Below are 55,723 nucleotides of genomic sequence, written 5' to 3'. Positions count from 1 at the left end.
GGTTTTTTAATGTGGATCCTTTAACAGAAAAGTATAATACTTGGTCGCCCTATGCATTCAGTGGTAATAGAGTTGTTGATGCCCGGGAATTAGAGGGATTGGAGCCATTGATAACAAACAATACTAATGATAAAATGACTGTAGATTTTCATGTTAATGTAATACCTAAAAATGGGATGACATTGCAGAGTGTTCAGGATCATTTAAGTTCAGTTTCTGCAATATTATCTCAGAATTCTGGATTGCAAATTAATATGATCAATAACCCTAAAGCTACTTTTGGTCTTGATATGACGAAATCATATCAGTCCAAAAAAGTGACAATTGAGAAGGACGGTAGTATTACAACAGAAAAAGTTCTTGGTGAGGCGAGAGAAGGCGATCCTGTGAATCAAACAATAAGTTCTAATGGAAATGCTAAAGTAACCGCTCATGAGATAGCACATACTTTAGGGATATCTCATATTTGGGAGAGTTCTAACGTTTCAAATACTCCTGAAAATATAAATAATTTACAGAATTCGGATGGTAATTCAGAAAAATCTATGAAGAAGAATTCAGGAACTGATCTTTTACCACAACAGATTAACCAAATGAAAAAAACTATCGAATTAGTACAACCAAAAATTAAAAAAGATGAGATTACCCAATAATTTTTTTTTAAAACTATTTTTTAGCTTCATAGTCGTACAATTTTTATATTGCTGTAAAAGTACGGCAGCAAAATTTTATTATGATGATAGAACGGAAAAAACAGAATATGAAGAAATGGCTGAAGAAAGCTATTTTGCTGATATTCCTAAAGAATATCAAAAAACAGATAAGGATATATTGATAATATTCAGCGGTTCAGCTTTTAAAGGAAAGACAATAATTATTAACAATCGTGACTCCCTGTCGTTTAAATCAGAAGCAGGCGAATCTGGATGTTATGGTGTAAGATTTAAAAATGTGAATAAATCTTTAAAAAAAATAAAATTATCAGTTGAAGGTAAAAAAGATATTGTTATTCCCTTTATTGAAAAATATGATTATATAGATATTGGAGATGCAACCAAAAGCAAATGGGGAATAGGGTATAGTAAAATTCTACCAAGCTTTTTCTGTATGTAAATTTGTTATCATACTTAAAAAATGATAAAATTATACAATAAACAATCACCCCGCTCCCGCACGATTGTATCGTGTGGTGAAGTAATAATAACAACACCACCGCTATTAAGCGGTGGTGTTTTGTATATAAAGCTATATATTTATTTTGAAAACAATAAGTATATTTACCAGTATAAAGATCATTTAGGGAATGTAAGGATAAGTTTTGGCAGAGATATGAATACGGGTGGCCTTGAAATAACAGATGCTAATGATTACTACCCATTTGGAATGAGCCATTTAAAAACAGGAAATGCTTATTTTGGTGCTGGTAAATACCAGAATTATAAGTATAACGGAAAGGAGCTTCAGGAGACCGGGATGTATGATTATGGTGCGAGAATGTATATGCCGGATATTGGTAGATGGGGTGTGGTGGATCCGCTGGCGGAAAAATATCAAGACTTATCCCCATTTCGTTATAGTTTTAATAATCCTGTTAACTTCGTTGATCCTGTTGATTTAACCGAAGAAGATCCACCTAATAAAAAAGGAATAAAAGAAACATCAATCGAGGAAGTAGTAATTACTGTAAAGAGGACACAGAATTAGTTCCAAAGAAATATAGCAAATCCTATTGCTAGTTTTATTAGAAACGACACACATAAAAACAGACCTCAAGTTCTTCCTGCACTTAATACTTTTTGGTCACATTTTTATGATAGAGAATGGACTGATTCTTATGGATTAACATATATTGTAGCTAGAGATGGTAAAATATCAAACGTAAAACCGATAGGAAGTGCTGGACCATTAGAATATATTAGTGGTGCTGGAGAATTGAAATATCTACTTGCTAGCAAAGAAGCTTTAGAAACTTTTAAATCGACAGAGGTGGCTGCTCAAAGTACAGAAAAAGTACAAAAGCTTGCTAAGTTAATGAAAGAAGAAGATATAAGTATTTATGGAGAAAAAATTGTTGTCTATTTAAAAGATGGTGAAAGATATATATTAGATGGCCATCATAGAATACAAGCAGCAATACAAGAAAATAAAACTTTAGAAGTTATCGAAGTTACTGGACAAAAAGCCATGCAAATGTTTAAAGATAAAGTAAAACAAATTGATAGTGGATTATTTAAATAGTATGAGTACAAACAAGCTACTGAAAGAATATTTAACTTTCATTGTAGATTTTCATAATGTAATTAGAAAAGAGTACAATATCTCAAATAATGAGAATATTTGGAGTTATATTATAGAAAAAGAATTAGAAAAAGGAACCGTTGGAGTTTATAATTATATCCGACATGGATCAGGTTTTACCGTAGAAAAAAATGAAGTTATTTGTGAATATGATATAGCTCCTTTAAATGAATATGACATAAAGTTTTCTTTTTGGAAATTTAAAAATTTCATTGAAACTAATTATAAACAAATAATTATAGAGGATAGTTTATTAAAGAAAGATTTATCCGATATGATTACTGCAAATATCTTGAGCTGGCTAATTACAGATGGAATTAATTGGAATATTTATCAAATAAATTTCACAGCTTTGGAAAGTTTTTGACTTTGAACTGACTATTATTAAAATACAATACATATTAAAGGACAAAAATAAATAAGCCAGAGTAAAGACATTTTGCTCTGGTTTTTGTTTTTATAGACGGCTATTTCATAAAGTATATAATTTGAAAAGTTAGGTTTGGATTTATCACCTGAGCCCTTCTTAAAAATAAGAAGATTGATCAAAACAACTCTGCTGACTCAGACACCTCCAAAGCACCAAAGGACTTCCCGTGATGATTTTGGTGAAAAGCATTGAAGACGACAACTGGACCAAAAACTACACCTATTACGATACCAAAGGAAGAGCGGTAGGAGGACACTCCATCAACCATTTGGGTGGCTACACCAGAACCAAATCCCAACTGGATTTTGCAGGAGTTCCATTGAAAACTATTACCAGGCACAAAAGACTCGATACCGACACCGAAAAGGTCATTACAGAAAACTTTGAATATGATCTGCAAAACAGATTGAAAAAACATTATCATCAGGTAGACAGCCAGCTTCAGGAACTTCTGACCGAAAACAGCTACAATGAATTATCCCAGCTAAAAAACAAAAAGGTAGGAAACAATCTTCAAAGCATAGATTATGCTTATAATATCAGGGGTTGGATGACTGATATAAATAAAGATCAGATGGGAGTACCTGATTTAGGGGGAAAACTATTTTCTTATAAAATCAAATACAATCAGAAACAGGGAATTGATAATCCAGATCCCATAAAGTTCTCAGGTAAAAATGTAACGCCTAAATATAATGGAAACATTGCTGAAGTTGATTGGAGGGCTGTTACAACCTTAGGAGATAATCCTTCGTTAGAACCTAAAAGATATGGCTATGCTTATGATCAATTAAACCGATTGAGTGCAGGATATTATCAAAATCCGGGTAATCCATATAGTAAAGAAAATATAGAATCTCTAACCTATGATGTAAACGGAAACATCACCAATTTGTACAGGACATCTGTAGTACAGGGAACTATAGCAACAGAGATTGATGATCTTGAATATTTCTATACAGGAAATCAGGCGACCAGCATTAAAGATCATAGCGGTAACTCAACAGGCTATGAGGGAATTGCTGGAAATGCTATTGATTATGATGCCAATGGGAATATGAAAAGCATGATAGATAAGCAAATAACTGGGATAGGTTATAATCATTTAAATCTCGCAAATGCTGTTGCCATAGGTGCAGGGCAAGTAACCACTGATATTGCTACAAAATACAGAGCAGATGGAGTAAAGGTGAGAAAAGAGAATACAAATACTTCAGTAGGATTTAGCAGTACTATATGGAAAAAAGAAGTAACGGACTATCTTGATGGCTTCCAATACCTCAATGTGACAAGTTCAGGAAATAATACCGGCGGAAGCAGTGAATCATTTTTGGCATCATCAATGGAAACCAAACACGCATTTGAGAGGGAAGCTTTCAGTAAGATTGGACCTCCTATTATAATTGATCCGGGACCTATTGATCCAATTATTAAAAATCCTCACAACCCGGAATTACAGTTTTTTCCAACATCGGAAGGTTATTATGATTATCAGAAAAAGCAGTATATTTACCAGTACCAAGATCATTTAGGCAATGTAAGGATTAGTTTCGCAAGAGATAAGAATACGGGTGGTCTTGAAATAACAGATGCTAATGATTACTACCCATTTGGGATGAGCCATTTAAAAACAGGAAATGCGTATTTTGGCGCTGGTAAATACCAGAATTATAAGTACAATGGTAAGGAGCTGCAGGAAACGGGAATGTATGATTATGGAGCGAGGTTTTATATGCAGGATATTGGTAGATGGGGTGTTGTAGATCCACTGACGGAGAAGTACAGAAGAATGTCCCCATATACTTATGTAGGAAACAATCCTGCTATGTTTGTAGACTATGATGGAAGGGATTATGGAATGTATATTGATTTTAAAACGGGCACAGTTACGATAAGAGCAACTTATTATGCTACAGGTAATGATATGAAGTCAGCAAATCAAGCTGTAAAAATGTGGAATGGTATGAGTGGAAAATATAACTATACTTATAAGGATGCAAACGGAAATAAAGTTTCTATGAAAGTTAAATTTGAATTACAAACTTCCGAAGTCACTGTTGGTAAAGGTGAAAAGAGATTAGATGTTCTCAATAAAGCGATGGAATCAGCAACTAAGGGTGAAGGAAATATTTATAGATTTGCAGCAAGCAAGGATATGAATTCTAATGAAAATGGAGTTACATCAGGCGGTAATAGTATAAGGGTTAAAGATTCTCGGGCGGACACAGAAACTGGAGCACATGAAGTTGGGCATAGTTTAGGTGCAGATCATACTTCAAGTGGGATTCTTACAATTTCTTCAGATGATCCAAACCGATCAAACGATATTAATTCTTCTAATATTTCAGATGTTATGAATGCTATTGTGGGAACTCCATCCGAGCCAGATAAGGCTAAAGAAGCAACTGGTGGATTAGGACAAGCAACAATACATATTGAAAATAATAATTTACAAACGGATAAAGATTATAAAAGATTTAGAAATGGGGGTATACAATCAGCTGAATAAATATGTGTTTATTGTTTTATTATCTGTTTTGAGTAATAAAGTATTCTCTCAATTGAATAATAATTCTTATATAACTCAAGATACGATTACTATAAATAAACCAATTATTATAATGGTAAAAGGATATGATGGCAAATTTATATTAAGTGAAGACTTTTTAGGAGAAATCAATCATCTTCAAAAAGCTATAGATAATCAGAAAGTTTTTTTATACAACGATGATGGTATAGGTTTTATTAGTTCAAAGGATAGACAAAAAAATAATATAAGTATTGGAGAATGTTCTTATATAAAAAAAGAAGAAAAGAAAAATTTAACGATTTTAAGATTACCCATAGAAGTTAATAAATTTTATTTAGGATTTGTTAAATTGAAATTTTATAATAAAAGAGTCATATCTTCAAATAATAAAAAAACCTACTTAAAAGATAGTAATGACTTTGAACCCATCTTATATCCAATATGTAAGGATTCTGAATAATCAAATCCTTGGAGTTGCTATTTTATTTGAAACATAATTTTTATACTTCTTATACTCTAATCGATACAATATTACAAAAACTAGAGTGTTAAAATCAACACTCTAGTTTACCTCTAATAATGTATATAATTTTACCGACCATTTGGGAAATGTAAGACTAAGTTATACAGATACTAATAAAGACGGAGTAATACAACCAATACAATACCATGCTCAGCAATGTGATGGGCCTTTTAATCCTCCCTTTGAGATACCGAACTGTATTGATTTTACCAGACCTGGAGAAATTTTGGAAGTCAATAATTATTATCCTTTTGGATTACTGCATAATTACACGATGACAACGCAGAATGCTTATCAGTACAAGTACAATGGCAAAGAATTACAAGAGACGGGTATGTATGATTATGGTGCAAGGTTTTATATGCCAGATATTGGGAGATGGGGAGTTATTGACCCATTAGCAGAACAAATGCGTCGTCATAGTCCATACAATTATGCGTTCAATAACCCAATCAGATTCATAGACCCAGATGGGATGGCTCCCGAAGGTGATTATTACACGAAATTTGGTAGATACTTAGGGAATGATGGAAAAGATGATGGAAAAGTTTATGTTTCCGATGGTATTGCAAAAGATAAGAAAGGAAATGCCTCTTTTGCCAATGCTAAAGAGCTTGATATAAACCAAAGTGAATTAGAGGCAAAAGCTTCTACTGTTTTTGGCGAAAGTTCAGCTTATAAATCTGATATGGGAACAGAACTAAAAAAAGAAATATATTCCATTGCCAGTGTGCACGAACAAAACGGAGAAGCATATGGAGGTAGTAGTGCGCAGGCAGAATCGTTTAGAGATACCGAGAAAACAGATAGAAATGGCACTAAAATGCAGGTTGCTGTAGGAGCAGTAATTAATGCTGTAACAGGAGGTGCTGATTATAGTAATGGAGCAAAGCAATGGGATGGAAAAGAGCAAGCATTATTTCCAGCATCAGACAATAGAAAAAGTACAGGACGATTTGAATTGCATATGAATACGATGGGTTGGAATATATCAGATGGAGATTATGCCAAATGGAAAGGTGCTGTAGGTTCTGGCTTCCAAGCACCACAGGTAAAGGCAGCAACCACGGGTATGAATAAAGGTAAAATCAGACTTCAATCTTCAGCAGTATATAATCAAACAATTTTCTGGAAAGTAACAAAATGAGAATAGCAATTATTTTAGTAGCGACTTTATTAGCAACCTGTTCAAAAAGGAGTGATAATAAACCTATCCAATCTGTAGAAATTAAAAAAAATAAGATCACAGATATTTTAGAAGATGATAAAAGGCTTTTTACTTATGTATACGATGAAAAAGACTTGCCTATTGAAGTAATATCATACAATGAACAAACAAATACAATAGAGTCTAAATCGAACTATAATTATCAAAATGGAAAATTTAATTATGTTTCTCAGGGTAATGTAAAAGATGTTGATTACACGCAATCTGTACTAAATTATTTGTATCAGGCTAAAGATTTATCAACCAAAGGAATTAAGATTGAACACCCTGAAATAGTCAGTAGTGAAGTTAATGACCTTGCTACTATTTTAACAGTGGGTAAGAATTATGATGATTTTAAAAAAGACTCTGTTGTAAACGGAAATGAAAAGACAATAATTTATAAGAACTTTAATAAAAAAATCCGTTTTAACCCTTCTTATATTACGCTATTTATTCCTGAAGGCGAAATAGTTAAGGACTATAATTTGGTCATTAAAGATAGTTTACCAATAAAGGAAACCTTTTTATTAGAGAATAATCAGAGTCTACGAAGAGAATATTTTTATGATAAAAACAGAATCAAAAAAATAACTTACATAAGTTCTGACCCTACGAATAAATTACAAAGAGAATTTATTTACAAGAATTAGACAACAAAAGCTACTCCTCAAGCTACCGCACAATCCTTTCGTGTGGCATTTTTTAATAATTGCTTTAGTAAATTACCTCATTTTATATCTTTACGTAAGATAAATTATAGATATAGCAAAGAGGTTGATTATTTTAATTAAAGCTCTAAAAATAAGCAACGCTACTCATTGAGTAGTATTGTTTTTACATCATTGATTGTGTAATTTGGGTTGGTTCAGGAATGCATTTATGAGAGTGAAGACATGCTGTCTATCATTTTATATGTCTGTTATTGCAGAGACAATAGTGTATGGAAAATAATTTTAATATAGAAGTTGATAAGTCTAGTAAAAAAACAATTATAATATTTATAGTTTTTTTTGGATGTCTTTTGTTATTTACGATTTTTTACTTAATTATAAACTCAAGTTCTGAGAGAAAGCAAAAATTATTAAGTATAGACAGACAGACTAGGGTTATTGAAATCTATGCCAATAGGAATCAGCACAACCTTGGTTATGTTAGGTTTTCCAATGGAGTCAATGAATTTTTAGAATATCCATATAAAGTTGGTGATTCGATATCAAAGAAGAAAGGTGATTCTATAGAATACATTTTTAGAAAAGATAGTATAATAAAGAATAATTACTTTGAAGAAGCTCGAAAAAATGGTCTTTTAAAATAAAAACAGCTGCTTCAAGCACCTGTTTTTATTTGATTAAACTCTCCAAGCTGCCACACGAATCCTTTCGTGTGGCATTTTTTAATAATTGCTTTAGTAAATTACCTCATTTTATATCTTTACGTAAGATAAATTATAGATATAGCAAAGAGGTTGCTTATTTTAATTAAAGCTCTAAAAATAAGCAACGCTACTCATTGAATAGTATAGTTTTCACATCGTTGATTGTGTAATTTGCCTTGGTTCAGGAATGCATTTATGAGAGCGAAGACGTGCTGTTTATCGTTTTATATGTCTAATATTGCAGAGACAGTAGTGTATGGAAAATAATTTTAATATAGAAGTTGATAAATCTAGTAAAAAAACGATTATAATATTTATAGTTTTTTTTGGATGTATTTTATTGTCTACGATCGTTTATTTAATTGTAACCTCAAACTCTTCTATAAAAAAACAATTACTATCTATTGAAAGATATACTAGAGTAATTGAAATTTACAATAATAGAGAAGAACATAATTTTCTCTATGTAAAATATTCTAATGGCACTCAAAAAATTTTAGAATTTCCATATCAAGTAGGAGATTCTGTTTCAAAGAAGAAAGGTGATTCTATTGAATACATTTTTAGAAAAGACAGTATAATAGAAAATAATTTTTTTGAAGAATCCCGAAAAAATGGTTATTTAAAATAAAAAAACAGCTGCTTAAAGCAGCTGTTTTTTTGGTTAAACCCTCCGCTATCGAACGGTTTTATAGGACAATCTACTTCATAAAATACCCAAAATACGAACAGCTGCCCATCAGGTTTTTGGCCGTTTCAGTATCTGAATACTGTGATTTTAGCATGGCGAAATACGTTCTGAATTTTTGATTTTTAATATCATCCAGCTGCTTTTGGTAGGCATCCGCTTTTTCAGACCATTTGGGATCAGAATAATTTTCTGTAGGTTTATTTTTCGCCTCGTATTGATAGTACTTTCCTTGTTCAGCACTTGCCATCTGGAAGAGTATTCTTGCTTTTTCTTCTTTCATGGTGGAAGCATCCAATGCTTTTTTATAATAAGAAATGGCAAGATCAAAATTATCCGGTTCTATGTAGGTTCTGTCCATAAAGTTTTTGTAATAATACTTATATGGATTCTTTTGGTTGGTATTCCAGAAGTCATATTTTCCACCGTTGCTATTATCTACATCCATCACAAATACCTGTCTGTAATATCCTAAAATAGAAGTATTATAGAGTAAGTTTCCGATCAGCTGATTGGCTTTAGCAGACTTTTCATCCTTTCCGGTGCCTATTTTTTTAAGCTGAATCAACGCATCTGCCAGCTCAAGCTTATTCATGCTCGGTTTAATAAAAGGAAACAGAGAATAGCCCTCATTCTCCATACTGGTTGCAGCATCACTCTGATAGCTTTCCCAGACATTATGGCCAAAGACGTAGCTTGGAATATTTCTGAATCCATTGTATTCGTTATCTCCATATTTATGAGGAACTTTAGGCTGCTCGCTGGAAACCCAGTCATAATTGATTCTTGGAATTCCAACAAAGTTTTGTGCTTTTTGATAATAAGATTTAGCTTTTTCAAAATCAGCGGCTCTCATGGCACGGTCTCCGTAGATGACACTGAAAAAGGCATCGATGTTTCCGACATCATCCATGTTTTTAGAAATGATCTGCTGTTCAAACTGTGATTTGTTCGGCTTTCGGTAAAAATCTTCCACACTCTTTACCAGACTTGAATTCGGATTGTATTGAAGATCAGAAAGCTTATTACTCATCAGGAATGATTTTCCGTCTTCTCCCTGCAGAAAATAACGGTTGGCCAGAACATCTTTCAGGAAAGAAGCGGTAGAAGGAACCGGGCCGTAATAATCATCATAGCCCTCAGTTTCCGCTGTATCTTTTTTAACTTCTTTTTTCTCAACAAAATATTCAGCATAATCCTTCATTAAATGGTCTTCATAAGCTGCATCAATTTTCGGTTGGGAAACAATATCATTCAGCACTTTCATTCTTTTGATCTCTTCCAGATATTCAGGATTGGTGGTTTTAATATCCTCCAGAATTTCAGTGCTCGCTTTATAATCTTTTTTCAGAAACTTCAGATAGGCATCAGCAATCTGCCAGTATTCATCTTTAGATTTTGCTTTTGTTTTCTCTGTGAATTTTTCAAGATCATCAAGATAGTCTTTGGTTTTTTCACCATACCAGTAATTATTGTTATTGTAGAAAGGAATTCTGTTGGGATTTTTCAACAGTTCATCATCACTTTGATCAGATGTACCTCCTTCAGCCGTTGGATCAGATTTGATACCGAAAAGCCTTTTGAAAAACCGTACAATTTTCTGCCAGAAAGAAACCTTCTCCTCTTTTATTTTTTCCGGTGCAGCTTTATCCTGATCTGTTGTTTTGCCTAAACTGGGATCTTTATTTACAGAAGCAGCATCCGTATCGTTATTGGTGTAATAATAGATGGGAAGATAGCTTCTCTCCAGTTCATTGATACTTCTTACAGCCATCACTTTCAGGATCTCAGAATCAGGATTAATGTCGTACATTTTTTCCATGATGGGAATCGGATTGTTGAAATCTTCATAACCCAGAAGAAAATACGCCATGTTTTTTTCATTGCTGGTTCCCGCTCTTTTTAAAATGTTGTTGAAAGAAGCGGTATCCGAAAGCTTCATAGAAACGAAAGCGGACTCCTTTCGGCTGTCGCTGTTCATGAAGACCTGGAAGAAGTTCCAGTTGGCATCACTATTCATTTTCAGACCTCTCTGGGCGCCGGCAAGCTGGTCCAATGCCATAAAATAAGGAACACCCTTTAGCCGTATAGGTTCTACATAGGTTTTGAATGCCTGAAGAGCCTTTTCATAATTTCTTGTATAATGATTGAAACGCACAAGCTGATAGCCGTAGCGTTGTTTTATTTCAGGATTCTTGGTTGCATTGTATAATGAAACTAAGGCTGCTGTTGTTTTATCATAATCGATATTTGTCGCATTTTTATCCTTTCCGGTGCCGCCGTAATAAAATGAATTTTCATTTTCAACGAAGTTGATTCTCATATAAGGCTCGAGATATTTAGCTTCGATTAAATAATCCAATCCTTCCCGGTATTTTTGATAGAAACCTGTTCCCAGTTTTTGCAGCAGCTGGTTATTGGGAGTTCCTTTTTTTAGCTCATTAAGGTCATTCAGACTCATGGTGTTCACCAGATAATTCGTCTCGGAATAACTAAGCTGACCATTGAAGAATTTTTTCCAGGCTTCAATATTCTCATCAGGGATTTGAGACTGCTTGAAATCTGTATAAAATCTCGTAGAATAACTATGCAGAAAAGGAAGATAGGATTTATCTTTTATAATACTCTGTGTAAACAGGTTAAAGTATTCATAATCCGGATCGGACCATGCACACGCATCAGACTTCGTATAGAAGAGAGATAGGACGGCAATTGAAAGAATATACTTTTTCATATGAGCGTATGGTGTTTTTTATGATTGATAAATTTGTTTGCAGAAAATTTGTATTGTCTTGATGATTTATATAAAATCATCACAAATGTGGACTGCAAATCAGAGGAATATTTAAGTTAAAACTTTTTAAAATTTCGGTTACTTACAAATTTACTATCTAATTGATAATATATAATGTTAAAATGCGGTATTTTTTTGTGTAGAAAATCAACAACTTCCTGAAGCTGGTCATCTGTGATTTCTTCAACTTTTATCTTGAAACCTTTATTTAAATAGCTTCCAAAATAAAATCCATCCTTCATTACTGTAACCTCATGATCTGATATTTTTTTGAAATTCGGATTTTCCAGATCCTTTTTAGATAAGGCGTTAATTAACTTGTGCTTTTCCAGGTGGTTTGTAATGATTCCCCAGGAATAGATCGGTAAAGCGACTTCGACTTTTTTTATCGGGTAGTCTTCCAGTTTCGAAAGATAACTTCTCAAAATATTAACATCCAGGATTGAGTTTTTATCCGAATTTTCTAACGGTGATGAAGTAGAGTAGCACATCAGATAGACTTTTCCTACGGGAGGAATTCCCATCTGGTTTTTATCCTTAACCTGATGGAGGCGGAGTGTGCAGGTAACTTCTTTGCCGGAGATTTTCTTTAATTCTTTTAAAAAAGTAAAATAATCATCCCGCGTACCGGCTGTCCAGTCACAATCAATCTGTATTTCACGGTTGACTTTGAGGTGGTATTCTGTAATTTTCTTTTGAATGAGTGTATTAACACTTTCCGCAAGAAAGGTAATCTCTTCTTTGGAAATATTCAGGAAACTCTTGTTCGTGATGAAAACATTAGGAACAATCTGTTTGTTGGTCTCAAAGCTTTTATTTCTTGTAATAACAGCAACCGGCTGAAATTTTCCACCAGTTTTATCAACATCAAAAAATCGTGTATATAAATAGGGAACCGGCGCCAGATCAAGGGTTTTCTTTTCTTCCTGATCAAGGCTAAGGTTTGTTTTCCAATAATAAAAAGTAAAGGGGTGGGTATCTTTCCTGGCGCAAGAGACAGAAAAAAGGAGAATGAGGAGGAGTGACAGGGTTCTCATTCTTTATACAGTTTGCTGTCGCATGTACAGGTTTCTTTGGTCGCACTTTCCTGAGAAGAGCAGCAATCTTCAGATTTTTGGATGTTTCCTTTTTCATCAGTAAGATAGATGTTGTCCTTGTCGAATTTGACAAAAAAGTTTTCACCCATTTTTTTAAAACGGACGTTCATTACCTTAGGATTGTATTTCCCCGCATTCATTTCCTCTGTTGTTTCAGTTCTGTTCGCCTGGTTCACCTGAACAAATCCAAAATGAACATCGCCATTTTTCTTTACATCAAGATAGTAATGCGGTGTTCCCGTGCCGCTGTATCCTTCAATAATGTCAAAAGTTCTTTTACCAACAAAAGGTGCCTTTGTCTGTGCAAAAGATAAAACACTGATTAATAAGATCACTAAGCTGAAAATCCTTTTCATATATTTTCTTTCAAAAATAAGGAAAAACAGATAACATTACGACCGTAAAATCCCGGAAAGTTTACCATTTGGTTGCTCTCAAAATTTATGTATAGTAGTGTTTTTAGTATTCTGGGAAAATAGAAATGCTTAAAACAAGAATGATTATGATGAGAGAAACTCATATTTCTCTATTTTCATTTTCAAAATGTTGCATTCCAAATTAGAAATTAGGGCTCCTGTGAATATCCACAGCATGTGATTTAACATAATAAAATATATACTATTTTTTAGGTTAAATGCTTGTAAATATTCATTAATACTGATACTTTTGGAATGTTAAATAAAACAAAACAATTAAAACCATGAAAAAACTATTATTTATCGCGGCACTAGGTGTGGCAGGATTAGTAAGTGCAAAAAACGCAGAAGAAATTAAAACAGAAAATGCTAAAGAGAAAGCACCGGTTGAAAAAACTATTTCTGTAGAAAAGAAGTCAACAGCGAAGAAGCCTTACAATTGGATTACTATCGTATCACCTTGCGGAGCTGTTTTCTATTTAGACATGAATGATTATGCAACAACAGATGCTTTCTGGGCAGATGCACATCATTTTTCAGATGTGAAATGCAATTAATTTAGATAAAATATTAAATGTACTCATAGGAACCGGTTGCTTATTGCAGTAGCCGGTTCTTTTTTTATATTGTAATTTTAATTATGAAAATTTACAGCGTCTTACTATTGCTCATTATTTCATTGTTTAATGGACAAACGATCATTAATTCACCTGGCTTTGCATTGAAGCCTTCACCTTATCATGTTGTGGATTATGAACTCAGTTCTTATAATATCTACTATCAGCTTCAGTTTTCCAATAATCCGGATCATCCTGAAAATAAACGTGAAGCCTTATGTGTTCTTCAGTTCGGGAAGAATTTTTCAAAGTTTACCGATGTGAATCAGCTTAAAAAAGATACGCTGACTGAAAAATTCAGTCATCAGGATATGGTCAATGCGAAAGAAGCCGGAGAAATGTTGAATATCCATATCAATTATCCCACAATCATAGTTAAGAAAATGGCGGATAAAGAACTCATTGTTCAGGACAGGTTGAGAGATGTGTATCAATATGAAGAAAAACAGTCGGTTTTTAACTGGAAACTAGAAAAGGGCGAAAAGAAAATTCTGGGGTATAGTTGCGCTAAAGCAGTGGTGAGCTATAGAGGAAGAACGTATACCGCCTGGTTTACAAAGGAAGTTGCCATCAATAATGGGCCGTATGTTTTCGAAGGGCTTCCCGGCCTGATTCTTGAAGTAGAGGATGCCAAAAATGATTTTCACTTTGTAGCGGTAGGAATCGATCGTAAGCCTTTGCCGATCTATCTTAGAAATGAAGATACTATCTTTAAAGTAAGCCGTGAAAAATTCAGACAGGTACAAAAAACGTATCATGATAATCCCGGATTTTTTTATGGTAAAGCCTATAATGAAGATGGCAGCGTGATCACAACAAAAGCGAAACCGCTTCCTTATAATCCTATTGAACTAGAATAATAATTCATATTATTAGATAAAAAATGTCTTCCAGTGTTGGAAGACATTTCTTTTTAAGGCTAAGTGTAAAATTATTAAATAAAATTTTACTTTTTTGAAGCAAATTAAAACACAGTAGCTGCAAGCTGAATTCTGGCGTATTTGTTGGAAGGATTCCACATCGCCATCATAGATACCGGAAGACTGTAATGGTCTGTGATTTTTATAGCTTTACTTGCTTTTACTCCAAGATTGACGACGTCAAAACTATTCTTTCCGTTTCCGTATAAAAAGTAGCGGTCGTTAAGAGCAAACCCGGCTCCGACAAAAGCGTCTAAATTGACTTTTTTCCCTGCAATGACAGGATAGCTTACCTGTACATAGGTCGAATATTTATTCTTTTTATAGCTTCCGTCAGGATCTAAAACAACTTCTCCTGCATTGGCACCGCCATACAGCATGATATCCGCTTCGACATTGATTGGAAATGCTGGACCGAAGGTATAATTTGTTCTCAGATCAATAATATGGGCTGTCCTTCTGTTCGAATAATTGAAGATATCGTCTGAAGCCACAGCCGTATTGATATTCCTGGAATTGAACAAATCCCATAATCCGATATACAGTCGCCCATCCGAATACTGAACATAATAATTGATTTCCTTATAATGAGTCCCGTCTTTATCATCCGTTAAAGAAGAAGCGCCCCATAAACCTACCTTCCATTTCTTTTCTGCATCCAGGGCATAAGACAGATTTCCCATGACAACAGGTTTGTCAGTAATAATAAGCCCTCTCCATAAATGATTGGTTTGAATATTTGCTGTGAAATCAAGTCTGTTATTGTCCTTGGTTTCTATAGTGTCTTGAGAAAATAGTTTCCCTGTGCTCAATGCCAGAAGGCAAAGAACCGTTAAGATTTTATTCATAAATGTGATTTCTGTTGTTAATGTAAAAATCCGTAAAGAACTGCTGCCAAAGCAGCTCCGGCAATCGGTCCCGCAACTGGAATCCAGGCATATCCCCAATCGCTGCTACCTTTCACGGGAAGGATGGCGTGCATGATTCTAGGGGCCAGATCTCTGGCAGGATTAATGGCATATCCGGTAGTTCCGCCTAAAGACAAACCTATTGCCCAGACAAGCAGAGTTACAGGAAGTGCTCCCACAGAACCCAGCCCCACTTTTGCCGTAGGATCGGTATGTAAAGAAATACTTGGGTCAGAAAAATGGAAGATCACAAATATCAGCACAAACGTTCCGATAATTTCACTGATCAGATTGGAAAAAGTATTTCGTATGGCAGGAGCAGTACTGAAGCATGCGAGCTTAGCTCCTTCATCTTCAGTGATTGCAAAATGGTCTTTATTGAATAGCCATACCAGGAAAGCCCCGACCATTCCCCCGATCATTTGAGCGGCGATATAGGAAGGGACAAGGTCCCAGGAAAATTTTCCGGCAAGAGCCAGCCCTATGGTAACGGCAGGATTTAGATGGGCACCACTTACCGGACCGGCAATGGTAACCCCTACAAAAACGGCCAGTGCCCAGGCGGTGGTAATCACAATCCATCCCGAATTGTTACCTTTTGTGCCTTTCAAAACAACATTAGCGACAACACCGTTGCCTAATAATATAAGTAACATTGTTCCTATGAGTTCTGCGATAAATGGAGTCATATGTATCGTTTTTATGTAAGGTAAATTAATCTTCTATCCAACTTTGAGAACGCTTCACCGCTTTGTTCCAGAAATGGATCATATTGTCTGTTTTCTCTTTATCCAATGTGGGAAGGAAATCTTTGTCAACAATCCACTGTGATTGTATTTCATCAATGTTTTTCCAGTATCCAACTGCAAGACCGGCAAGATAAGCCGCTCCTAAGGCTGTTGTTTCCAGTGTTTTCGGACGTGTAATTTTCACGCCGAATAGATCAGACTGTATCTGCATCAAAAGATCACTTGCAGAAGCACCTCCATCCACTCTGAGCTCCAGACTTGGTGTTCCTGAATCCGCTTCCATAGCTTTTACAATATCACACACCTGAAATGCAATACCTTCTAATGTAGCTCTTGCAATATGTCCGTTGGTCGTTCCGCGGGTTACACCTACAATAGTTCCTCTAGCGTACTGATCCCAGTAAGGAGCTCCCAAACCGGTAAGAGCAGGCACGAAATACACGCCACCATTGTCTTCTACCGTTTTAGCAAGATCATTAACTTCCTCTGCTGAACTGATCAGTTTTAAACCATCTCTAAGCCATTGTATGGCAGCTCCGCCTACAAATACACTTCCTTCCAACGCATAGTTGACTTCTCCATTAATTTTCCATGCAACGGTTGTCAGTAAATTGTTTTTTGAAGAAACGGCTTCTTTTCCTGTATTCATTAATAGGAAGCATCCTGTTCCGTATGTGTTTTTTACCATTCCCGGTGTTGTACACATCTGTCCGAACAATGCGGCCTGTTGGTCTCCTGCGATTCCTGCAATAGGAATTTTTGTAGAAAATAAAGTGGTAGCAGTTTCACCATAGATTTCACTGCTTTGCTTTACTTCCGGAAGAATTGCTCTAGGAATATCAAATAATTCCAATAACTCATCATCCCACTCCAGAGTGTGGATGTTCAGAAGCATGGTACGGCTGGCGTTGGAAACATCCGTGATAAACATTTTTCCTCTTGTAAGTTTCCATACAAGCCACGTATCAACTGTTCCGAAGCACAACTTTCCGGCTTCTGCTTTTTCTCTCGCACCTTCTGTGTGGTCAAGAATCCATTTTAGTTTAGTTGCAGAAAAATAAGCATCCAGTATAAGTCCCGTTTTCTTTTGTATCATTTCCGCATGACCTTGTTCTTTCAGCTCATCGCAGTATTTGGAAGTTCTACGGTCTTGCCATACAATAGCATTATAAATAGGTTCACCCGTTTCCTTATCCCATACAATGGTTGTCTCACGCTGATTCGTTATACCAATAGCAGCTACTTCCAGTCCTGAAATGCCTGCTTTTGCGATAATTTCCGCAGCAACTGAAATCTGGGAAGACCAAATCTCATTAGGATCATGCTCTACCCAGCCCGGAGTAGGGTAGATCTGTTCAAAATTTTTCTGGGACATATATTCTATCTGCCCATTGTGGTTGAATAAAATTGCTCTAGAGGATGTCGTGCCCTGATCTAAAGCAAGGATTAATTGTTCACGCATATTGTAGTTAATTAGATTATGTTTCTAGGAGAATAAGGGATCAGTAAATAGCCTTTTGCCAAGGCGATAAACTCTTCAGTCTGCTGTGCAATCCATTCAGGAGAATGGTTCTTTTCTTCCGCAATAAGTTTTGCTATCGTTCCTGCGCTGTCAATGGCTGCTCTCGCATCAAGAAAAAGAAGACGGACTCTTCTGGCTAATATATCTTCTATGGTTTCTGCCATTTCATGACGGATAGCCCAAACAGCTTCTGCTATGGTAAACTCATGGTCCGGATGTATTTTTTTTGCATAAGCAGGATTGCTTTGCTGCAACGATTGTAACGATGGAATATCTGAGCCGTACACATACAGATGGCTGCTTCTGTCCACCTGATCTGCATTCATGTTTCCATGGATTGATAAATGCTCAGTAACAGATGGAGTCTGCTTCAGGTTTTGAATTTCTATTGCCTTGTCGATGGTGTCTTCCGCCATTTTCCGGTAGGTAGTCCATTTTCCCCCGATAATAGAAGTAAGGCCTGTTTCTGAAGTAATCACTTTATGGCTTCGGGATACCTCTTTTGTATTTTTTCCTTCCCCTTTGGGTGCTGCTAAAGGACGGAGTCCCGCAAAGACAGATTTTACATCTTCACGTGTTGGCTTTTTGGAAAGGTATTGTCTGGCAGTTTCCAGCACAAAATTGATTTCTTCTTCCAAAGCACGAGGTTCGAAACTTTCATCCTTTAAAAGAGTATCTGTAGTTCCCACTAAAGCTCTGTCATGCCACGGAACGACAAACAGCACCCTTCCGTCTGAAGTTTTAGGAATCATGATCGCATCGTTGCTTTTCAGGAACGATTTATCCAAAACCAAATGAATTCCCTGGCTGGGTACTACAAATTTACCATGCTTGGGATTGTTCATATTTAAGATGTCATTGGTGAACACCCCTGTAGCATTCACTACAGCTTTCGCTTTAATGGTATATTGCTTTTGGGTAAACTGGTCTTCCGCAGTAACGCCTATTATTTTATTGGAATCATTTTTAAGAAGATTAACCACCTTAAGGTAATTAATAGCACTTCCGCCTTTTTCGATGATTGTTTGAGCCAGGTTGATGGCCAGGCGTGCATCATCAAACTGTCCATCCTGATATACCACTCCGCTTGCCAGATTGTTCTGTTCTATCGTTGGAAGTTTGGAGATCGTTTGAGCTTTGCTGATGTACCGCGTTTTGCCCAGACTTAATTTTCCGGCAAGGAAATCATAGATGGATAGCCCTATCTTATAATAGATACCGCCCCACCATGTATAATTAGGAATAATAAACGACTGGTTCTTTACCACATGTGCGGCGTTTTTAGCCAACAGCCCTCTTTCCTTTAAAGCTTCTTTTACAAGCCCGATATCTCCTTGTGCGAGGTATCGTACGCCACCATGCACAAGTTTGGTACTTCTGCTGGAAGTCGCTTTCGCAAAATCATGAGATTCTAATAATAAGGTTTTGAATCCTCTGGTGGTTGCATCTAATGCTGATCCTAGACCACTGGCCCCGCCTCCGATGACGATAAAGTCCCACTCCTCTACACCAGCTAATTTACTAAGTTCTTCGTTTCGTTTCATAAATGTTTCGTTTATGTTTCATTTTCAAATGTATAAATTAAAAACGAAACTAAAAAGAAAATAAATGAAATTTTATCGGTCTCGGAAAAAAATGGTATTTTTGATGAAAGAATCAGAATGGAAAAGTTAATACCAAGGCACGATGATATTTTAAAGGAACTGGATGAAAAAGGTCATGTTCTCGTACAGGATTTGTGTGAGAAGTTGAATGTTTCGTCGGTTACGGTTCGAAAGGATTTGAATTATCTCGAAAGCTTAGGGTTGCTTTTCCGGAATCATGGAGGAGCCAGCAAGCATGTGAGGTATGCTTATGAAAGGAATGTTGACGAGAAAGAAAATATCAATGTAGAGGCAAAACAAAACATAGCGAAAGCGGCTTTGCAGCTTATCCAGGAAAATGACTGCATTATTCTGGCTTCAGGAACCACGATGCATTATCTGGCGAGGATGCTCGTTAATTTTGGACAGCTTACCGTTCTTACCTCTTCGCTGAGGGTAGCTCTTGAACTTTGTAATAATCCTAATATTAATATTATCCAGCTTGGAGGAGAAGTGAGGAAAAGCTCTACTTCTATTGTGGGTTCTATCTCGGAAACTATTTTAAAACAGTTTTCATGTAATAAACTTTTTCTTGGAGTTGATGGGATTGATCTGGATTTCGGAATCAGTACATCCAATGCGGCAGAAGCTCATCTCAACCAATTGATGATTGAATGTTCCGATAAGGTTGTGATTCTTGCAGACTCTTCAAAGCTAAATAAGAAAGGATTCGGAAAAATAGCCTCCTTAGATAAGATAGATTATCTGATCACGGATAATGATATTTTAGAAGAAGACAGAGTTGCGCTGGAGGAGGCAGGAGTAAGTGTGATTGTGAAATAATCGAAAAACACTTCATCGCTTGAATAAATCAAAAATATTTTGAGGAAAAAGAAGGAAGTAAATTTTCATAAATGGGCTAATTGATTAAAAATCAAAATATTTTGTATGAAAATTTGTCAATTTGAAAATTATCCTTACATTTGCACACTCATTTTAGGGGCGAAGTATGCCTATTTCAAACGTGGAAATTACTTGTGATGCTCTAAAATGAAAGGTGATTCAAGAAAATTTTATAACATATTATATAAATAATGTCAGGTATTATTGGTAAAAAAATCGGTATGACATCTTTGTTTAACGAAGAAGGAAAAAACATTCCTTGTACAGTTATCCAAGCTGGTCCATGCTCGGTTTTACAGGTCAGAACCATAGAAAAGGACGGGTACAAGTCTGTTCAATTGGGTTTCGATGACAAGAGTGAAAAGAACGTTGGTAAAGCGTTAGCTGGTCATTTTAAAAAGGCTGGTTCTGCTCCTAAAGCTAAATTAGTAGAATTCTACAGAGAATTCGTTGATGAAGTAAAAGTAGGAGAAGAAGTAAAAGTTGATTTATTCGCTGAAGGTGAGTATGTTGACGTAACAGGAACTTCAAAAGGTAAAGGTTTCCAAGGTGTTGTTAAAAGACATGGCTTTGGAGGTGTAATGCAAGCTACTCATGGTCAGCACAACAGACTTAGAGCTCCAGGTTCTATCGGTGCTGGATCGGATCCTTCAAGAGTATTCAAAGGAATGAGAATGGCAGGTAGAATGGGAGGTAAGCAGGTAACTGTACAAAACCTTCAAGTATTAAAAGTGGATCAAGAACAAAATCTTTTAGTAGTAAAAGGTGCTGTTCCGGGAGCTAAAAATTCTTATGTAATTATCAGAAAATGGAACTAGTAGTATTAAATACATCAGGAAAAGAAACCGGAAAAAAAGTAACTCTAGACGAAACAGTATTCGGAATTGAGCCAAATAAGCACGCGGTTTACTTAGAAGTTAAACAGTACCTTGCTGCACAAAGACAAGGAACTCATAAATCAAAAGAAAGAAGCGAAATTACTGCTTCTACTAAGAAACTTAAGAAGCAAAAAGGATCTGGTTCTGCTAGATACGGTGATATTAAATCTCCAACGTTTAGAGGTGGGGGTAGAGTATTCGGTCCTAAGCCAAGAGACTACAGATTCAAATTGAACAAAGCTCTTAAGAGATTAGCGAAAAAATCTGTTCTTTCTCAGAAAATGAGAGACAACAGCATTAGAATTGTGGAAGGTTTGAGCATTGCTGCTCCTAAAACTAAAGATTTCATCACTATCTTGAATGCATTAGCATTAAACGATAAGAAGTCTTTATTCATTCTTCCTGATACTAACAAGAATGTATATTTATCTTCAAGAAACTTACCTAAGACTAAAGTTATGAAATTCAACGAAATTTCTTCTTATGACTTAATCAATGCAGGTGAGATCGTTTTCTTAGAAGGTGCAGTTGAAAAATTCCAGGAAAATTTAAAGAAATAAGTCATGTCAGTTATTATTAAACCAGTTATTTCAGAAAAGGCTAACTATCTTACAGATTTAAGAGGTGCTTATTCTTTCTTAGTAAACCCTAAGTCGAATAAAATCCAAATCAAAAAAGCGATAGAACAAGCTTACGGTGTGAAAGTAGCAGACGTTAGAACCATGATTTATGCTCCTAAAGTTTCTTCAAAGCACACTAAAAAAGGTCTTCAAGTAGGAAAGACAAATAAATTGAAAAAGGCAGTTATCACTCTTGCAGAAGGGGAAGTAATTGACATTTTTGCTGTAAATTAATTATTAATTATAAATAATAGTAATGTCTGTTAGAAAATTAAAACCTATCACCCCAGGACAGAGATTCAGAGTTGTAAACAATTTTGAGGAAATTACTACCAACAAACCAGAGAAGTCTCTAACGGTTGGTATTAGTAAGTCAGGTGGACGTAACCAAACTGGTAAAATGACCATGCGTTACACCGGAGGTGGACACAAAAAGAAATACAGAATTATCGACTTCAAAAGAAACAAGCATGATGTTGAAGCAACGGTAAAAACTGTAGAATACGATCCAAACAGAACTGCATTTATCGCTCTATTAGAGTACGCAGACGGAGAGAAGAGATATATCATCGCTCCAAACGGTATTAAAGTAGATCAGAAAGTAATCGCAGGAGAAAGCGTAGAACCGAATATCGGTAACGCAATGAAATTGAAAAATATTCCATTGGGTACTGTAATTTCTTGTGTTGAAATGAAACCTGGACAAGGTGCAATTTTAGCAAGAAGTGCTGGTTCTTCAGCTCAACTTACTTCTAGAGATGGAAAGTATGCAATCATTAAATTGCCTTCAGGAGAAGCTAGAATGATCCTGGTTGAGTGCTATGCAATGATTGGTTCAGTTTCTAACTCAGACCATCAGTTAACTGTATCAGGTAAGGCTGGTAGAAGCAGATGGTTAGGTAGAAGACCTAGAACAAGACCGGTAGTAATGAACCCAGTAGATCACCCAATGGGAGGTGGAGAAGGACGTTCGTCTGGAGGTCACCCAAGATCTAGAAACGGTATGCCAGCTAAAGGTTACAAAACAAGAAAGAAAAACAAAGGGTCTAACCGTTACATCGTATCTAAAAGAAAATAATTATGGCAAGATCACTTAAGAAAGGACCGTTCATCGCATATACTTTAGATAAGAAGGTTCAGGCAAATATAGAGTCTGGTAAGAAGACTGTTATCAAAACTTGGTCTAGAGCGTCTATGATCTCTCCGGACTTCGTAGGACAAACTATCGCTGTACACAATGGGAAATCTTTTATCCCGGTTTACGTTACAGAAAACATGGTTGGTCACAAGTTAGGCGAATTTTCTCCAACAAGATCTTTCAGAGGTCATGGTGGTAATAAAAACAAAGGAAGTAGATAATCATGGGATCAAGAAAAAGAGAAAGTGCATTAGCACGTAAATTAACAAATCAAGATGTAGTAAAAGCATTACATAACGATTGCCCTTCTTCTCCAAGAAAGATGAGATTAGTAGCTGATATCATCAGAGGGGTAGAAGTAGACAAAGCTTTATACATCCTAAAATATTCTAAAAAAGACGCTTCTAACAAATTAGAGAAAGTTTTGCTTTCAGCTATGGCCAACTGGCAAGCTAAAAACGAAGGTGCTGATATTGAAGAAGCTAATCTTATCGTTAAAGAAATTTTTGTAGACAGTGCAAGACAATTGAAGAGACTAAGACCTGCACCACAAGGTAGAGGACACAGAATCAGAAAAAGATCAAACCACATTACATTAATCTTAGGTAATAAAGAAAATTAATCAAGGTATGGGACAGAAGACAAATCCAATTGGTAACAGATTAGGTATCATCAGAGGATGGGATTCAAACTGGTTTGGTGGAAACGATTATGGAGACAGAATCGCTGAAGACTACAAAATCAGAAGATACCTTGAAGCTAGATTATCTAAAGGTGGTATTTCAAAAATTTATATTGAAAGAACACTAAAATTAGTAACAGTTACGATCACTACTGCTAGACCGGGACTTATCATCGGTAAAGGAGGTCAGGAAGTTGACAAGTTAAAAGAAGAATTGAAGAAACTTACTAAAAAGGATATTCAAATCAATATTTTCGAAATCAAAAGACCTGAACTTGATGCAGTATTAGTTGCTGATAGTATCGCTAAGCAAATTGAAAACAGAATTTCTTACAGAAGAGCTGTTAAAATGGCTATCGCTGGTACAATGAGAATGGGTGCAGAAGGTATCAAAGTTCAAATCTCTGGTAGATTGAACGGTGCTGAAATGGCAAGAAGCGAATCTTTCAAAGACGGAAGAATTCCTTTGTCTACTTTCAGAGCTGATATCGATTATCATATTGGTGAAGCATTAACTCAATACGGTAAACTAGGTGTAAAAGTTTGGATCATGAAGGGTGAAGTTTACGGTAAAAGAGAACTTTCTCCACTAGTAGGACAACAGAAAAAAGGACCTTCAGGAGGTGGAAACAGAGGAGACAGAGATAACAGAAGACCTTCAAGAGATAAAAAAAATAATTAATAAAATTTTAGAGGATAGTTTTTAAATGACCGTTACTTTTTTAAAATCTAAATTCTAAAATCTAAAATTTAAGAAATTATGTTACAACCAAAAAGAACCAAATTCCGTAGAGTTCACAAGATGAAGATGAAGGGGATTGCCCAAAGAGGGAATCAACTTGCTTACGGAACTTTCGGAATCAAAGCAACAGAAGGTGCTTGGATCACTGCAAGACAGATTGAAGCAGCTCGTATCGCTGCGACAAGATATATGAAAAGAGAAGGTCAGTTATGGATCAAAATCTTCCCGGATAAGCCAATTACTAAAAAGCCAGCCGAAGTACGTATGGGTAAAGGTAAAGGTGCCGTGGAATATTGGGTAGCTGTAGTGAAACCAGGTAAAATTATGTTTGAAGTAGGGGGTGTTCCTTACGAAGTTGCTAAAGAAGCTTTAAGACTTGCAGCGCAAAAATTACCTGTAGTTACTAAATTCGTAGTTGCTAACGATTTTGTTAAACCTTTATAATCTTTGATTACAATGAAAAAAGCTGACATTAAAAATTTAAGCGCGGGAGATATTCAAACTCAGTTGACTGAACTAAAAGCTCAATATCAAAAATTGAAATTGGCTCACAAAATCAGCCCAATTGAAAACCCGATTCAAATCAAAGATTTGAGAAAGACGATCGCAAGACTAAATACAGAGTTAACCACTAAACAACAATAAGATTTTCATACATTATGGAAAGAAACTTAAGAAAAGAAAGAATCGGAATAGTTTCCAGCAATAAAATGGAAAAGACCATTGTTGTAAGTGAGACTACGAGAGTAAAGCACCCGATGTACGGTAAATTCGTATTGAAAACGAAAAAATATACTGCACACGACGAAAACAACGAATGCACAGAAGGAGATACAGTTCTTATCCAAGAAACTAGACCTTTGAGCAAGAGTAAGAGATGGAGATTAGTAAGAATTATTGAAAAAGCTAAGTAATGTTACAAACAGAATCAAGATTAAAAGTTGCTGATAACACAGGTGCTAAAGAGGTACTAGTGATCAGAGTTCTGGGAGGTACCAGAAGAAGATATGCTTCAGTTGGTGATAAAATCGTAGTTACTATTAAAGATTCTACACCATCAGGAAACGCAAAGAAAGGTCAAGTATCTAAAGCGGTAGTAGTAAGAACTAAAAAAGCAGTTAGAAGAAAAGATGGTTCGTACATCAAATTCGAAGACAATGCTTGTGTTTTACTAAACGCTGCTGGAGAAATGAGAGGAACACGTGTTTTCGGACCTGTGGCTCGTGAGTTGAGAGACAAAGAATATATGAAGATCATTTCATTGGCTCCTGAAGTACTTTAATTTTAAAAATTTTTAAAAGAAAAATGTCAAAGTTAAAAATAAAAAGAGGAGATAACGTAATCATTACTACCGGTAAGAAAGAAATTAAAGGTAAGACGGGTGAAGTTATTGAAGTGATAAAAAAAGAAGGAAAAGACCCTAGAGTAATCGTTGCAGGACTTAACATCATCAAGAAACACGTTAAGCCTTCAGCTTCAAACCCTCAAGGAGGAATCGTTGAAAAAGAAGCTTCTATTCATATCTCTAACATAGCTTTAGTTGGTAAAGACGGAAAAGCTATCAAAGTAGGTTACAAAATCGACGGAGATAAGAAAGTAAGAATCGACAAAAAAACGGGTGAAACTTTATAATTTATAAATAATACATGGAATATATAGCAAGACCCAAGATAGCATATAAAGAAACAATTGTTCCTGCAATGATGGAAGAATTTGGGTATAAATCTGTAATGCAGGTACCTAGATTAGAGAAAATCGTAATATCACAAGGTTTAGGTGATGCTACTGCAGACAAGAAAATCATTGACTATGCTGTAGAAGAACTTACGAATATTACTGGCCAAAAAGCTGTAGGTACTATTTCTAAAAAGGATGAAGCTGCTTTCAAATTAAGAAAAGGTATGCCTGTAGGAACTAAGGTAACTCTTAGAGCAAACAGAATGTACGAATTCTTAGACAGACTTACTGCTTCTGCATTGCCACGTATCAGAGATTTCTCTGGTATCAAGGCAGATGGTTTCGATGGTAGAGGTAATTATAACTTAGGTATTACTGAGCAAATTATCTTCCCTGAGATCGCAATCGACAAAGTGAAAAAAATCCAAGGGATGGACATCACTTTCGTTACTACTGCGAAAACAGATAAAGAAGCTAAAGCATTGTTAACTCACTTCGGTTTACCTTTCAAAAAGAACTAAGAAATGGCTAAAGAATCAATGAAAGCGCGTGAGCGCAAAAGAGAAGCTACAGTAGCTAAATACGCTGAAAAAAGAAAAGCTTTAAAAGAAGCAGGTGATTACGAAGGACTTCAAAAATTACCAAAAAACGCTTCTCCTGTAAGATTACACAACAGATGTAAACTAACAGGTAGACCAAGAGGGTACATGAGAACTTTCGGTCTTTCTAGAGTAACTTTCCGTGAAATGGCCAACAACGGTCTTATTCCGGGAGTGAAAAAAGCTAGTTGGTAGTAATTACTAATTAAAAAATCGGGACAATTAAGTTGTCTGGATACTAAAGAAATAAATATCAGACCGAAGTTTTCTGAAGTCTGATATTTTAATCTTCAAGTCCCTTCAATACTGGTTGTCTTTAACCAATAATTTAAAAAAGAAAAATGGTAACAGATCCAATTTCAGATTTCCTAACAAGAGTAAGGAACGCACAAAGCGCAGGCCACAAAGTGGTGGAAATTCCTGCATCGAAAATCAAAAAGGAGCTTACAAAAATCTTATTTGATCAAGGGTATATCTTAAACTACAAGTTTGAAGATAGCGCTGTTCAAGGAACGATCAAAATAGCTTTGAAGTATGACAAACAAACAAGCAAACCTGCTATCAAGTCTATCCAAAGAGCTTCAAGACCAGGTCTAAGACAATACAAAGGTTCTACGGAACTTCCAAGAGTATTGAACGGTTTGGGTATCGCTATTATCTCTACTTCGAGAGGAGTAATGACAGATAAAAAAGCTAGAGAAGAAAAAGTAGGCGGTGAAGTAATCTGCTATGTTTATTAATTTTTAATCAAAGGAAAATGTCAAGAATTGGTAAAGCAATTATAACAGTTCCCGCTGGAGTTACAATCACTGAAAAAGATGGTTTAGTAACTGTTAAAGGTCCTAAGGGAGAACTTTCTCAGGAACTTACAGAAGGAATTACTTTAGAACAAAAAGATGGCGAGCTTACATTCAGCAGACCGTCTGATTCTAAACAACACAGAGCGCTACACGGTTTATACCGAGCGTTGGTAAATAACATGATTTTGGGAACTACTGAAGGTTTCACAAAAAAATTAGAACTAGTAGGGGTAGGATACAGAGCTTCTCATTCAGGTCAAAAACTTGAATTAGCTTTAGGATTCTCTCACGGTATCGTTTTAGAACTTCCTAAAGAAGTTGTAATCGACACATTGACTGAAAAAGGTAAAAATCCAATTATTACTTTAACGTCTTATGACAAGCAACTTCTTGGAATGGTAGCGGCGAAAATCCGTTCATTCAGAAAGCCTGAGCCGTACAAAGGAAAAGGTGTAAGATTCGTTGGGGAAATTGTTAGACGTAAAGCTGGTAAATCTGCTTAATAAATTATAAGAATTATGGCATTAAGTAAATTAGAAAAAAGAATTAGAATAAAAAGAAGAGTAAGAGGAAAAATCTCTGGATCTTCTGAATTGCCAAGATTATCTGTATATAAGAGTAATAAGGAAATTTACGCTCAGTTAATCGATGATAAAGACGGTAAAACTTTAGTATCTGCTTCTTCAAGAGAGAAGGGTGTTGATGCTAAAGGTACTAAAACTGAAGTTTCTGCCGCTGTAGGTAAAGCTATTGCTGCTAAAGCTATTGCTGCTGGAATTGAAGCTATTGTATTTGATAGAAACGGTTTCGTATACCACGGTAGAGTGAAAGCTCTAGCTGACGGTGCGAGAGAAGGAGGACTTAAATTCTAATCATTAAATTTCGGAAAATATGTTAGGACTAGATAATATAGAAAGAGTAAAACCGGGAGGATTAGAATTAAAAGATCGTCTCGTAGCTGTAAACAGAGTAACAAAAGTAACAAAAGGGGGTAGAGCTTTCGGGTTTTCTGCAATCGTTGTTGTTGGAAATGAAGAAGGGGTTATTGGTTACGGTTTAGGGAAATCTAAAGAGGTTGCTTCTGCAATTGCTAAAGCAGTTGAAGACGCTAAGAAAAACCTTGTAAAGGTTCCTGTAATGAATCATACAATTCCTCACCAAACTACTGCTAGATACGGTGGTGCTGATATCTTCTTGAGACCTGCTTCTCACGGTACAGGACTTATTGCCGGTGGTGCAGTTAGAGCGGTATTGGAATCTGCTGGTATTCACGATATCCTTTCAAAATCTAAAGGATCTTCTAACCCTCACAATGTAGTGAAAGCTACTTTCAAAGCATTGTTAGACATCAGAAGACCTGAAGAAATTGCAAGAATGAGAGGAGTTTCTCTAAGTAAAGTGTTTAACGGTTAATACATAAACAATGGCAACAATTAAAGTAAAACAAGTAAGAAGCGCTATTGGTAGAACAAAAACCCAAAAGAGAACGCTTGAAGCATTAGGATTTAAGAAACTTCACCAAGTTGTAGAACACGAAGCTACGCCTTCTATTTTAGGGATGATAGCTGCAGTTAGTCATTTACTTGAAGTTCAAAAATAATTTTAAAAAAAAATTAAAATGAATTTAAATAACATAAAACCTGCTGCAGGTTCTACATTCAGTTCAAAAAGAATTGGTAGAGGACAAGGTAGTGGAAAAGGAGGTACTTCGACAAAAGGACATAAAGGTCAAAAAGCAAGAGCTGGTTATTCTCAGAAAATCGGTTTTGAAGGAGGTCAGATGCCTTTACAAAGAAGACTTCCTAAATTCGGTTTCAGAAATGTAAACAGAAAAGAGTTTAAGGGAATTAATCTGGATACTATTCAAATTTTAATAGAAAATAAATCTATCACTGGAGATATTACTAAAGAAGTTTTAATTGCTAACGGTTTAATTACTAAAAACGAATTAGTGAAAATTTTAGGTAGAGGTGAATTGAAATCAGCGGTTTCAATCTCTGCTGACAAATTCACTAAATCTGCTGAAGAGCTTATTGCTAAAGCAGGTGGAAAAGCAATTACATTATAATACTTACTAATGAAAGAATTTATACAAACCCTCAAAAATATTTGGAGCCTAAAGGAATTAAGAGATAAAATTCTCTTTACGTTAGGGATTATCCTTGTGTATAGATTCGCATCTTATATCTCTTTACCTGCAATTAACCTTGCACAAGTAGGAGATCTCTTAGAGCATTATAAAAATCAAGGCGGTAACAAGCAAGGAGCAGGTCTCCTTGGCTTGCTTTCGTCGTTTACGGGAGGAGCTTTCAGCCACGCTTCCGTAATGGCGTTGGGTATCATGCCTTATATTTCAGCTTCTATTATTGTTCAGTTGATGGGGATGGCTATCCCTTATCTTCAGAAACTTCAGAAAGATGGAGAGTCCGGTAGAAATACATTGAACCAAATTACAAGATGGTTAACGATCGGAGTTTGTTTAGTACAGGCCCCTTCTTATTTAACCTCTATTACTCAATTATTCTTACCATATGCTCAGTTCCAGTCTGCATACTATGTAGAGCCAAATTCTATCATGTTCTGGCTTCCAAGTATTGTTATCTTGGTGGCAGGTTCAGTATTTGCAATGTGGTTAGGTGAAAAGATTACCGACAAAGGAATTGGAAATGGTATTTCCATCCTTATTATGGTAGGTATTTTATCTAGATTACCAGAAGCATTTGTTCAGGAAATGGCCGTGCAGAACGGAAAAGGAGGAATGGGATCTATCATGATCCTTATTGAAGTGATATTCTGGATGTTGGTTGTTCTGCTTGCAGTAGTCTTATCTGTTGCAGTCAGAAAAATTCCAATTCAATATGTAAGCAGAGCTCAAGCAAGAGGAGGTGTAAACAGAAATCTTATGCAGGGAGCAAGACAATGGATTCCATTGAAAGTTAATGCTGCCGGGGTTATGCCAATTATCTTTGCTCAGGCATTGATGTTCGTACCTGGTTTATTAACCAAATTCGATGAGTCTAATACTTTTCTTGCAGGTTTCAAGAATGTTTTTAGCTGGCAGTACAATGTATTGTTTGCGCTATTAATTATTATCTTCTCATTTTTCTATACTGCGATTACAATTCCGGTTAACCAGATGGCTGATGATTTGAAGAGAAACGGAGGTTTAGTACCGAAAGTAAGACCCGGGAAAGAAACAGCTGATTATTTAGATGATATTTTATCAAAAATTACCTTGCCAGGTGCAATATTTTTGTCTATCTTTGCAGTCCTTCCAGCAATAGTGCATGGAAGCTTTGTTCAGACAGACGCGTTCGCTCTATTTTTTGGGGGAACGTCATTATTGATTATGGTGGGAGTAATTTTAGATACTGTTCAACAGATCAATACATATCTGCTGAACCATCATTATGATGGCTTAATGCAGTCTAAATTGTCAAGAACGACTGGATACTAATTTATGGCGAAACAAAAACATATTGAACAAGATGGCGTAATTACTGAAGCGCTTTCAAACGCCCAGTTCCGTGTTGAACTGGAAAATGGGCATATTCTTATCGCTCATATCTCCGGTAAAATGCGTATGCATTATATTAAACTATTACCTGGTGATAAGGTAAAATTAGAAATGTCTCCTTACGATTTATCTAAAGGAAGAATTACATTTAGATATTAAATAACTGCCAAATGGAATCCTCGGACTTCCATTTGGCCTTGTTAAAAAATAAATACTATCAAATGAAAGTTAGAGCATCAATCAAAAAAAGAAGTGCTGATTGCAAAATCGTACGCAGAAAAGGTGTACTATTTGTGATCAACAAGAAGAACCCAAAATTTAAACAAAGACAAGGCTAATATTAAATTATGGCGAGAATTTCAGGTATTGATTTACCAAAAAACAAAAGAGGCGTTATCGGTTTGACTTATATTTATGGCGTAGGAAGAAGTACTTCTTCTGAAATCTTAAAAGCTGCCGGTATTAGCGAAGACAAGAAAGTCAACGAATGGAATGACGATGAATTGGCTGCAATTAGAACTTACATCTCTGAAAACGTAAAAGTAGAAGGAGAACTTAGATCTGAAGTGCAATTGAACATCAAGAGATTGATGGACATAGGATGCCAACGAGGAATACGTCACAGACTAGGACTACCTTTAAGAGGCCAGAGAACGAAAAACAACTCTAGAACCCGTAAAGGAAAGAGAAAAACAGTTGCTAACAAGAAAAAAGCAAGTAAATAATCGTTAGGAATTATGGCAAAACAAACTAAAGTAGTTAAAAAAAGAAAAGTAAAAGTTGAAGCTATTGGAGAAGCGCATATTCAAGCTTCTTTCAATAACATCATCATTTCTTTAACAAATAAAAGCGGAGAAGTTATCTCTTGGGCGTCTGCCGGTAAAATGGGTTTCAGAGGTTCTAAAAAGAACACTCCTTTTGCTGCTCAAATGGCAGCAGAAAATTGCTCTAATGTTGCTCATGAAGCTGGATTAAGAAGAGTAAAGGTGTATGTGAAAGGTCCTGGTGCTGGTAGAGAATCTGCTATCAGAACAATTCACAATTCAGGTATTGAAGTTAGCGAAATTATTGACGTTACTCCTATGCCACACAATGGATGTAGACCACCAAAAAGAAGAAGAGTTTAATTTTTAGAATTTACCCATTATGGCAAGATATATTGGACCTAAAACTAAGATTGCTAGAAAGTTTGGTGCTGCAATCTACGGAGATGATAAAAACTTCGAAAAGAGAAAAAACCAACCGCCAGGACAACATGGTCCTAACAAAAGAAGAGGTGCTAAAAAATCTGAATACGCAATTCAGTTAGCTGAAAAACAAAAAGCTAAATATACTTACGGTATTTTAGAAAAACAGTTTGCTAACTTATTCGATAAAGCACACAGAAGTAAAGGTGTAACAGGTGAAGTTCTATTACAACTTTGCGAATCAAGATTGGATAACGTAGTATTCAGATTAGGTTTTGCTAAAACAAGAGCTGGTGCTAGACAATTAGTTTCTCACAGACACATCACTGTGAACGGAGAGCTGGTAAATATCCCTTCTTATTTGCTTAAAGCTGGTGATGTAATTGCAGTAAGAGAAAAATCGAAGTCTCTTGAAGTGATTACTGATGCATTAGCTTCTAAAGCAAACTATGAGTGGTTACAATTCAACGATGAGAAGAAAGATGGTACTTTCATTTCTGCTCCTGATAGAATCCAGATTCCGGAAGAAATCAAGGAACAACTTATTGTCGAACTTTACTCTAAATAATTTTTTAATCAATTTTTTGCTCAACCCAATAATATGGCAATTTTACAATTCATAAAACCCGATAAAGTAATTTTACTTAACTCTGATGAATTTAAAGGTCAATTCGAATTTAGACCTCTAGAACCAGGTTTCGGGCTTACAATCGGTAATGCTTTGAGAAGAGTGTTGCTTTCTTCTCTGGAAGGATACGCTATTTCATCTATCAAAATAGAAGGTGTAGAGCACGAATTTTCAACTATTCCAGGAGTAATCGAAGACGTTACCGAAATTATTCTTAACCTTAAGCAGGTAAGACTAAAAGCTATAGCAGAAGCACAAGCCAATGAGCAGGTGATTGCTAAAGTTTCAGGACAAACGATTATTACTGCTGGTGATTTAGGCAAGTCTATGAACGGATTTGAGGTGTTAAACCCTGATTTAGTAATCTGCAACCTAAATAGTGATGTAACTTTCGAAATTACTTTCAACGTAGAAAAAGGTAGAGGATATGTTCCTTCAGAACAGAACAAGTCAAACAATGCACCTGTAGGTACTATTGCGATTGACTCTATCTTCACACCTATCAAGAAAGTACAATACAGCATTGAAAATTATCGTGTAGAGCAAAAAACAGACTACGAAAAACTTGTATTAGATATTGAAACTGATGGTTCCATCAGTCCTCAAAATGCTTTAACAGAAGCTTCTAAGATATTAATTTATCACTTCATGTTGTTCTCTGATGAGAGAATCACACTTGAAACTGAAGCTGTAAAAGCATCTATCCAATACGATGAAGAAACCCTTCACACAAGACAACTTCTTAAATCTAAACTAGCAGATATGGATCTTTCAGTGAGAGCTCTTAACTGTTTGAAGGCTGCCGAGGTTGAAACGTTAGGAGAATTAGTTTCTTACAGTAAGTCTGATTTGATGAAATTCAGAAATTTTGGTAAAAAATCTTTGACAGAACTAGAAGAATTAGTGCATTCAAAAGGTCTTAACTTCGGTTTCGACGTTGCAAAATATAAGTTAGACGCTGATAAATAATTAATAATGAGACACGGTAAAAAATTCAATCACTTAGGAAGAACAGCTTCTCATAGAAGAGCTTTGCTTTCTAATATGGCTTGTTCTCTAATTGAGCATAAAAGAATCAACACTACTGTAGCTAAAGCTAAGGCTTTAAGAGTATATGTTGAGCCCCTATTAACAAAAGCAAAAGAAGATACTACACACAACAGAAGAATTGTTTTTTCATATCTTCAAAGTAAAGAAGCAGTTACTGAATTATTCAGAACAGTTGCTCCTAAAATCGCTGGAAGAGACGGTGGTTATACTAGAATCATAAAAACAGGTTTCAGACAAGGTGATGCTGCTGATATGGCACTTATCGAGTTGGTAGACTTCAATGAGCTTTACAATCCTAATGCTGAGGAGAAAAAGACGACAAGAAGAAGTAGAAGAGCTACAACTGCTAAAAAAGTAGAAGCTGTAGTGGCTGATGCTCCTAAAGCAGAAGAAAAAGCAGAAGCTCCAACAGCTGAAGCTGCAGACTCTACTGAAGAGAAAGCTGGAGAATAATATTCATTCAGATATATATAAAAAACCGTTCAGATTTCTGAACGGTTTTTTTATGCTCTATATTTTTGTTCTTTTGAGCTCAATGATATTGTTACCCTGCTCAAGATGCAGACTGTCTCCCACTACTCTTGCGGTCATATCATCTTTCTTGTAGATAGTTTCATCACCCTTTGTTTCTGACTTAGTAAGAACAAAGGTTTTCTTATTGCTGGTGATGGCCACCGTACTTTCTTTTGGATCATTTTTGAATACCACTTTAACCAATGTTCCATCTACAGCCTTATAAACATAATCTGTTTTTTCAGTTTTTTTGCCGTTTACCTCAAGGGTTGATGAACTCTGTGATACAGAATCAATCTTTCCGTTAGTATCTTTTACCACAGTCTCCGAACTGTCGGTTTTGATGATGCTTTTGTTACCGCTTTCTTTCTTATTGCAGCTTGTTAATGACAAAGCGATCATAGAAGCGGCTATTAAAAGTCCTTTTTTCATGATGTTTATTTTTTAATGTATTGTAGAATTATTTTGAATATCGTAAAATAAATTTGACTAAATTTAGTAAAAACAAAAAGCAAACCAATAACCTGAACTCAAAATTTTAAATTACACAAAGGGGTAATTGATTCCGCTTTGTTTTCTGTTGAAATTTGTCTTAAACAAAAATACGAAACATGAGCATTTCCATAGCCATAGTAGAAGACGAAAAAAACTACAACCATGCGTTGAAGAAAGTAATCGATTATCAAAACGATATGAAAGTGGCTGCTCAATTTTTCAATGGAAATGATGCTCTGCAAAATTTACCCGATCTAGTTCCAGATGTTGTTATGATGGATATTCAGTTACCGGATATGCTGGGAATAGACATTATTGAAAAGGTGAAAAAAGATATGCCCAATACCCAATTTATTATGTGTACAAGTTTTGAAGATGATGAAAAGATCTTCAGTTCTTTGAAAGCCGGTGCCATGGGATATCTCGTTAAAGGAGAAAGTATGGATAAAATTCTTTCTTCAATCCGTGATGTGCACAATGGAGGTGCACCCATGAGTTTTTGCATTGCCAGAAAAGTATTAGCCCATTTCGAACGTAAAGATATTGACACAACAGGAATGGATGAATTGACAAGTCGTGAAAAAGAAATCCTCGAACTTCTTTCGCAGGGATTTTTATACAAAGAAATTGCAAATAAGAAATTCATCAGCCTCGACACCGTCAAAAAACATGTTGGAAATATCTACAGAAAACTGCACGTCAACAATAAAGTTGAAGCAATCAATAAATTTAACCATTTTAAAAACTAAAAACCATGGAAACCTTGTGTAATGAAAAAACTGAAATCCTAAACTTAATTAGGAAAGCATTGTCAGAACAAAAGCTGGCGGTAAAAGAACTAAAGGAAATCAAAGATCTTTGTAGTACATTTATTAATGAACATGAATACACTGTTAAAGGAAAAAAAGATGATATTGTTCTTTTTCAGGATGCAGCCTTCTTTGATATGAAAGATTTTAATTATCCCGACAAATCTACAGTAATGCCTGCCGGCTCACCTAAACCAGGTGAATTTATTAAAAGATTTCTTGATGAATTTACAGATACAAAGTATCATACTACAGAAAGAATTTATAAAAAGGTTACAGAAGTATTGTTTTCAGTAAATGCTGATAAAATCCAGATTCACTTGGGACAAGAGAATGATGATATAATATTCTGTATTAAGAATTCAGAAGGAAAATATTTCAGAATTAACGATGTAGAAGAGCTTGTGGAAATTAACCCTGACTGTGTGTTGAATTTTAATAAAAATTTCGGAAAAGATTTAGATGATTACTTGTTTAAAAATACCAATGAACATAATAATACCAGACGTTTTGAAATTACAAGAAATGTTTATGAGTATATGAATAAGATGGAATTTGAAGCTATATTATGTCATCCTTGTATTTGTATGGATGATGACACAAGCAATCCATCGAACATATCATATAAGCACAGATATACTTATATGATGACATTTGGTGGGAAGCAATGCAGATTTGGCTGGTATTCCAATACATTAATATTCGACAGAAACGGTCTTTGCCCTCCAGGCTGCAAATAATGAGCATTCTTGATCTGCTTTATTTTATAATATTAGGAGTCAACTTAATGGTTTCCATTGTGGTGAAAGCACAATGGAAACATTTCTATTATATCTATTTTCTTATGACGATGGGAGTAGAGATAGTAACGCTTTATTTTCACGGTCTGCAACGCTTATACAATTTCCTTGATATCTTCAGTATGGTGTTTTTTTATTTTCTTTTTCGGGAAAGTCTGGTCTATAAGAGAATCGTAAAAGGAATTACCATGAGTATGGTAATTTTTTCTATATACTTAATGGCCGTCAGCAAAACCTCATATTCAATTTATACAGGGATTGTATTCTGTTTGTATTCAATCTTTCTGTCACTGAATTGGTTTCACAGCATGATCGCTTCTACAGAGAGCGAAACGTTGCGGATAACAGATAGAGGTTTGTTTTGGATAAGTTCATCGCTGTTGATGTGGTCAGTTTTTTACTTATTCAGAATGACGCCGATGTATTGGTTTAATAACAGAGATACGGAATTTTTATATACGCTTAAATACATTTTTCAGATTGCCACCATTATATCGTATGGATTATTCTTAAAAGGGCTTACACGCAAACAATTATGAAATCATTACCGGAAGAAATAAAACTTACCTTTCTTATTGCACTGCTGTTGGTGGTGCTATTTGTGGGCTTTATTATTTTCATTGTTCTCATGTACAACAGAAAGCAGCTTCTTTACCTCAAAGAAAAACAGCTTAAAGAATCGGAATATCAAAACCATCTGTTACAGAAAGAGCTTGAAACTCAAAAATCCATAGAACGTGAACGTGAAAGAATTTCCCATGATATGCATGATGATCTCGGAGCAGGAATTTCTGCACTTAAACTCCATGCAGAATTTTTAAAGCAAAAAGTGGAAGATGGTGAATTGAAAAATGATATTGATGAACTGTTGAAAACCTCTGAAGAGATGAATATCTCCATGCGAGAAATGCTATGGAGCCTCAATTCCGGAAATGATACATTAGGAAGCTTTGTTGAATATGCTCAGCTATATGCCCATAATTTTTTAAAAAAGTCCAACATCAGGCTTACTGCTGAAAGAGAAAATATTAACACCGATATGCCTGTTTCCACAGAATTGAGGAGGAATATGTTTTTATGCCTGAAGGAAGCTTTAAACAATTCCTATAAACACAGTAAGGCAGAGAACATTGAACTTTTATTCCGGCAGCATGGAAAAGAATTTGTAATGAAAATTACAGATAATGGAGTCGGAATTTCACCCGAAAAACCGGAAGGAAACGGACTTCGGAATATGAAGCGGAGAATGCAGGAGCAAAAAGGAGAATGCAGGATGAGTTCCTCTGGAAAAGGAACCGAAGTTATTTTTACAGCCAGCCTTTAAACGGCAGAAACCTTTCCTGAAAATCAGTCTGTTTAAAAATCCTCAGATTCTGAATTATTAAATTGATACAGTCATAAAATTAACTAAAAATTAACTTGAAATTTCACCAAAACGTAACGCTTAATTGGTCAAAAAAGTTATTTTTTGATTAAATTTGTATTAAACTATAAAATAATAAAAAATGAGTTACATTTCTTACATAGAAGCGAGACAAATTTTGGATTCTAGAGGAAATCCTACAGTTGAAGTAGATGTATTTACAGAAAGCGGGGCAATGGGCCGTGCAGCTGTACCTTCGGGAGCATCTACAGGAGAACATGAAGCAGTGGAACTACGTGATGGTGGTTCAGAATATATGGGGAAAGGTGTTCTTAAAGCTGTTGAGAATGTAAGAGAAGTAATCGCGCCTGAATTGGTAGGTCTTCCGGTTTTTGATCAGAACCTTATCGATCAGATCATGATTGATCTTGACGGAAGCAGCAATAAAGGAAATCTTGGGGCAAACGCAATTCTTGGAGTTTCTCTGGCAGCAGCAAAAGCAGCAGCAGCAGAACTGAAAATGCCTTTATATAAATATGTGGGTGGTGTTAATGCCAACACACTTCCTGTTCCAATGATGAACGTAATCAACGGTGGTTCTCACTCAGATGCACCGATCGCATTCCAGGAATTTATGGTAATGCCGGTAAAAGCAGATTCATTCTCTCATGCGTTGAGAAAAGGAACTGAAATTTTCCACAGCCTGAAATCTATTCTTCATTCAAGAGGATTATCTACTGCAGTAGGGGATGAAGGTGGTTTTGCACCCACTTTCAAAGGAACTGAAGATGCTTTGGATACATTGCTTCAGGCCATTGAAAAAGCAGGATATAAGCCTGGTGATGATGTAATGATCGCGTTAGACTGTGCTGCTTCAGAATTCTATAAAGACGGAGTATACGATTACAGAAAATTCCAGACTCCAGATGCCGCTCAGTTCTCAAGTAGCGAGCAGGTTTCTTATTTAGCTGAATTGGCAAATAAATACCCAATCATCTCTATCGAAGACGGTATGCAGGAAAATGACTGGGAAGGTTGGAAAATGTTAACCGATAAAATCGGAGACAGAGTACAGCTGGTAGGTGATGATTTATTCGTTACCAATGTTGAAAGACTGGCAAGAGGAGTAAAAGAAGGAATTGCTAACTCAATCCTTGTAAAAGTAAACCAGATCGGTTCTCTTTCTGAAACAATGGCTGCTGTACAAATGGCACAACACAACAAATTTACTTCTGTAATGTCTCACAGATCAGGAGAAACTGAAGATTCTACCATCGCAGACCTTGCAGTAGCAATGAATTGCGGACAGATTAAAACAGGTTCTGCTTCAAGATCAGACAGAATGGCGAAATACAACCAGTTGTTGAGAATTGAAGAAGCTTTAGGTGAAACTGCAATTTTCCCTGGATTAGAAGCTTTCAAAATAAAAAGATAATTGAAAATATAAATAACGGCAAGCGATAATTTTTGTTTGCCGTATTTTATGGAATTTAGTAAATTTAGAAAAAAATAAATAATGTCAGACAACAAAGTAATATTGAATTACGACGGTAATTCGTATGAATATCCAATCGTGGATAGTACTATCGGAGACAGAGGGATCGATATTTCAAAATTAAGAGACCAAACAGGTCTAATCACCTTAGACTTAGGGTACAAAAATACAGGAGCTACCCTTAGCGAAATCACTTACTTAGACGGAGATAAAGGAGAATTATTCTACAGAGGTTATCCTATCGAGCAGATTGCCGAGAAATCTAACTTTACAGAAGTAATGTATCTTTTATTACACGGTGATTTACCTACCCAAGATCAATTCAATACCTTTAACGGTAATATTAAAAAATATAACTTCGTTGCAGAAGAGATGAAAAAAATCATCGATGCTTTCCCTCGTTCTGCACACCCAATGGGAGTTTTATCTTCATTAACTTCCGCTTTAACTGCCTTCAACCCGAAAGCTGTTAACGTAAACTCTAAAGAAGAAATGGACCTTGCTGCAGAATTGCTTATTGCTAAATTTGCTCACCTTGCTGCATGGACGTACAGAAAAACTCTTGGGCTACCATTAAACCACGGAGATAATAACCTAAACTATGTAGAGAATTTCTACAAAATGGCTTTCAGACAACCGAATGCTGACTTCGAAATCAACCCTGTAGTAGTTGGAGCTTTAGATAAATTATTAATTCTTCACGCTGACCATGAGCAAAACTGTTCTACTTCTACGGTAAGAATGGTAGGTTCTGCTCACACAGGTCTTTTTGCTTCAGTTTCTGCTGGTATTTCTGCACTTTGGGGACCACTTCACGGTGGAGCAAACCAGGCAGTAATCGAAATGCTTGAATTGATTGAAAAAGATGGTGGTGATGTTAACAAATGGGTTGAAAAAGCTAAAGATAAAAACGATAGCTTCCGTTTGATGGGATTCGGACACAGAGTATACAAAAACTTCGACCCAAGAGCAAAAATTATCAAAAAAGCTGCTGATGATTTACTAAGTGCATTAGGTATTGAAGACAAAGCTCTTGATATTGCAATGCAGTTAGAAAAAGTAGCGCTTGAAGACGAATACTTCATCGAAAGAAAATTATATCCAAACGTAGATTTCTATTCAGGAATCATCTACAGAGCGTTAGGAATTCCTACAGAAATGTTTACTGTAATGTTTGCATTAGGAAGACTTCCGGGATGGATCGCTCAATGGAAAGAAATGAGAATCAAAGGGGATCCTATCGGAAGACCAAGACAGGTTTATCAGGGAGCTCAACAGAGAGACTACATCGATATGGTAAACAGATAATCTCTGTTCCAATATACATAAAAACCCAAAGCTTGCTTTGGGTTTTTTGCTTTCCCATGATTTTTAGAGAAATTTTGTAATTAAAATACAAGAATTCATTAAATTTACTTTCTTATAAAACTAATATACAATGAGTTTTGGTCAGCAGATATTATTCTTCTTTAGTGCGATAGGAGCCTTCAACGGTTTTCTGCTGGGTTTCTATTTATTGTTTGTGAAAAAATTAAAACACATTCCTGATTTCTTTTTAGGTCTTATTTTATTAACCCTGAGTATTCGGGTGGGAATCTCTGTTTGCATCTATTTTTATCCGGATTGTCCGCGGATTATTCCGCATATGGGATTGTCCGCATTGTTTTTTACGGGCCCGGCTTTGTTGTATTACATTCAATCCTCTTTTTTGAAAGAACAGTTTGATCTTAAAAACTGCAGAAAATCTTTTGGATTCTTAACCCTTATTTTAGGAATTGTAGGACTTCTATATGTACTGTTTCCTATTACCTGGGATACCTATTTTGGAACATTTATCTATACCGTTTGGACTATTTTTGTTTTTCTGTCGGTGTATAATTATTACATGTATTCAAAAAAAGAACAGAGAGCATCCAATCGGTTGATTCTTTCGGTTTTAGTGAGTAATATAATTATCTTCTTAGCCTATCAGCTTATTTCTACAGGCTGGATTCAGATCTATTGTGCAGGGGGAAGCCTAGTGTTTTCATTTGTTTTATATGCTAATTTTCTCATTCTATTTAATAAGAAACATCCATCTCCATCTGTTGAATATAAAGAGGCGAATAAATATTCAAGCAAAAAAATTTCAGAAGAACTGGCAGATAACTTTGTTTCAAAATTGGAAAGGATAATGAGAACGGAAACATTATATAAAAATCCGAATTTGAAATTAAGCGATGTTGCAGTAAAGATGAATATTTCTGCCCATCAGCTTTCACAGCTGCTGAATGATAATATGGGAAAAAGCTTTTCTACCTATATCAATGAATACAGGATCTATGAGGCATGTGAGAAAATAGAAAATGGGTCATATCTTAAAATTGAAGAAATAGGATATGAAGTTGGGTTCAACTCTAAGTCTACATTTTTCTCAACATTTAAGAAAATAAAAAATACCACACCGCTTTTACATAAGCAATCCCAAATGTCGACTGAGACGAGGTTTCAGAGTTCGAATTTATAATTCAGCACTTCGGAATTTAAACTTCAAAACTTACATTCAACGACCTTCCTATACTTTTGGCTTTATAAATTTTACTATCTATGAAGCTCAACATGTGGATTCTTGTCCCGGTTCTTTTGTTCTCATCTTTTATTAAAGCCCAGCAGGGTATGGGAGGAAAAGTATTGGATTCAGGAACAAAAAAAGAAATTGCACTGGCCGAAATTTCAGTTTTCAGGGAGTCAGAAGATCAATTCATTCAAAAAATTCTGACCGATTCTTTAGGCCGGTTTCTGTTCAATGAAATCCCTTCCGGAACCTATTTTATCATCCGGAAAGAAAACTATGAAACCCAGAGAGTAGATATCATCACACAGGAAACCATTATTGAGCTTCTTCCATTGGCTCAAAATATTTCCGAGGTCATTCTAAAGGGCGGTGCAAAAAAAATGAGGTTGAATAATGGAAATATGGTCTTGAGTGTTTCCGGAAACAAGGATTTTAAAACATCCACTAATATTCTGGAGGTATTGAGGAAAACACCCGGAGTTACCGTCGATCAGGAAGATGCAATTTTTATTGGCGGAAGAGTGGCTCCTGCTATTTTTATCAATGGAAAACCAGTTGTGATGAGCCCTCAGGAACTTCAGTCCTATCTGAAATCTCTGTCCCCGGAAATGGTAGAGTCCCTCGAAGTGAATTCTAATCCCTCCTCAAAATACGACGCAGAATTTAAAGGAATTATTGATATCAAACTTAAAACGGATACCAATCTTGGATGGAAAGGAAGCTATATTGGGAATGTTTCCGCCAATAGGACCAACTATCGTGAAAACTCTTTAAATCTTTCTTATAACACAGGAAAAATAGGATATACGATGCAGGCCGGATATAATGATGGTGTAACGATCTATCGGTATAATGCCCTCCAGAAGCTGGCCAATACGAATGTGATGCGAACCAGTACAGATCAGAGGGATGCAGGCAGTGTATATACTTTTCAATCTGGGGTAGAGTATAGAATAAATGAAAAAAACAGGCTGGGACTATCATTTAGAGGGAATTTCAGATCTAATGACCGGATGCGCTTAGGTTCTTTGTATACAACGAATCAGGATGAAAGTCAGCTTGTTTTCCATACTGAAAGCCAGAATCCCAATAGATACCGCCAAAATAATTATGGACTCACAGCTGATTATTCTTTACAATATAAAAGCTTTCAGCTGAGTTTTTTAGGAAACTACCTATTGGTTGAAAATAAGCAGAAAGATGATTTTATCAATAAAGATAAGCAGAGTACAGAACTATTATCATACTGGAAATCAGATATGCTTAATAAGGTACATATTTATACGGCCCAATCGGATGCCACGCAAAAAATAGGAAATGCGACGCTTGAAGCAGGATTTAAATTCAGTAGTACGGAAACCGGAAACCATATCCGGTACGACACCTTATCTGTGAATAACCAATTTGCTTTTGATCCTTCGCGAAGCAATCGATTCTCCTATAAAGAAAAAATTATAGCCGGGTATATTGCCTACAGCCACAAGTTTGATAAGCTTCAGCTCAATGCCGGTTTGAGGTTTGAAAATACCAATAGTATTTCTAACGCCATTACCATAGATTCTGTAGTCTCAAGAAAATACCTGGAGTGGTTGCCATCATTCAGTGCCAATTATACCTTTAATAGTTCCAACGAACTTTCTGTTTCTTACAGTAGAAAAATCACCCGTCCTGTCTTTTCGCAGCTCAATCCTTTTCGGTTTTATTTCAGTCCATTGAATTATTGGGTGGGAAATCCTTATCTGCAGCCTTCTTTTACGGATCAGATTAAAGCTGTTTACCGATATAAAAATTGGACTGCTGTTCTTACATTTGGAAAAGAAAAAGATGTGATGACGCGCTATCCGCTGTATGATCCTAAAACCAATGTATTGCAATATCTGGGAACCAATCTGCCTTACAGGAAATTCGCCAGTGTGGAAGTCGCCTTTCCGGTTAGAATTTCAAAGTGGTGGAACCTGAACAGCCAGTTTACAGGATATTATAATGATGAATTCAGACCCTATCTCGATGAAGTATTTGCCTTAAAAATATACAATTATGATGTGAAATTAAATCAGACCTTCACCCTTCCAAAAGGATATACGTTCAATATTTTTACAACGTATGAATCTAAAACAGGAAATAGTCTTTATGTTATAAAACCTAGGTATTCCATTGATCTCTCAGTTCAAAAATCCTGGCTAGACAATAAGCTGAATACCAAACTAAGCTTCAATAATATTTTTGATTCTTATGATCAGCGGGTAGAATTCCGGCATAAAAAAATCATGGATAACCGTTTTATCCATTGGTGGGATACTCAAAAATTGATGGTGTCGGCAGCCTATAATTTTGGAAGTTCAAAATATCAGGGAAGGGAAGCTCAGAAAACAGAAGAAGAAAACAGAGCAAGATAAATAAACCCTGCTTACAGAAGCAGGGTTGTCTATTTTTAGTTAGGGACAGTAGCAGTTACCACATGTCCAGATGGTACAGTTTCCTGCATCATCCCACTCGCAGCAATATCTAGGCTTAGTTGGTCCGATTCCTCCTACGATTGATTTTTGTTGATCTCTTCCTAATTTTTGTGCATGTTTTAGCACTTGATGTTTCTTGTTCATGATTTTTTGGTGTTTAATGTTAAAAGTAAGTTTTAGTATAATTTTTCGCGAAAACTATTTCACTAATTTATGAATTTATTTTTAATTTTCATATCTTTTTAAAGTCATACGTAGATGGAAAGCAGTAAGTTGTAGATTTTTTATTAAGAAAATATAAACGGATAATGTGAAGATTTAGCATGAATAAAGGAACTATGTAAAAGGACTATTCACAAGATTCCTATGTATGATGATAAATTCTGAGTATAAAACAATTCAAAAGTTTTCCAGATAGCCTCCTTTACTTATATTTGTAGTATTGCATAACTCTTTATGAAACTAAATATTAAAAACGAAACGGGAAGGCTAAGATCAGTTGTTCTGGGCCAACCTAATTCTATGGGACCCGTTCCCACCCTTGAAGAAAGCTATGATGCCAAATCATATTATTCCATCGAGAACCATATGTATCCAAAGGAAGCGGATATTATTGATGAAATGAATGCTTTTGAAGCAGTACTGAAAAAATATGATGTTGAAGTGTTCCGTCCAAGTATCATCGAAGATTATAATCAGGTTTTTGCCAGAGATGTGGCTTTTGTGATTGATGATAAAATGATTATTTCCAATGTCATTGCAGACCGGGCAGATGAACAGGACGCCTACAAAAATGTTTATGAAAAGGTGGCGTGGAGAAAGATCATCAATCTTCCGGAAACGGCACATATTGAAGGCGGAGATGTGATTGTATGGGATGATTTTCTATTCATCGGTACATGTTTCAGTGAAGATTACAGAAACTATAAAACAGCAAGAACCAACGAATACGCGATAGAAATTCTAAAAGAATATTTTCCTAAAAAAAGAATCATCGATTTAGAATTAAAGAAAAATGATAAAATTCCGTTTGAAGGAATTCTGCATTTAGACTGTACATTCAACCCGATTGGAAAAGACAAATGCATCATTTATGAAAATGGATTTGTAGATGAAAGCGACTACCGCCTGATCATCGATATTTTTGGAGAAGAAAACTGTTTCCACGTTACCGATCAGGAAATGTTTGAAATGTTTCCGAATATATTTTCTATTTCTCCTGAAATAGTGGTTTCAGACAAAGCTTTTACAAGAATGAACAATCATCTGAGAGACGTATGGGGAATGACCGTAGAAGAGATCCCGTATAGAGAGATTTCCAAAATGGGAGGCTTGCTGAGATGCTCAACAATGCCTTTAGTTCGTGACTAAGGGAGGTTTTAGGTTTGAAAGAATGATTTTAGTCTTTCAATCTTTTAATTTTTAAATAAAACAAACAATGCAGACAACAGATACCGTTTTAATGATAGAACCGATTGCTTTCGGTTATAATGCGGAAACCGCAGAAAACAATTACTTTCAGGTTGAACAGAAAGGCGCAGACATTCAAAATAAAGCGCTGGCAGAATTCAAAATCTTTGTTGAAAAATTAAGGGGTAAGGGAATTCATGTCATTACCATAAAAGATACATTAGATCCTCACACACCGGATTCTATTTTCCCAAACAACTGGGTAAGCTTCCATAACGATGGAAAGGTGGTTTTATATCCTATGTTTGCCTCCAACAGAAGAGTGGAAAGAAGAGATGATATTATTGAAACGATCAAAGGCCAAGGTTTTGAGGTTTCTGAAATTGACGATTGGTCACTTCCGGAAATTCAGGGACACTTTTTGGAAGGTACGGGAAGTATGATCTTCGATCACGATAATAAAATCGCTTACGGATCGGTTTCTTTGAGATTGGATGAAGCGTTATTCAGAGAATTTTGTGGAAAATATGGATTTACGCCTGTTGTTTTCCATTCTTTCCAGACCGTAGGCTCAGAAAGGCTTCCCATTTATCATACGAACGTTATGATGTGTGTGGCAGATCAGTTTGTAGTCATCTGCCTGGATTGTATCGATAATGAACTGGAAAGAAGCAAAGTCATTGAAACGATCAAAAATTCCGGAAAAGAAATTATTGAAATCTCGGAAGAACAGATGCAGCAGTTTGCAGGAAATATGCTTCAGGTACAGAACACAGAAGGACAGAAGTTTTTGGTCATGAGCCAGACGGCTTACCAGTCATTAACGCCGGAACAGGTTTCAGCCATTGAAAAATACTGCGAGATTATTTATTCAGATCTCAATACCATTGAAGTGAATGGCGGAGGAAGTGCAAGATGTATGCTTGCTGAGGTTTTTCTTCCTAAAAAATAATAGATAATTAAGAAATATACACATTGGAATCACCTGCCAGTAAAGGCTTACATATTCTTCTGACTCTGGAAACAGAGTCGGAAGATTTGCTATTAGATAGTGACGGCTTTTTAGCATTCACTCAAAGTATGTTGGAAAATAAAGACGTAGAGATTGTAGGAATTACAAGTCATGTTTTTGATAACCAAAGTTTCACTGCCGCGGTTTGTCTTAAAGAATCACATCTTTGTATTCATACCTGGCCGGAGTTCTGCCAGCTTACATTTGATGTTTTCCTGTGTAATTATTCCCAGGATAATACGGAGAAAGTTGAGAAAATAGCAGATGAGGTAGTAAAGTATTTCAATGCCAGGACTATTCAAAAACACAAGATTCAACGATAAAAATGCATTACGTCTGTCCAGTCTGTAAAACTGATAATAACTATGAATTTACCTTTCCTGCAGTAGAGTATATTTGCAGGTCATGTTCTAATCTGATTGATATATCGCAAAATACATCATTAAAGGTTGTAAAAAAGCCGATTGAAAATGTGGTATTGGAAATTGGAAAAAAAGGGTTGATCAATAATATTCAGTACCATGTTACTGGCACTATTACCAGGAAGTATGGCACTAATGTATATTGGAGAGAATACTATCTTAAAGATGAAAAGGGAAATGATGCTTTTTTAAGCGAAAGTGAAGGGCACTGGGTTTTTCTGCTGCCTCAATCCCCGGTCAATATCAAACATAAAAGTTCTAAATTAATACAGCTTGTTGATACTACCTATCGCTGGTATGAAACAACACCATGTACGATTCATGCGGCTGCAGGTTTTTTTGAAGACAAACTCGACTTCAATATTGCAACTTACAAAGAATATGTGAATGGAAGCAGAATGATCTCACAGGAGCAATCCGATAGCTCTGTTGAATATTTTACCGGAAAACATATTGCCAAATCAACCGTAAAAAAAGCATTCAATATTACGGATCTTCCCAATTATTATGGAATTGGAATTGTACAGCCTTTTTATATAAATGTAAGGCAGGCGATTAATATTCTGGCCTTAACAGCTCTTCTGATCTGCCTGATCCAGCTGAATCTGGTAATGTCAAGAACCAACGCAAACATTTTTGAACAGGAAATAGAATTTGCATCCGTCACAGATAAGGAACTGGTGAGCAAAAGTTTCGAACTTTCCGGTGGATCGGCACCTTTAGAGGTACAGGCTTATTCTGATGTTGATAACTCCTGGGCTAATGTTAGTCTAAGTCTGGTCAACGAAAAGACCAATGAAATGAGGTATACTTCAAAAGATATCGAGAGATATTCGGGATTCGAAGGTGGTGAAAGCTGGAATGAAGGTAGCCGGAACGAAGAATTTAATATTTGCGGTGTAGCTCCGGGGAAATATCACTTCCTGATCTCGGCAGAAAAAGAGGGGGGGATACCGGACCCTTTTAAAACGGGATATCAGTTGAATAACGGAGATTTTTCTGTCATTGGGAATGATAAGGGAGAGTTCTATATAAGAAATAATAAAACTAAAAACATTCAAAGCTATTCTCAGAGAGACATGCTGAAAAATGAAATTATTGGAATGAATAATTGGCTGAATCAACCTAAAGAAATACAGAAATTAGATTCCATTATTACATTTGCCATTCCTATAGAATACGGATATCCACAAAAATCTGAAGCCAATCCGTCAGTCAGGATTAAAGCCATATGGCAGCCGGTTTCTTTCTGGAATTTCGGGATTGTTCTGACCCTGTTGATCGCATTCGGTATCATCTGCCATGTCGGGAAAGGATATTTCGAAAAAGCAAAATGGAATAACAGTTCAAATTCACCCTATCAGGTTTAGTTATGCAGAGAATTTTCGATTACATAAAAGCTAACTGGCTGCTCGTTCTTATCGGGACATTCTTTCTAAGCTGGTTTGTCTATCTTACTTATAGTGGAAACCGCTTTTGCGACTGTGCAAAAACGGAAACATTCCGCGACGGAACTACAAGAAGTCATTCATCAGGAACCGGATTCTACAGATATTATCACAAATAAAAATATAAACTATGGATACAATTAATCTATTGCCAATTATCAACTCAGTTCTCTACTCATTGTTAGGAATTGCCATTTTACTGGTTTGCTATTTCATTATTGAAAAACTTACCCCTGAAAAAACCGGGCACGAGATCGCAAAAAATAAAAATATTGCTCTGGCTATAGTTTTCGGAGCATTTATTATTGGTATTTCAATGATTATAAGCGCAGCAATTCATGGATAAAAAGAGGATCCCTCTCGAGATGCTGCTTATGTTCTCGGTATTTGTCATTGCTACCTGCGGACTGATCTACGAATTGGTGGCCGGCGCGCTGGCAAGCTATCTGCTGGGAGATTCTGTAAAACAGTTTTCTTTCATTATTGGCGTATACTTATTTTCAATGGGGGTTGGATCTTACCTTGCAAAATTCATTAAAGGAAATCTGATCGATAAATTCGTAGAAATTGAAATTCTGGTAGGTATTGTAGGTGGAATAAGCTCGGTGGTTTTATTCATATTATTCAATACACTAGCTCATTTTGAGAGCGTTTTATATCTTTTTGTCTTTTTTACAGGATGCCTGGTAGGAGTAGAAATTCCGATTTTAATGAATATTCTAAAAGACAGGATAGGATTTAAAGATTTAGTTTCCAATGTCTTTGCTTTCGATTATATTGGGGCATTGTTGGCTTCCATTCTGTTTCCTCTTGTGCTTATTCCGAAATTAGGTATTGTAAAAACACCATTATTTTTTGGATTGATCAATATTTCCATTGCTATTTTTTTATGTTTCTATTTAAAAAAGGAATTGTCAAAACCGTTTTCTTTACGGATAAAGTCCCTCGGAGCATTTATTCTGTTGCTTGGACTTTTTATTTTTTCAGATAAAATTTTATCCTATTCCGAAGAGAAACTGTACGGTGAAAATGTGGTTTTTACTAAAAGTTCTCCCTATCAGAGAATTGTACTCACCAGAAATAACCGTGAGTTCAGATTGTATTTAAATAATAATCTGCAGTTTTCCTCTACTGATGAATACCGTTATCATGAAGCATTGGTACATCCTGTGATGTCTATGGCAAAAAATATTGGGCGTGTTCTGATTTTAGGTGGCGGAGACGGTTTTGCAGTACGTGAAGTTTTAAAATATAAAGAAGTTAAAAATATTACTCTGGTTGATCTGGATGGAGAAATGACCGATTTTTTTACAACCAATGAAACCATGCGAGGCTTGAACCAAAATTCAATGTCAAGCCCTAAACTTAAAGTGATCAATAAAGATGCCTATATCTGGGTGAAAGAATGCAAACAAAAATTTGATGTGATCATCATTGATTTTCCAGACCCGTCCAATTACAGCTTAGGAAAATTATATTCGCTCCAGTTTTATAAAGAACTTGAAAGATTAACGACTCCTGATACCAAAGTAGTGATTCAGACTACATCACCTTATTTTGCTCCAAAATCTTTCTGGTGTATTGAAAAAACCGTCAATCAGATATTTCCTTTTACGGCGGCTTATCACACCTATGTTCCTTCCTTTGGAGAATGGGGTTTTTCGATGGCTTCCTTTGAGCCTATTAATAATACCATCTACAGGAAGATCCCTAATTTAAAATTCTATGATTACAACTTCAGGCAGCTGTCATATTTTACTAAAGATATGAAGGCAGCTGACGTTGAAGTAAATCGGCTGGATAATCAAATATTAGTACGCTATTTCGATGAAGAGTGGGGAAAAGTACAGTAGAAAAGATTTTCTTACAACCTTATTTTTAGGAAGTTTGATACTCCCTTTTCTGCAGTATTGTGGGAAGAAGGGAAAATCAATGCTGCTCAAAATTACAGGAACAAATCACGTTTTGGGACATAAACTGTGGGCTAAAGATTTTCCGGAAACTACAGAAGAAATCCATACAAAATACCTCATTGTAGGCGGGGGAATCTCTGGACTTTCAGCTTGCAGGTTTTTAAACAAAAATGGGGAGAAGGACTATCTTTTACTTGAAATGGAAGATCATTTAGGAGGAAACTCATCAAATGGGCAGAATGCGTTTTCGAAGTTTCCCTTGGGAGCTCATTATTTGCCTTTACCGAACAAAGAAAATATAGAAATAATCGAGTTTTTAAATGAATCTGGAATCTGTTCGGGAAATGATGACAGCGGTGAACCTGTTTTGGATGAATATCAAATGACTTTTCCTCAACAGGAACGCCTGTTTTATAAAAATGCATGGCAGAATGATATTGTTCCTCAGAAAGGGATCTCTTCAGAAACTCAAAAAGAACTGGATCGTTTTTTTAAAATGATGGACGAGTACCGTCAGAAAAAAGATGATCACGGAGTATATTGGTTTGCCATACCCGTTCATGATTCAAGCAGAGTGGAAAATGCTTTGCAACTTGAAAAAATATTGTTTAAAGACTGGCTGGCTATGCAAAATTTTAAATCAGAAGAATTACTCTGGCTGTTGGATTACTCCTGTAAAGATGACTATGGATTAGGAATTCAGTATATTTCTGCCTGGGCCGGGATTCATTATTTTGCAGGAAGAAAAAATAACTGGAGCGAAAAATATAAAGATCATGTGTTTACATGGCCGGAGGGAAATGCAAGGCTGACAAGTTACTTTTCAAAATATACCAAAGAAAAATATATACCTAATCATTTAGTTTTTGAAATTGAAATTAAAGATAAAGTTGAGGTTTTAAGCTTTGATAGCCTTCATAAAAAGACAAAAAAAATCATTGCTGAAAAAATACTGTTAGCCGCTCCGCAATTTGTGAATGAACGAATTTTAAATCAGAAAAGAGCAGAATCTTTTAACTATGTTCCCTGGCTTCTGACCACCATCACCCTGAAAAATGAATTCGGAGGAGATGAAGAACTGGCATGGGATAATGTGATTTATGGTTCAGAAGGATTGGGATATATCAATGATCAGCATCAGAATATTGGGTTGGTGATGGGAGAAAAGGTAATCACATATTACCGGAGTTTTTCAACAGCAGATTGTCGGAAAGCCAGAAAAAAGCTCTATAATATGAAAGAAAAACATCTCAGAGAGCTTGTTTTGTCGGATCTTAAAAAAGCCCATCCACTCATTGAAGATTTTATTACAGAAATACAGTTTCATAAAATAGGACATGCAATGATTGCTCCTGTGCCGGGACAAATCTTTGGGGAAAATTCAGAAAAGGCCAGACAACCGATAGAAGGTAAAATATTTTTTGCCCACAGTGACCTATCAGGGATCTCTATTTTTGAAGAAGCTTTTTATCAGGGAATCAGAGCCGCAAAAGAAATGATATGAAACAGCCCTGGATACATAATGCCAAAACAGATGGCTGGTTTATACTTTCACCGCCTTTTATCATCCTGTTGATCATTTTTCTTTTTCAGCAACAGATCCAGAATCTGGAAAATGACTATTCTTTTTATACCTGGCTTTTTCTTATTGTATTCGTTGATGTTGCCCATGTATATTCTACATTATTTAAAACCTATTTTATAAAAGAAGAAATTCAGAATAGAAAACTCCTGTACTGGGGGATTCCGGCAGTAAGCTGGGGTATAGGTTTGTTGCTTTATCAATTGGGAAGTCTTACGTTTTGGTCAGTTCTGGCCCTGATTGCTGTTTTCCACTTTATCAGGCAACAGTATGGATTTATGAGAATATATGCCCGCCTTGAACCTAATAATTGGAGCAAGAAAATAGATACACTTGCTATCTATTCTGCAACGATCTATCCGATGCTGTATTGGTTCAGGACGCCCCGTGCCTTTACATGGTTTGTAGAAAATGAGTTCAGCTGGATGCAGAAGCTCCCGGATTATGTACCTTATACTACCGTGCTATATTGCCTCATCCTGCTATTTTGGATTCTAAAAATAGGATACAGTTTTTTCGGTTCACAAAAAATAAATATTCCAAAAACTGCTTTAATTATCGGAACATATCTTTCCTGGTATTTCGGAATTGTATATTTCAATAATGATGTAGTCTTTACTTTTTTAAATGTGATTTCGCACGGAATACCTTATATTGCTTTGATATACATCAGGGAAATTAAACATAGAGAAAATCCTTCTTTTCATCGGTTTTCAATTTTTAAATCTGCTTTTGGAATTCTTTTATTCATCATGGTTATCATAGGATTTGCTTTCTTTGAGGAGTTGTTATGGGAGGTTCTTGTTTGGAATGACCACTTTTCACTCTATCTGGATCTGTCAGGACGTTGGCTTCAGATAGTAGTTCCGCTGCTGGTTGTTCCCCAGCTAACCCACTATTTATTAGATGGCTTTATTTGGAGGAAACCAAAAAAAGTTAAGTAAATTTGTGACTTAAGCAAAAAATATGAAGATGTACAAGTACTTTTTTTGGGTAGCCATTTTCCTTGGAATGGGCTTACAGGGACAGCAGAAAACATTTTGTAATCCAATTAATATCGATTACGGATACACGCCTTTCGAAATTTTCTCAAAACAGGGGAAACACCGGGCAACCGCTGATCCAGTGATCGTTAATTTTAAAAATAAACTATTCCTTTTTTCAACCAATCAGGAAGGTTACTGGTACAGTGATGATATGCTCGACTGGAAATTTGTGAAAAGAAAATTCCTCAGAGATAAAAAATACATCCATGACCTTAATGCACCTGCTGTTTGGGCAATGAAAGATACGCTGTATGTATTCGGATCAACCTGGGAGCAGGATTTTCCGATCTGGAAAAGTACCAATCCTACAAAAGATGACTGGAAGATTGCCGTAGATACCTTAAAAGTGGGTGCCTGGGATCCGGCTTTTCATTATGATGAAGATAAAAATAAATTGTATCTGTATTGGGGTTCAAGTAATGAATGGCCGTTGTTAGGAACTGAAGTAAAGGTTAAAACCCTGCAGTCGGAAGGTTTCGTAAAACCGATCTTAAAATTAAAGCCTGAAGATCATGGCTGGGAAAGATTTGGGGAGTATAATGATAATGTATTTTTGCAGCCTTTCGTGGAAGGGGCATGGATGACGAAGCACAACGGAAAATACTATATGCAGTACGGAGCTCCGGCAACTGAGTTCAGCGGGTATTCCGATGGAGTGTATGTGAGTAAAAATCCTCTCGAAGGTTTTGAATACCAGCAGCACAATCCATTCTCCTATAAGCCGGGAGGTTTTGCAAGAGGTGCCGGTCATGGAGCAACGTTTGAAGATAATTTCAAGAACTGGTGGCATGTTTCGACGATCTTTATTTCTACTAAAAATAATTTCGAAAGAAGATTGGGAATCTGGCCTGCAGGTTTTGATAAAGATGATGTAATGTACAGCAATACGAGTTATGGAGATTATCCGACTTTTCTTCCGCAGTACGCCCAGGGAAAAGATTTCTCTAAAGGCCTTTTTGCCGGTTGGATGCTGCTGAATTATAATAAACCCGTTCAGGTTTCGTCTACCTTGGGAGGATATCACTCCAATTATGCGGTGGATGAAGATATAAAGACCTACTGGAGCGCAAAAACGGGGAATTCCGGTGAGTGGTTCCAAACGGATCTTGGTGAAGTTTCTACCATCAATGCCATTCAGATTAATTATGCCGATCAGGATGTTGAGTTTATGGGGAAAACTTTCGGGAAAATGCATCAGTACAAAATATACGGTTCCAACGATGGTAAAAAATGGAGCGTAATTGTTGATAAAAGCAAAAACACCAAAGATGTTCCGCACGATTATGTGGAACTGGAAAAACCGGCACAGGCAAGATTTCTGAAAATGGAAAACTTAAAAATGCCTACCGGAAAATTTGCCTTAAGCGGTTTCAGGGTTTTTGGAAAAGGACAAGGTGAAAAACCTAAAAAAGTGGAGAATTTTGTTCCGTTAAGAGCTGATCCTAAAAAATATGGGGAAAGAAGAAGCATCTGGATGAAGTGGCAGCAAAATCCTGATGCAGACGGATATATGATCTATTGGGGGAAATCTCCGGATAAATTATACGGAAGCATCATGGTATACGGCAAAAATGAATATTTCTTCACCGGTGCCGATCGAACAGATGCCTATTACTTCCAGATTGAAGCATTCAATGCCAATGGAATTTCAGAAAGAACAGAGGTAGTAAAATCAGAATAATTTTAAAAATTCCCTTGTTATATTTGATTGCAGAAGAATATAAATACATAAAAACTCATTGATTTTCAATGAGTTTTTTTATTGCCATCAAGTCTTTTCAAAAAATCAGCGATGGTATTGATCAGAAACTGATCATGAGGTTCTTTAGACCAGTCCAGATGGCCACCGTTGAATTCACAGGATTCATGAAGAACATTATTTCTGCTTAACGTTGAATCTAAAATGGATTTCTGTGATAAAGGCACAACTCGGTCTGCTGTTCCGTAATAAGAAAGGGTAGGTGCTGAGGTTGTATTGATCCAGTGTACAGGACTGGCAAAATCTGTTATCTTATTGTTTAAAGTAAGCATATTAGGATCGATTAAATGTTTTTCAACAAAAGCATAATCTTCATAACTTTTAAACCCGGAGTCTGAAAGATCTGCCGGACCTACGATATTAATGACTGCTTTTACTTTCTTCTCCTGATCAAAGTGATAGGCATACAACATGGACAAATGCCCACCTGCGCTGTTTCCAAGCAAAATGAATTTTGGCTTATAATGTAATCTCTTTTCCAGATAGAGCATTGCTGTTTTTACATCATCAGTTTGGTTAGGAATGCCATACCGTGCTTCGGAAGCCAGCCTGTAATTGACGTTGG

69 protein-coding genes and 1 pseudogene (1 of these 70 only partly in view) are annotated in these 55,723 nt (G+C 35.9%); 60 read left to right on the top strand and 10 right to left on the bottom strand.

The genetic code is table 11. From position 1 onward, the window contains the following. The 11 genes and pseudogenes from IW15_RS15420 to IW15_RS15370 all read left to right on the top strand — a co-directional run. Positions 1–653: pseudogene (locus IW15_RS15420) on the top strand (hypothetical protein); the annotation flags it as partial. Next, on the top strand, positions 637–1,113 hold the full coding sequence (locus IW15_RS15415; protein ID WP_034713069.1) for a hypothetical protein: 477 nt from the start codon (positions 637–639) through the stop codon (positions 1,111–1,113). The pseudogene IW15_RS15420 and the gene IW15_RS15415, both read left to right, overlap by 17 nt. 21 nt (positions 1,114–1,134) lie before the next feature. Next, complete coding sequence (locus IW15_RS23170; RefSeq protein WP_034713067.1) at positions 1,135–1,704, top strand: RHS repeat domain-containing protein; 570 nt, start codon at positions 1,135–1,137, stop codon at positions 1,702–1,704. A 228-nt stretch (positions 1,705–1,932) separates the two neighbouring features. Beyond that, on the top strand, positions 1,933–2,238 hold the full coding sequence (locus tag IW15_RS15405) for a ParB/Srx family N-terminal domain-containing protein (RefSeq protein ID WP_034713065.1): 306 nt from the start codon (positions 1,933–1,935) through the stop codon (positions 2,236–2,238). A gap of 1 nt (position 2,239) precedes the next feature. Beyond that, complete coding sequence (locus IW15_RS15400) at positions 2,240–2,665, top strand: DUF6896 domain-containing protein (RefSeq protein ID WP_034713063.1); 426 nt, start codon at positions 2,240–2,242, stop codon at positions 2,663–2,665. 232 nt (positions 2,666–2,897) lie between these two features. Then, the gene (locus tag IW15_RS23165) at positions 2,898–5,237 is read left to right on the top strand and encodes an RHS repeat-associated core domain-containing protein (RefSeq protein ID WP_051882075.1); all 2,340 of its coding nucleotides are present in this window, start codon (positions 2,898–2,900) and stop codon (positions 5,235–5,237) included. Continuing rightward, positions 5,212–5,718 (top strand): hypothetical protein, encoded by a 507-nt coding sequence (locus IW15_RS15390; protein WP_034713062.1) that lies wholly within the window; start codon positions 5,212–5,214, stop codon positions 5,716–5,718. The genes IW15_RS23165 and IW15_RS15390 overlap by 26 nt, the downstream gene beginning before the upstream one ends. 142 nt (positions 5,719–5,860) lie before the next feature. Beyond that, complete coding sequence (locus IW15_RS23225) at positions 5,861–6,928, top strand: RHS repeat domain-containing protein (RefSeq protein ID WP_034713060.1); 1,068 nt, start codon at positions 5,861–5,863, stop codon at positions 6,926–6,928. After that, entirely contained in the window at positions 6,925–7,641 is a 717-nt protein-coding gene (locus tag IW15_RS15380; protein WP_034713058.1) for a hypothetical protein, read from the top strand. The genes IW15_RS23225 and IW15_RS15380 overlap by 4 nt, the downstream gene beginning before the upstream one ends. A 290-nt stretch (positions 7,642–7,931) precedes the next feature. Then, a complete protein-coding gene (locus IW15_RS15375; protein WP_034713055.1) occupies positions 7,932–8,306 on the top strand; it encodes a hypothetical protein in 375 nt (124 codons plus the stop codon). Positions 8,307–8,622: 316 nt separating this feature from the next. Further along, the gene (locus IW15_RS15370) at positions 8,623–8,997 is read left to right on the top strand and encodes a hypothetical protein (protein WP_034713052.1); all 375 of its coding nucleotides are present in this window, start codon (positions 8,623–8,625) and stop codon (positions 8,995–8,997) included. A gap of 70 nt (positions 8,998–9,067) precedes the next feature. Here the strand turns inward: IW15_RS15370 and IW15_RS15365 are convergent, their stop codons facing one another. The 3 genes from IW15_RS15365 to IW15_RS15355 form a co-directional block, all read right to left on the bottom strand. Further along, the gene (locus IW15_RS15365) at positions 9,068–11,788 is read right to left on the bottom strand and encodes a hypothetical protein (protein ID WP_034713048.1); all 2,721 of its coding nucleotides are present in this window, start codon (positions 11,786–11,788) and stop codon (positions 9,068–9,070) included. Between the two features lie 116 nt (positions 11,789–11,904). Then, positions 11,905–12,885, bottom strand: a complete 981-nt coding sequence (locus tag IW15_RS15360) for a hypothetical protein (RefSeq protein ID WP_034713045.1) — start codon at positions 12,883–12,885, stop codon at positions 11,905–11,907. Continuing rightward, positions 12,882–13,301: a hypothetical protein gene (locus tag IW15_RS15355; RefSeq protein WP_034713042.1), complete on the bottom strand. Its 420-nt coding sequence runs from the start codon at positions 13,299–13,301 to the stop codon at positions 12,882–12,884. Before IW15_RS15355 ends, IW15_RS15360 begins: the two co-directional genes overlap by 4 nt. A 344-nt stretch (positions 13,302–13,645) precedes the next feature. Between IW15_RS15355 and IW15_RS15350 the strand changes: the two genes are divergently transcribed. Together IW15_RS15350 and IW15_RS15345 are read left to right on the top strand one after the other, a co-directional pair. Beyond that, on the top strand, positions 13,646–13,918 hold the full coding sequence (locus IW15_RS15350) for a hypothetical protein (RefSeq protein WP_051882072.1): 273 nt from the start codon (positions 13,646–13,648) through the stop codon (positions 13,916–13,918). 83 nt (positions 13,919–14,001) lie between these two features. Further along, positions 14,002–14,838, top strand: a complete 837-nt coding sequence (locus tag IW15_RS15345; protein WP_051882070.1) for a GLPGLI family protein — start codon at positions 14,002–14,004, stop codon at positions 14,836–14,838. Between the two features lie 104 nt (positions 14,839–14,942). Here IW15_RS15345 and IW15_RS15340 read toward each other — a convergent pair whose 3' ends face one another. Genes IW15_RS15340 through IW15_RS15325 form a run of 4 tightly spaced genes read right to left on the bottom strand, consistent with a single transcriptional unit; the run spans position 14,943 to position 19,621 of the window. Further along, positions 14,943–15,746, bottom strand: coding sequence for a hypothetical protein (locus IW15_RS15340; RefSeq protein WP_034713040.1), 804 nt, complete (start codon positions 15,744–15,746; stop codon positions 14,943–14,945). 17 nt (positions 15,747–15,763) lie between these two features. Further along, a complete protein-coding gene (locus tag IW15_RS15335) occupies positions 15,764–16,495 on the bottom strand; it encodes an MIP/aquaporin family protein (RefSeq protein WP_034713037.1) in 732 nt (243 codons plus the stop codon). Positions 16,496–16,520: 25 nt separating this feature from the next. After that, entirely contained in the window at positions 16,521–18,017 is a 1,497-nt protein-coding gene (glpK, locus tag IW15_RS15330) for a glycerol kinase GlpK (protein ID WP_034713034.1), read from the bottom strand. A gap of 11 nt (positions 18,018–18,028) precedes the next feature. Beyond that, positions 18,029–19,621 (bottom strand): glycerol-3-phosphate dehydrogenase/oxidase, encoded by a 1,593-nt coding sequence (locus IW15_RS15325; RefSeq protein ID WP_034713032.1) that lies wholly within the window; start codon positions 19,619–19,621, stop codon positions 18,029–18,031. A 117-nt stretch (positions 19,622–19,738) separates the two neighbouring features. Here IW15_RS15325 and IW15_RS15320 point away from each other — a divergent pair, with 117 nt between their 5' ends. The 29 genes from IW15_RS15320 to rplQ all read left to right on the top strand — a co-directional run bounded on the left by IW15_RS15320 (position 19,739) and on the right by rplQ (position 34,534). After that, entirely contained in the window at positions 19,739–20,503 is a 765-nt protein-coding gene (locus IW15_RS15320; RefSeq protein WP_034713030.1) for a DeoR/GlpR family DNA-binding transcription regulator, read from the top strand. Positions 20,504–20,754: 251 nt separating this feature from the next. Continuing rightward, complete coding sequence (gene rplC, locus IW15_RS15315) at positions 20,755–21,381, top strand: 50S ribosomal protein L3 (RefSeq protein WP_007839520.1); 627 nt, start codon at positions 20,755–20,757, stop codon at positions 21,379–21,381. Continuing rightward, positions 21,372–22,001, top strand: coding sequence for a 50S ribosomal protein L4 (rplD, locus tag IW15_RS15310; RefSeq protein ID WP_034713027.1), 630 nt, complete (start codon positions 21,372–21,374; stop codon positions 21,999–22,001). The genes rplC and rplD overlap by 10 nt, the downstream gene beginning before the upstream one ends. 3 nt (positions 22,002–22,004) lie before the next feature. Next, the gene (gene rplW, locus IW15_RS15305) at positions 22,005–22,295 is read left to right on the top strand and encodes a 50S ribosomal protein L23 (protein WP_034713023.1); all 291 of its coding nucleotides are present in this window, start codon (positions 22,005–22,007) and stop codon (positions 22,293–22,295) included. Positions 22,296–22,317: 22 nt separating this feature from the next. After that, a complete protein-coding gene (rplB, locus tag IW15_RS15300) occupies positions 22,318–23,139 on the top strand; it encodes a 50S ribosomal protein L2 (RefSeq protein WP_034713020.1) in 822 nt (273 codons plus the stop codon). 2 nt (positions 23,140–23,141) lie between these two features. Beyond that, positions 23,142–23,420 carry a 30S ribosomal protein S19 gene (gene rpsS, locus IW15_RS15295; protein ID WP_027387215.1) on the top strand — a complete coding sequence of 93 codons (279 nt, stop codon included), beginning with the start codon at positions 23,142–23,144 and terminating at the stop codon, positions 23,418–23,420. A gap of 2 nt (positions 23,421–23,422) precedes the next feature. After that, positions 23,423–23,821: a 50S ribosomal protein L22 gene (gene rplV / locus IW15_RS15290; protein ID WP_034713017.1), complete on the top strand. Its 399-nt coding sequence runs from the start codon at positions 23,423–23,425 to the stop codon at positions 23,819–23,821. Between the two features lie 7 nt (positions 23,822–23,828). Further along, entirely contained in the window at positions 23,829–24,563 is a 735-nt protein-coding gene (gene rpsC / locus IW15_RS15285) for a 30S ribosomal protein S3 (RefSeq protein ID WP_034713014.1), read from the top strand. Positions 24,564–24,641: 78 nt separating this feature from the next. Next, positions 24,642–25,067: a 50S ribosomal protein L16 gene (gene rplP, locus IW15_RS15280; RefSeq protein WP_034713010.1), complete on the top strand. Its 426-nt coding sequence runs from the start codon at positions 24,642–24,644 to the stop codon at positions 25,065–25,067. Positions 25,068–25,079: 12 nt separating this feature from the next. Next, the gene (gene rpmC, locus IW15_RS15275; RefSeq protein WP_034713007.1) at positions 25,080–25,268 is read left to right on the top strand and encodes a 50S ribosomal protein L29; all 189 of its coding nucleotides are present in this window, start codon (positions 25,080–25,082) and stop codon (positions 25,266–25,268) included. An 11-nt stretch (positions 25,269–25,279) separates the two neighbouring features. Continuing rightward, the gene (gene rpsQ, locus IW15_RS15270; RefSeq protein ID WP_053073319.1) at positions 25,280–25,537 is read left to right on the top strand and encodes a 30S ribosomal protein S17; all 258 of its coding nucleotides are present in this window, start codon (positions 25,280–25,282) and stop codon (positions 25,535–25,537) included. Beyond that, positions 25,537–25,905, top strand: coding sequence for a 50S ribosomal protein L14 (gene rplN, locus IW15_RS15265; protein ID WP_007839504.1), 369 nt, complete (start codon positions 25,537–25,539; stop codon positions 25,903–25,905). The genes rpsQ and rplN overlap by 1 nt, the downstream gene beginning before the upstream one ends. Before the next feature lie 23 nt (positions 25,906–25,928). Then, complete coding sequence (gene rplX / locus IW15_RS15260) at positions 25,929–26,255, top strand: 50S ribosomal protein L24 (protein WP_034713003.1); 327 nt, start codon at positions 25,929–25,931, stop codon at positions 26,253–26,255. Between the two features lie 14 nt (positions 26,256–26,269). Beyond that, complete coding sequence (gene rplE / locus IW15_RS15255; RefSeq protein WP_034713002.1) at positions 26,270–26,821, top strand: 50S ribosomal protein L5; 552 nt, start codon at positions 26,270–26,272, stop codon at positions 26,819–26,821. Positions 26,822–26,824: 3 nt separating this feature from the next. Then, a complete protein-coding gene (rpsN, locus tag IW15_RS15250; RefSeq protein WP_034712998.1) occupies positions 26,825–27,094 on the top strand; it encodes a 30S ribosomal protein S14 in 270 nt (89 codons plus the stop codon). Between the two features lie 146 nt (positions 27,095–27,240). After that, on the top strand, positions 27,241–27,639 hold the full coding sequence (gene rpsH / locus IW15_RS15245; RefSeq protein WP_034712994.1) for a 30S ribosomal protein S8: 399 nt from the start codon (positions 27,241–27,243) through the stop codon (positions 27,637–27,639). A 17-nt stretch (positions 27,640–27,656) separates the two neighbouring features. Then, on the top strand, positions 27,657–28,202 hold the full coding sequence (gene rplF / locus IW15_RS15240) for a 50S ribosomal protein L6 (RefSeq protein ID WP_034712992.1): 546 nt from the start codon (positions 27,657–27,659) through the stop codon (positions 28,200–28,202). A gap of 15 nt (positions 28,203–28,217) precedes the next feature. After that, positions 28,218–28,571: a 50S ribosomal protein L18 gene (gene rplR, locus IW15_RS15235; RefSeq protein WP_034712990.1), complete on the top strand. Its 354-nt coding sequence runs from the start codon at positions 28,218–28,220 to the stop codon at positions 28,569–28,571. Between the two features lie 19 nt (positions 28,572–28,590). Then, on the top strand, positions 28,591–29,112 hold the full coding sequence (gene rpsE / locus IW15_RS15230; protein WP_034712988.1) for a 30S ribosomal protein S5: 522 nt from the start codon (positions 28,591–28,593) through the stop codon (positions 29,110–29,112). Between the two features lie 10 nt (positions 29,113–29,122). Next, positions 29,123–29,299: a 50S ribosomal protein L30 gene (gene rpmD / locus IW15_RS15225; protein WP_007839493.1), complete on the top strand. Its 177-nt coding sequence runs from the start codon at positions 29,123–29,125 to the stop codon at positions 29,297–29,299. 18 nt (positions 29,300–29,317) lie between these two features. Then, on the top strand, positions 29,318–29,767 hold the full coding sequence (gene rplO, locus IW15_RS15220; RefSeq protein WP_034712985.1) for a 50S ribosomal protein L15: 450 nt from the start codon (positions 29,318–29,320) through the stop codon (positions 29,765–29,767). A gap of 9 nt (positions 29,768–29,776) precedes the next feature. Further along, the gene (gene secY, locus IW15_RS15215) at positions 29,777–31,156 is read left to right on the top strand and encodes a preprotein translocase subunit SecY (RefSeq protein WP_034712983.1); all 1,380 of its coding nucleotides are present in this window, start codon (positions 29,777–29,779) and stop codon (positions 31,154–31,156) included. 3 nt (positions 31,157–31,159) lie between these two features. Beyond that, positions 31,160–31,375 (top strand): translation initiation factor IF-1, encoded by a 216-nt coding sequence (infA, locus tag IW15_RS15210; RefSeq protein WP_027381317.1) that lies wholly within the window; start codon positions 31,160–31,162, stop codon positions 31,373–31,375. Between the two features lie 62 nt (positions 31,376–31,437). Then, on the top strand, positions 31,438–31,554 hold the full coding sequence (rpmJ, locus tag IW15_RS22370; protein ID WP_007839480.1) for a 50S ribosomal protein L36: 117 nt from the start codon (positions 31,438–31,440) through the stop codon (positions 31,552–31,554). A 9-nt stretch (positions 31,555–31,563) separates the two neighbouring features. Continuing rightward, entirely contained in the window at positions 31,564–31,941 is a 378-nt protein-coding gene (rpsM, locus tag IW15_RS15205) for a 30S ribosomal protein S13 (RefSeq protein ID WP_007839478.1), read from the top strand. Positions 31,942–31,953: 12 nt separating this feature from the next. Further along, a complete protein-coding gene (rpsK, locus tag IW15_RS15200) occupies positions 31,954–32,343 on the top strand; it encodes a 30S ribosomal protein S11 (protein ID WP_027387198.1) in 390 nt (129 codons plus the stop codon). Positions 32,344–32,362: 19 nt separating this feature from the next. Next, on the top strand, positions 32,363–32,971 hold the full coding sequence (rpsD, locus tag IW15_RS15195; protein ID WP_034712980.1) for a 30S ribosomal protein S4: 609 nt from the start codon (positions 32,363–32,365) through the stop codon (positions 32,969–32,971). Between the two features lie 33 nt (positions 32,972–33,004). Beyond that, positions 33,005–34,000, top strand: a complete 996-nt coding sequence (locus IW15_RS15190) for a DNA-directed RNA polymerase subunit alpha (RefSeq protein ID WP_034712976.1) — start codon at positions 33,005–33,007, stop codon at positions 33,998–34,000. A 6-nt stretch (positions 34,001–34,006) separates the two neighbouring features. After that, positions 34,007–34,534 carry a 50S ribosomal protein L17 gene (rplQ, locus tag IW15_RS15185; RefSeq protein WP_034712974.1) on the top strand — a complete coding sequence of 176 codons (528 nt, stop codon included), beginning with the start codon at positions 34,007–34,009 and terminating at the stop codon, positions 34,532–34,534. Positions 34,535–34,591: 57 nt separating this feature from the next. Here the strand turns inward: rplQ and IW15_RS15180 are convergent, their stop codons facing one another. Further along, a complete protein-coding gene (locus IW15_RS15180; protein WP_034712971.1) occupies positions 34,592–35,026 on the bottom strand; it encodes a hypothetical protein in 435 nt (144 codons plus the stop codon). A gap of 179 nt (positions 35,027–35,205) precedes the next feature. Here IW15_RS15180 and IW15_RS15175 point away from each other — a divergent pair, with 179 nt between their 5' ends. The 8 genes from IW15_RS15175 to IW15_RS15140 all read left to right on the top strand — a co-directional run bounded on the left by IW15_RS15175 (position 35,206) and on the right by IW15_RS15140 (position 44,506). Continuing rightward, positions 35,206–35,838, top strand: coding sequence for a response regulator transcription factor (locus IW15_RS15175; protein ID WP_034712969.1), 633 nt, complete (start codon positions 35,206–35,208; stop codon positions 35,836–35,838). A 5-nt stretch (positions 35,839–35,843) separates the two neighbouring features. After that, on the top strand, positions 35,844–36,638 hold the full coding sequence (locus tag IW15_RS15170) for a hypothetical protein (RefSeq protein WP_034712967.1): 795 nt from the start codon (positions 35,844–35,846) through the stop codon (positions 36,636–36,638). Then, the gene (locus IW15_RS15165) at positions 36,638–37,237 is read left to right on the top strand and encodes a hypothetical protein (RefSeq protein ID WP_034712964.1); all 600 of its coding nucleotides are present in this window, start codon (positions 36,638–36,640) and stop codon (positions 37,235–37,237) included. Before IW15_RS15170 ends, IW15_RS15165 begins: the two co-directional genes overlap by 1 nt. After that, positions 37,234–38,022 (top strand): sensor histidine kinase, encoded by a 789-nt coding sequence (locus tag IW15_RS15160; protein ID WP_034712961.1) that lies wholly within the window; start codon positions 37,234–37,236, stop codon positions 38,020–38,022. Before IW15_RS15165 ends, IW15_RS15160 begins: the two co-directional genes overlap by 4 nt. 181 nt (positions 38,023–38,203) lie before the next feature. Further along, a complete protein-coding gene (gene eno, locus IW15_RS15155; RefSeq protein WP_034712959.1) occupies positions 38,204–39,496 on the top strand; it encodes a phosphopyruvate hydratase in 1,293 nt (430 codons plus the stop codon). Positions 39,497–39,577: 81 nt separating this feature from the next. Beyond that, positions 39,578–40,864 carry a citrate synthase gene (locus tag IW15_RS15150; RefSeq protein ID WP_034712958.1) on the top strand — a complete coding sequence of 429 codons (1,287 nt, stop codon included), beginning with the start codon at positions 39,578–39,580 and terminating at the stop codon, positions 40,862–40,864. 130 nt (positions 40,865–40,994) lie between these two features. Continuing rightward, positions 40,995–42,062: a helix-turn-helix domain-containing protein gene (locus tag IW15_RS15145; RefSeq protein WP_034712957.1), complete on the top strand. Its 1,068-nt coding sequence runs from the start codon at positions 40,995–40,997 to the stop codon at positions 42,060–42,062. 80 nt (positions 42,063–42,142) lie between these two features. After that, positions 42,143–44,506, top strand: a complete 2,364-nt coding sequence (locus IW15_RS15140; protein ID WP_228384377.1) for an outer membrane beta-barrel protein — start codon at positions 42,143–42,145, stop codon at positions 44,504–44,506. A 39-nt stretch (positions 44,507–44,545) separates the two neighbouring features. Here IW15_RS15140 and IW15_RS22850 read toward each other — a convergent pair whose 3' ends face one another. Continuing rightward, positions 44,546–44,710 carry a hypothetical protein gene (locus IW15_RS22850; protein ID WP_165585205.1) on the bottom strand — a complete coding sequence of 55 codons (165 nt, stop codon included), beginning with the start codon at positions 44,708–44,710 and terminating at the stop codon, positions 44,546–44,548. 312 nt (positions 44,711–45,022) lie between these two features. Here IW15_RS22850 and IW15_RS15135 point away from each other — a divergent pair, with 312 nt between their 5' ends. From IW15_RS15135 to IW15_RS15095, 10 genes are all read left to right on the top strand, one after another. Continuing rightward, a complete protein-coding gene (locus IW15_RS15135) occupies positions 45,023–45,937 on the top strand; it encodes a dimethylarginine dimethylaminohydrolase family protein (protein WP_034712955.1) in 915 nt (304 codons plus the stop codon). 67 nt (positions 45,938–46,004) lie between these two features. After that, positions 46,005–46,928 (top strand): citrulline utilization hydrolase CtlX, encoded by a 924-nt coding sequence (gene ctlX / locus IW15_RS15130; protein WP_034712951.1) that lies wholly within the window; start codon positions 46,005–46,007, stop codon positions 46,926–46,928. A 23-nt stretch (positions 46,929–46,951) separates the two neighbouring features. Continuing rightward, positions 46,952–47,311, top strand: coding sequence for an S-adenosylmethionine decarboxylase family protein (locus tag IW15_RS15125; protein ID WP_034712948.1), 360 nt, complete (start codon positions 46,952–46,954; stop codon positions 47,309–47,311). Between the two features lie 2 nt (positions 47,312–47,313). Further along, entirely contained in the window at positions 47,314–48,780 is a 1,467-nt protein-coding gene (locus IW15_RS15120; protein WP_034712944.1) for a DUF4178 domain-containing protein, read from the top strand. Between the two features lie 2 nt (positions 48,781–48,782). After that, the gene (locus tag IW15_RS22365; RefSeq protein ID WP_228384376.1) at positions 48,783–48,977 is read left to right on the top strand and encodes a hypothetical protein; all 195 of its coding nucleotides are present in this window, start codon (positions 48,783–48,785) and stop codon (positions 48,975–48,977) included. A gap of 11 nt (positions 48,978–48,988) precedes the next feature. Next, positions 48,989–49,204 carry a DUF350 domain-containing protein gene (locus IW15_RS15115; RefSeq protein WP_034712940.1) on the top strand — a complete coding sequence of 72 codons (216 nt, stop codon included), beginning with the start codon at positions 48,989–48,991 and terminating at the stop codon, positions 49,202–49,204. Then, entirely contained in the window at positions 49,197–50,711 is a 1,515-nt protein-coding gene (locus tag IW15_RS15110) for a polyamine aminopropyltransferase (RefSeq protein WP_034712937.1), read from the top strand. Before IW15_RS15115 ends, IW15_RS15110 begins: the two co-directional genes overlap by 8 nt. Before the next feature lie 79 nt (positions 50,712–50,790). Next, positions 50,791–52,275, top strand: a complete 1,485-nt coding sequence (locus tag IW15_RS15105) for a flavin monoamine oxidase family protein (RefSeq protein ID WP_228384375.1) — start codon at positions 50,791–50,793, stop codon at positions 52,273–52,275. Then, positions 52,272–53,297, top strand: coding sequence for a hypothetical protein (locus IW15_RS15100; protein WP_034712935.1), 1,026 nt, complete (start codon positions 52,272–52,274; stop codon positions 53,295–53,297). The genes IW15_RS15105 and IW15_RS15100 overlap by 4 nt, the downstream gene beginning before the upstream one ends. 28 nt (positions 53,298–53,325) lie before the next feature. Then, positions 53,326–55,080, top strand: a complete 1,755-nt coding sequence (locus IW15_RS15095) for a discoidin domain-containing protein (RefSeq protein WP_051882068.1) — start codon at positions 53,326–53,328, stop codon at positions 55,078–55,080. 65 nt (positions 55,081–55,145) lie between these two features. On the opposite strand, the gene IW15_RS15090 is transcribed toward IW15_RS15095, so the two are convergent. Further along, positions 55,146–55,723, bottom strand: the 3' portion of a protein-coding gene (locus IW15_RS15090; RefSeq protein WP_034712933.1) for an alpha/beta hydrolase. Its footprint extends 295 nt past the window's final position; only the last 578 of its 873 coding nucleotides appear in the window; the start codon falls outside the window, past its right edge; the stop codon is at positions 55,146–55,148.

The sequence above is a fragment of the Chryseobacterium soli genome (assembly GCF_000737705.1).
GTDB lineage: Bacteria > Bacteroidota > Bacteroidia > Flavobacteriales > Weeksellaceae > Chryseobacterium > Chryseobacterium soli.
This window is presented reverse-complemented; position numbering and strand designations above follow the sequence as displayed.

Excerpts from the sequence above, each read along its gene's own strand:
- IW15_RS15415 (WP_034713069.1), top strand. The coding sequence starts at position 637 with ATGAGATTACCCAATAATTTTTTTTTAAAACTATTTTTTAGCTTCATA.
- IW15_RS23170 (WP_034713067.1), top strand. The coding sequence starts at position 1,135 with ATGATAAAATTATACAATAAACAATCACCCCGCTCCCGCACGATTGTA.
- IW15_RS15400 (WP_034713063.1), top strand. The coding sequence starts at position 2,240 with ATGAGTACAAACAAGCTACTGAAAGAATATTTAACTTTCATTGTAGAT.
- IW15_RS23165 (WP_051882075.1), top strand. The coding sequence starts at position 2,898 with ATGATTTTGGTGAAAAGCATTGAAGACGACAACTGGACCAAAAACTAC.
- IW15_RS15390 (WP_034713062.1), top strand. The coding sequence starts at position 5,212 with ATGGGGGTATACAATCAGCTGAATAAATATGTGTTTATTGTTTTATTA.
- IW15_RS15380 (WP_034713058.1), top strand. The coding sequence starts at position 6,925 with ATGAGAATAGCAATTATTTTAGTAGCGACTTTATTAGCAACCTGTTCA.
- IW15_RS15375 (WP_034713055.1), top strand. The coding sequence starts at position 7,932 with ATGGAAAATAATTTTAATATAGAAGTTGATAAGTCTAGTAAAAAAACA.
- IW15_RS15370 (WP_034713052.1), top strand. The coding sequence starts at position 8,623 with ATGGAAAATAATTTTAATATAGAAGTTGATAAATCTAGTAAAAAAACG.
- IW15_RS15365 (WP_034713048.1), bottom strand. The coding sequence starts at position 11,788 with ATGAAAAAGTATATTCTTTCAATTGCCGTCCTATCTCTCTTCTATACG.
- IW15_RS15360 (WP_034713045.1), bottom strand. The coding sequence starts at position 12,885 with ATGAGAACCCTGTCACTCCTCCTCATTCTCCTTTTTTCTGTCTCTTGC.
- IW15_RS15355 (WP_034713042.1), bottom strand. The coding sequence starts at position 13,301 with ATGAAAAGGATTTTCAGCTTAGTGATCTTATTAATCAGTGTTTTATCT.
- IW15_RS15350 (WP_051882072.1), top strand. The coding sequence starts at position 13,646 with ATGAAAAAACTATTATTTATCGCGGCACTAGGTGTGGCAGGATTAGTA.
- IW15_RS15345 (WP_051882070.1), top strand. The coding sequence starts at position 14,002 with ATGAAAATTTACAGCGTCTTACTATTGCTCATTATTTCATTGTTTAAT.
- IW15_RS15340 (WP_034713040.1), bottom strand. The coding sequence starts at position 15,746 with ATGAATAAAATCTTAACGGTTCTTTGCCTTCTGGCATTGAGCACAGGG.
- IW15_RS15335 (WP_034713037.1), bottom strand. The coding sequence starts at position 16,495 with ATGACTCCATTTATCGCAGAACTCATAGGAACAATGTTACTTATATTA.
- glpK (WP_034713034.1), bottom strand. The coding sequence starts at position 18,017 with ATGCGTGAACAATTAATCCTTGCTTTAGATCAGGGCACGACATCCTCT.
- IW15_RS15325 (WP_034713032.1), bottom strand. The coding sequence starts at position 19,621 with ATGAAACGAAACGAAGAACTTAGTAAATTAGCTGGTGTAGAGGAGTGG.
- IW15_RS15320 (WP_034713030.1), top strand. The coding sequence starts at position 19,739 with ATGGAAAAGTTAATACCAAGGCACGATGATATTTTAAAGGAACTGGAT.
- rplC (WP_007839520.1), top strand. The coding sequence starts at position 20,755 with ATGTCAGGTATTATTGGTAAAAAAATCGGTATGACATCTTTGTTTAAC.
- rplD (WP_034713027.1), top strand. The coding sequence starts at position 21,372 with ATGGAACTAGTAGTATTAAATACATCAGGAAAAGAAACCGGAAAAAAA.
- rplW (WP_034713023.1), top strand. The coding sequence starts at position 22,005 with ATGTCAGTTATTATTAAACCAGTTATTTCAGAAAAGGCTAACTATCTT.
- rplB (WP_034713020.1), top strand. The coding sequence starts at position 22,318 with ATGTCTGTTAGAAAATTAAAACCTATCACCCCAGGACAGAGATTCAGA.
- rpsS (WP_027387215.1), top strand. The coding sequence starts at position 23,142 with ATGGCAAGATCACTTAAGAAAGGACCGTTCATCGCATATACTTTAGAT.
- rplV (WP_034713017.1), top strand. The coding sequence starts at position 23,423 with ATGGGATCAAGAAAAAGAGAAAGTGCATTAGCACGTAAATTAACAAAT.
- rpsC (WP_034713014.1), top strand. The coding sequence starts at position 23,829 with ATGGGACAGAAGACAAATCCAATTGGTAACAGATTAGGTATCATCAGA.
- rplP (WP_034713010.1), top strand. The coding sequence starts at position 24,642 with ATGTTACAACCAAAAAGAACCAAATTCCGTAGAGTTCACAAGATGAAG.
- rpmC (WP_034713007.1), top strand. The coding sequence starts at position 25,080 with ATGAAAAAAGCTGACATTAAAAATTTAAGCGCGGGAGATATTCAAACT.
- rplN (WP_007839504.1), top strand. The coding sequence starts at position 25,537 with ATGTTACAAACAGAATCAAGATTAAAAGTTGCTGATAACACAGGTGCT.
- rplX (WP_034713003.1), top strand. The coding sequence starts at position 25,929 with ATGTCAAAGTTAAAAATAAAAAGAGGAGATAACGTAATCATTACTACC.
- rplE (WP_034713002.1), top strand. The coding sequence starts at position 26,270 with ATGGAATATATAGCAAGACCCAAGATAGCATATAAAGAAACAATTGTT.
- rpsN (WP_034712998.1), top strand. The coding sequence starts at position 26,825 with ATGGCTAAAGAATCAATGAAAGCGCGTGAGCGCAAAAGAGAAGCTACA.
- rpsH (WP_034712994.1), top strand. The coding sequence starts at position 27,241 with ATGGTAACAGATCCAATTTCAGATTTCCTAACAAGAGTAAGGAACGCA.
- rplF (WP_034712992.1), top strand. The coding sequence starts at position 27,657 with ATGTCAAGAATTGGTAAAGCAATTATAACAGTTCCCGCTGGAGTTACA.
- rplR (WP_034712990.1), top strand. The coding sequence starts at position 28,218 with ATGGCATTAAGTAAATTAGAAAAAAGAATTAGAATAAAAAGAAGAGTA.
- rpsE (WP_034712988.1), top strand. The coding sequence starts at position 28,591 with ATGTTAGGACTAGATAATATAGAAAGAGTAAAACCGGGAGGATTAGAA.
- rpmD (WP_007839493.1), top strand. The coding sequence starts at position 29,123 with ATGGCAACAATTAAAGTAAAACAAGTAAGAAGCGCTATTGGTAGAACA.
- rplO (WP_034712985.1), top strand. The coding sequence starts at position 29,318 with ATGAATTTAAATAACATAAAACCTGCTGCAGGTTCTACATTCAGTTCA.
- secY (WP_034712983.1), top strand. The coding sequence starts at position 29,777 with ATGAAAGAATTTATACAAACCCTCAAAAATATTTGGAGCCTAAAGGAA.
- infA (WP_027381317.1), top strand. The coding sequence starts at position 31,160 with ATGGCGAAACAAAAACATATTGAACAAGATGGCGTAATTACTGAAGCG.
- rpmJ (WP_007839480.1), top strand. The coding sequence starts at position 31,438 with ATGAAAGTTAGAGCATCAATCAAAAAAAGAAGTGCTGATTGCAAAATC.
- rpsM (WP_007839478.1), top strand. The coding sequence starts at position 31,564 with ATGGCGAGAATTTCAGGTATTGATTTACCAAAAAACAAAAGAGGCGTT.
- rpsK (WP_027387198.1), top strand. The coding sequence starts at position 31,954 with ATGGCAAAACAAACTAAAGTAGTTAAAAAAAGAAAAGTAAAAGTTGAA.
- rpsD (WP_034712980.1), top strand. The coding sequence starts at position 32,363 with ATGGCAAGATATATTGGACCTAAAACTAAGATTGCTAGAAAGTTTGGT.
- IW15_RS15190 (WP_034712976.1), top strand. The coding sequence starts at position 33,005 with ATGGCAATTTTACAATTCATAAAACCCGATAAAGTAATTTTACTTAAC.
- rplQ (WP_034712974.1), top strand. The coding sequence starts at position 34,007 with ATGAGACACGGTAAAAAATTCAATCACTTAGGAAGAACAGCTTCTCAT.
- IW15_RS15180 (WP_034712971.1), bottom strand. The coding sequence starts at position 35,026 with ATGAAAAAAGGACTTTTAATAGCCGCTTCTATGATCGCTTTGTCATTA.
- IW15_RS15175 (WP_034712969.1), top strand. The coding sequence starts at position 35,206 with ATGAGCATTTCCATAGCCATAGTAGAAGACGAAAAAAACTACAACCAT.
- IW15_RS15170 (WP_034712967.1), top strand. The coding sequence starts at position 35,844 with ATGGAAACCTTGTGTAATGAAAAAACTGAAATCCTAAACTTAATTAGG.
- IW15_RS15165 (WP_034712964.1), top strand. The coding sequence starts at position 36,638 with ATGAGCATTCTTGATCTGCTTTATTTTATAATATTAGGAGTCAACTTA.
- IW15_RS15160 (WP_034712961.1), top strand. The coding sequence starts at position 37,234 with ATGAAATCATTACCGGAAGAAATAAAACTTACCTTTCTTATTGCACTG.
- eno (WP_034712959.1), top strand. The coding sequence starts at position 38,204 with ATGAGTTACATTTCTTACATAGAAGCGAGACAAATTTTGGATTCTAGA.
- IW15_RS15150 (WP_034712958.1), top strand. The coding sequence starts at position 39,578 with ATGTCAGACAACAAAGTAATATTGAATTACGACGGTAATTCGTATGAA.
- IW15_RS15145 (WP_034712957.1), top strand. The coding sequence starts at position 40,995 with ATGAGTTTTGGTCAGCAGATATTATTCTTCTTTAGTGCGATAGGAGCC.
- IW15_RS15140 (WP_228384377.1), top strand. The coding sequence starts at position 42,143 with ATGAAGCTCAACATGTGGATTCTTGTCCCGGTTCTTTTGTTCTCATCT.
- IW15_RS22850 (WP_165585205.1), bottom strand. The coding sequence starts at position 44,710 with ATGAACAAGAAACATCAAGTGCTAAAACATGCACAAAAATTAGGAAGA.
- IW15_RS15135 (WP_034712955.1), top strand. The coding sequence starts at position 45,023 with ATGAAACTAAATATTAAAAACGAAACGGGAAGGCTAAGATCAGTTGTT.
- ctlX (WP_034712951.1), top strand. The coding sequence starts at position 46,005 with ATGCAGACAACAGATACCGTTTTAATGATAGAACCGATTGCTTTCGGT.
- IW15_RS15120 (WP_034712944.1), top strand. The coding sequence starts at position 47,314 with ATGCATTACGTCTGTCCAGTCTGTAAAACTGATAATAACTATGAATTT.
- IW15_RS22365 (WP_228384376.1), top strand. The coding sequence starts at position 48,783 with ATGCAGAGAATTTTCGATTACATAAAAGCTAACTGGCTGCTCGTTCTT.
- IW15_RS15115 (WP_034712940.1), top strand. The coding sequence starts at position 48,989 with ATGGATACAATTAATCTATTGCCAATTATCAACTCAGTTCTCTACTCA.
- IW15_RS15110 (WP_034712937.1), top strand. The coding sequence starts at position 49,197 with ATGGATAAAAAGAGGATCCCTCTCGAGATGCTGCTTATGTTCTCGGTA.
- IW15_RS15105 (WP_228384375.1), top strand. The coding sequence starts at position 50,791 with ATGCTGCTCAAAATTACAGGAACAAATCACGTTTTGGGACATAAACTG.
- IW15_RS15100 (WP_034712935.1), top strand. The coding sequence starts at position 52,272 with ATGAAACAGCCCTGGATACATAATGCCAAAACAGATGGCTGGTTTATA.
- IW15_RS15095 (WP_051882068.1), top strand. The coding sequence starts at position 53,326 with ATGTACAAGTACTTTTTTTGGGTAGCCATTTTCCTTGGAATGGGCTTA.